General features: G+C 71.6%; 45 protein-coding genes (1 of these 45 running past the window's edge). 16 read left to right on the top strand and 29 right to left on the bottom strand.

Annotation, left to right across the window (positions count from 1 at the left end):
• The 3 genes from ACHBTE_RS26560 to ACHBTE_RS26550 all read right to left on the bottom strand — a co-directional run.
• On the bottom strand, window positions 1–424 hold the 5' end (the start) of the coding sequence (locus ACHBTE_RS26560) for an Fpg/Nei family DNA glycosylase (RefSeq protein WP_394726621.1). 440 nt of this gene lie to the left of the window's left edge; 424 of the gene's 864 nt are visible here — the first part of the coding sequence; the start codon lies at window positions 422–424; its stop codon lies off the left edge, out of view.
• A gap of 75 nt (window positions 425–499) precedes the next feature.
• A complete protein-coding gene (locus ACHBTE_RS26555) occupies window positions 500–2,587 on the bottom strand; it encodes a SpoIIE family protein phosphatase (RefSeq protein ID WP_394726620.1) in 2,088 nt (695 codons plus the stop codon).
• A 90-nt stretch (window positions 2,588–2,677) separates the two neighbouring features.
• A complete protein-coding gene (locus ACHBTE_RS26550) occupies window positions 2,678–3,943 on the bottom strand; it encodes a DUF6777 domain-containing protein (RefSeq protein ID WP_394726619.1) in 1,266 nt (421 codons plus the stop codon).
• 165 nt (window positions 3,944–4,108) lie between these two features.
• On the opposite strand from ACHBTE_RS26550, the gene ACHBTE_RS26545 reads away from it, so the two are divergent.
• A complete protein-coding gene (locus ACHBTE_RS26545; RefSeq protein WP_394726618.1) occupies window positions 4,109–5,530 on the top strand; it encodes a lipase maturation factor family protein in 1,422 nt (473 codons plus the stop codon).
• Window positions 5,531–5,563: 33 nt separating this feature from the next.
• Here the strand turns inward: ACHBTE_RS26545 and ACHBTE_RS26540 are convergent, their stop codons facing one another.
• The 7 genes from ACHBTE_RS26540 to ACHBTE_RS26510 form a co-directional block, all read right to left on the bottom strand.
• The gene (locus tag ACHBTE_RS26540; protein ID WP_394726617.1) at window positions 5,564–6,379 is read right to left on the bottom strand and encodes a peptidoglycan-binding protein; all 816 of its coding nucleotides are present in this window, start codon (window positions 6,377–6,379) and stop codon (window positions 5,564–5,566) included.
• Between the two features lie 97 nt (window positions 6,380–6,476).
• Entirely contained in the window at window positions 6,477–9,494 is a 3,018-nt protein-coding gene (locus tag ACHBTE_RS26535) for an alpha-mannosidase (RefSeq protein WP_394726616.1), read from the bottom strand.
• 36 nt (window positions 9,495–9,530) lie between these two features.
• Window positions 9,531–11,537 (bottom strand): endo-beta-N-acetylglucosaminidase, encoded by a 2,007-nt coding sequence (locus ACHBTE_RS26530; RefSeq protein WP_394726615.1) that lies wholly within the window; start codon window positions 11,535–11,537, stop codon window positions 9,531–9,533.
• Window positions 11,534–12,790 (bottom strand): glycosyl hydrolase, encoded by a 1,257-nt coding sequence (locus ACHBTE_RS26525; RefSeq protein ID WP_394726614.1) that lies wholly within the window; start codon window positions 12,788–12,790, stop codon window positions 11,534–11,536. Before ACHBTE_RS26525 ends, ACHBTE_RS26530 begins: the two co-directional genes overlap by 4 nt.
• Window positions 12,791–12,845: 55 nt before the next feature.
• The gene (locus tag ACHBTE_RS26520; RefSeq protein WP_394726613.1) at window positions 12,846–13,757 is read right to left on the bottom strand and encodes a carbohydrate ABC transporter permease; all 912 of its coding nucleotides are present in this window, start codon (window positions 13,755–13,757) and stop codon (window positions 12,846–12,848) included.
• Window positions 13,754–14,647, bottom strand: a complete 894-nt coding sequence (locus ACHBTE_RS26515; RefSeq protein WP_394726612.1) for a carbohydrate ABC transporter permease — start codon at window positions 14,645–14,647, stop codon at window positions 13,754–13,756. Before ACHBTE_RS26515 ends, ACHBTE_RS26520 begins: the two co-directional genes overlap by 4 nt.
• A 6-nt stretch (window positions 14,648–14,653) precedes the next feature.
• Window positions 14,654–15,946, bottom strand: a complete 1,293-nt coding sequence (locus ACHBTE_RS26510) for an ABC transporter substrate-binding protein (RefSeq protein ID WP_394726611.1) — start codon at window positions 15,944–15,946, stop codon at window positions 14,654–14,656.
• Between the two features lie 209 nt (window positions 15,947–16,155).
• On the opposite strand from ACHBTE_RS26510, the gene ACHBTE_RS26505 reads away from it, so the two are divergent.
• Together ACHBTE_RS26505 and ACHBTE_RS26500 are read left to right on the top strand one after the other, a co-directional pair.
• The gene (locus ACHBTE_RS26505) at window positions 16,156–17,202 is read left to right on the top strand and encodes a LacI family DNA-binding transcriptional regulator (protein WP_394726610.1); all 1,047 of its coding nucleotides are present in this window, start codon (window positions 16,156–16,158) and stop codon (window positions 17,200–17,202) included.
• Between the two features lie 190 nt (window positions 17,203–17,392).
• A complete protein-coding gene (locus tag ACHBTE_RS26500; RefSeq protein WP_394726609.1) occupies window positions 17,393–18,751 on the top strand; it encodes an amidase in 1,359 nt (452 codons plus the stop codon).
• Between the two features lie 33 nt (window positions 18,752–18,784).
• Here the strand turns inward: ACHBTE_RS26500 and ACHBTE_RS26495 are convergent, their stop codons facing one another.
• The 4 genes from ACHBTE_RS26495 to ACHBTE_RS26480 all read right to left on the bottom strand — a co-directional run bounded on the left by ACHBTE_RS26495 (window position 18,785) and on the right by ACHBTE_RS26480 (window position 21,304).
• Entirely contained in the window at window positions 18,785–19,114 is a 330-nt protein-coding gene (locus tag ACHBTE_RS26495; RefSeq protein WP_394726608.1) for a hypothetical protein, read from the bottom strand.
• Complete coding sequence (locus ACHBTE_RS26490) at window positions 19,111–20,322, bottom strand: GDSL-type esterase/lipase family protein (protein WP_394726607.1); 1,212 nt, start codon at window positions 20,320–20,322, stop codon at window positions 19,111–19,113. Before ACHBTE_RS26490 ends, ACHBTE_RS26495 begins: the two co-directional genes overlap by 4 nt.
• A 16-nt stretch (window positions 20,323–20,338) precedes the next feature.
• Window positions 20,339–20,917, bottom strand: coding sequence for a TetR/AcrR family transcriptional regulator (locus ACHBTE_RS26485; RefSeq protein ID WP_394726606.1), 579 nt, complete (start codon window positions 20,915–20,917; stop codon window positions 20,339–20,341).
• Window positions 20,918–21,130: 213 nt separating this feature from the next.
• Complete coding sequence (locus ACHBTE_RS26480) at window positions 21,131–21,304, bottom strand: hypothetical protein (protein WP_019759059.1); 174 nt, start codon at window positions 21,302–21,304, stop codon at window positions 21,131–21,133.
• 483 nt (window positions 21,305–21,787) lie between these two features.
• Between ACHBTE_RS26480 and ACHBTE_RS26475 the strand changes: the two genes are divergently transcribed.
• Both ACHBTE_RS26475 and ACHBTE_RS26470 read left to right on the top strand, forming a co-directional pair.
• On the top strand, window positions 21,788–22,234 hold the full coding sequence (locus tag ACHBTE_RS26475; protein ID WP_394726605.1) for a hypothetical protein: 447 nt from the start codon (window positions 21,788–21,790) through the stop codon (window positions 22,232–22,234).
• A 25-nt stretch (window positions 22,235–22,259) separates the two neighbouring features.
• Window positions 22,260–22,520 (top strand): hypothetical protein, encoded by a 261-nt coding sequence (locus tag ACHBTE_RS26470; RefSeq protein ID WP_394726604.1) that lies wholly within the window; start codon window positions 22,260–22,262, stop codon window positions 22,518–22,520.
• Here ACHBTE_RS26470 and ACHBTE_RS26465 read toward each other — a convergent pair.
• The 6 genes from ACHBTE_RS26465 to ACHBTE_RS26440 form a co-directional block, all read right to left on the bottom strand.
• A complete protein-coding gene (locus ACHBTE_RS26465; protein WP_394726603.1) occupies window positions 22,499–24,016 on the bottom strand; it encodes an SDR family NAD(P)-dependent oxidoreductase in 1,518 nt (505 codons plus the stop codon). The two genes, ACHBTE_RS26470 and ACHBTE_RS26465, sit on opposite strands and share 22 nt — an antisense overlap.
• Window positions 24,017–24,119: 103 nt before the next feature.
• The gene (locus ACHBTE_RS26460) at window positions 24,120–25,457 is read right to left on the bottom strand and encodes a wax ester/triacylglycerol synthase family O-acyltransferase (protein WP_394726601.1); all 1,338 of its coding nucleotides are present in this window, start codon (window positions 25,455–25,457) and stop codon (window positions 24,120–24,122) included.
• Window positions 25,458–25,601: 144 nt separating this feature from the next.
• Window positions 25,602–28,226, bottom strand: coding sequence for a PA14 domain-containing protein (locus tag ACHBTE_RS26455; RefSeq protein WP_394726600.1), 2,625 nt, complete (start codon window positions 28,224–28,226; stop codon window positions 25,602–25,604).
• Window positions 28,227–28,408: 182 nt separating this feature from the next.
• Entirely contained in the window at window positions 28,409–29,629 is a 1,221-nt protein-coding gene (gene glgC, locus ACHBTE_RS26450) for a glucose-1-phosphate adenylyltransferase (RefSeq protein WP_394726599.1), read from the bottom strand.
• Window positions 29,630–29,679: 50 nt separating this feature from the next.
• A complete protein-coding gene (gene glgA / locus ACHBTE_RS26445) occupies window positions 29,680–30,831 on the bottom strand; it encodes a glycogen synthase (protein WP_394726678.1) in 1,152 nt (383 codons plus the stop codon).
• A 41-nt stretch (window positions 30,832–30,872) separates the two neighbouring features.
• Complete coding sequence (locus tag ACHBTE_RS26440; protein WP_394726677.1) at window positions 30,873–31,628, bottom strand: (2Fe-2S)-binding protein; 756 nt, start codon at window positions 31,626–31,628, stop codon at window positions 30,873–30,875.
• 211 nt (window positions 31,629–31,839) lie between these two features.
• Here ACHBTE_RS26440 and ACHBTE_RS26435 point away from each other — a divergent pair, with 211 nt between their 5' ends.
• Window positions 31,840–33,000, top strand: coding sequence for a DMT family transporter (locus tag ACHBTE_RS26435; protein WP_394726598.1), 1,161 nt, complete (start codon window positions 31,840–31,842; stop codon window positions 32,998–33,000).
• On the opposite strand, the gene ACHBTE_RS26430 is transcribed toward ACHBTE_RS26435, so the two are convergent.
• Window positions 32,990–34,189 carry a transglycosylase family protein gene (locus tag ACHBTE_RS26430; RefSeq protein ID WP_394726597.1) on the bottom strand — a complete coding sequence of 400 codons (1,200 nt, stop codon included), beginning with the start codon at window positions 34,187–34,189 and terminating at the stop codon, window positions 32,990–32,992. The genes ACHBTE_RS26435 and ACHBTE_RS26430 overlap by 11 nt on opposite strands.
• Before the next feature lie 295 nt (window positions 34,190–34,484).
• On the opposite strand from ACHBTE_RS26430, the gene gndA reads away from it, so the two are divergent.
• Window positions 34,485–35,924, top strand: a complete 1,440-nt coding sequence (gndA, locus tag ACHBTE_RS26425; RefSeq protein WP_394726596.1) for an NADP-dependent phosphogluconate dehydrogenase — start codon at window positions 34,485–34,487, stop codon at window positions 35,922–35,924.
• 611 nt (window positions 35,925–36,535) lie between these two features.
• On the opposite strand, the gene ACHBTE_RS26420 is transcribed toward gndA, so the two are convergent.
• The 4 genes from ACHBTE_RS26420 to ACHBTE_RS26405 all read right to left on the bottom strand — a co-directional run bounded on the left by ACHBTE_RS26420 (window position 36,536) and on the right by ACHBTE_RS26405 (window position 43,474).
• Window positions 36,536–36,880: a GNAT family N-acetyltransferase gene (locus tag ACHBTE_RS26420; protein ID WP_394726595.1), complete on the bottom strand. Its 345-nt coding sequence runs from the start codon at window positions 36,878–36,880 to the stop codon at window positions 36,536–36,538.
• A gap of 47 nt (window positions 36,881–36,927) precedes the next feature.
• The gene (panD, locus tag ACHBTE_RS26415; protein WP_394726594.1) at window positions 36,928–37,350 is read right to left on the bottom strand and encodes an aspartate 1-decarboxylase; all 423 of its coding nucleotides are present in this window, start codon (window positions 37,348–37,350) and stop codon (window positions 36,928–36,930) included.
• A 111-nt stretch (window positions 37,351–37,461) separates the two neighbouring features.
• On the bottom strand, window positions 37,462–41,385 hold the full coding sequence (locus ACHBTE_RS26410; protein WP_394726593.1) for a glycoside hydrolase family 2 TIM barrel-domain containing protein: 3,924 nt from the start codon (window positions 41,383–41,385) through the stop codon (window positions 37,462–37,464).
• Between the two features lie 199 nt (window positions 41,386–41,584).
• A complete protein-coding gene (locus ACHBTE_RS26405; protein WP_394726676.1) occupies window positions 41,585–43,474 on the bottom strand; it encodes an ABC transporter ATP-binding protein in 1,890 nt (629 codons plus the stop codon).
• A gap of 195 nt (window positions 43,475–43,669) precedes the next feature.
• On the opposite strand from ACHBTE_RS26405, the gene ACHBTE_RS26400 reads away from it, so the two are divergent.
• The 3 genes from ACHBTE_RS26400 to ACHBTE_RS26390 all read left to right on the top strand — a co-directional run bounded on the left by ACHBTE_RS26400 (window position 43,670) and on the right by ACHBTE_RS26390 (window position 46,880).
• Window positions 43,670–44,635, top strand: coding sequence for a YbhN family protein (locus tag ACHBTE_RS26400; protein ID WP_394726592.1), 966 nt, complete (start codon window positions 43,670–43,672; stop codon window positions 44,633–44,635).
• Between the two features lie 44 nt (window positions 44,636–44,679).
• On the top strand, window positions 44,680–45,444 hold the full coding sequence (locus ACHBTE_RS26395) for a crotonase/enoyl-CoA hydratase family protein (RefSeq protein WP_394726591.1): 765 nt from the start codon (window positions 44,680–44,682) through the stop codon (window positions 45,442–45,444).
• Between the two features lie 341 nt (window positions 45,445–45,785).
• Complete coding sequence (locus ACHBTE_RS26390; RefSeq protein ID WP_394726590.1) at window positions 45,786–46,880, top strand: mechanosensitive ion channel family protein; 1,095 nt, start codon at window positions 45,786–45,788, stop codon at window positions 46,878–46,880.
• Between the two features lie 59 nt (window positions 46,881–46,939).
• Here the strand turns inward: ACHBTE_RS26390 and ACHBTE_RS26385 are convergent, their stop codons facing one another.
• Entirely contained in the window at window positions 46,940–48,511 is a 1,572-nt protein-coding gene (locus ACHBTE_RS26385; protein ID WP_394726589.1) for a M1 family metallopeptidase, read from the bottom strand.
• Between the two features lie 252 nt (window positions 48,512–48,763).
• Between ACHBTE_RS26385 and ACHBTE_RS26380 the strand changes: the two genes are divergently transcribed.
• The 5 genes from ACHBTE_RS26380 (at window position 48,764) to ACHBTE_RS26360 (ending at window position 53,828) form a co-directional block, all read left to right on the top strand.
• Complete coding sequence (locus ACHBTE_RS26380; protein ID WP_394726588.1) at window positions 48,764–50,983, top strand: NADP-dependent isocitrate dehydrogenase; 2,220 nt, start codon at window positions 48,764–48,766, stop codon at window positions 50,981–50,983.
• A 274-nt stretch (window positions 50,984–51,257) separates the two neighbouring features.
• Entirely contained in the window at window positions 51,258–52,115 is an 858-nt protein-coding gene (locus tag ACHBTE_RS26375; protein ID WP_394726587.1) for a helix-turn-helix domain-containing protein, read from the top strand.
• Window positions 52,112–52,330 carry a DUF397 domain-containing protein gene (locus ACHBTE_RS26370; RefSeq protein ID WP_394726586.1) on the top strand — a complete coding sequence of 73 codons (219 nt, stop codon included), beginning with the start codon at window positions 52,112–52,114 and terminating at the stop codon, window positions 52,328–52,330. The genes ACHBTE_RS26375 and ACHBTE_RS26370 overlap by 4 nt, the downstream gene beginning before the upstream one ends.
• 50 nt (window positions 52,331–52,380) lie before the next feature.
• The gene (locus tag ACHBTE_RS26365) at window positions 52,381–53,034 is read left to right on the top strand and encodes a hypothetical protein (RefSeq protein ID WP_394726585.1); all 654 of its coding nucleotides are present in this window, start codon (window positions 52,381–52,383) and stop codon (window positions 53,032–53,034) included.
• Window positions 53,035–53,039: 5 nt separating this feature from the next.
• Complete coding sequence (locus ACHBTE_RS26360) at window positions 53,040–53,828, top strand: N-formylglutamate amidohydrolase (protein ID WP_394726584.1); 789 nt, start codon at window positions 53,040–53,042, stop codon at window positions 53,826–53,828.
• Window positions 53,829–53,837: 9 nt separating this feature from the next.
• Here the strand turns inward: ACHBTE_RS26360 and ACHBTE_RS26355 are convergent, their stop codons facing one another.
• Genes ACHBTE_RS26355 through ACHBTE_RS26345 form a run of 3 tightly spaced genes read right to left on the bottom strand, consistent with a single transcriptional unit; the run spans window position 53,838 to window position 56,412 of the window.
• Entirely contained in the window at window positions 53,838–54,338 is a 501-nt protein-coding gene (locus ACHBTE_RS26355; protein ID WP_394726675.1) for a hypothetical protein, read from the bottom strand.
• 8 nt (window positions 54,339–54,346) lie between these two features.
• A complete protein-coding gene (locus ACHBTE_RS26350) occupies window positions 54,347–54,922 on the bottom strand; it encodes an RNA polymerase sigma factor (RefSeq protein ID WP_394726583.1) in 576 nt (191 codons plus the stop codon).
• A 59-nt stretch (window positions 54,923–54,981) separates the two neighbouring features.
• Entirely contained in the window at window positions 54,982–56,412 is a 1,431-nt protein-coding gene (locus ACHBTE_RS26345; protein ID WP_394726582.1) for a S8/S53 family peptidase, read from the bottom strand.
• A 148-nt stretch (window positions 56,413–56,560) separates the two neighbouring features.
• On the opposite strand from ACHBTE_RS26345, the gene ACHBTE_RS26340 reads away from it, so the two are divergent.
• On the top strand, window positions 56,561–57,671 hold a 1,111-nt coding region (locus ACHBTE_RS26340), incomplete at its 3' end, for a tetratricopeptide repeat protein (RefSeq protein ID WP_394726674.1).

Here is a 57,671-nt window from a genome sequence, read left to right as displayed (position 1 = left end):
GCGGGTCCGGGCCGAGCCGGGCCACGCCCGGGACCTGCTGCGGGTCCTGGACCAGGTACACCGCGAGCCGCTTCTGCGTGCCCGCCTCGGTGAGGTCGAAGCCGGCGCCGGTCTCCAGGGCGACCCGCAGCGCGAGCGGGCCCTTGCCGGGGCGGGGCATGCCGCTGGGGAGCTCGTCCTTCCAGTGGAGCCAGCCCGCGCGCGCCAGGTGGGTGACGAGGTGCGGGCCGCCGGCGGTCTCGAGGTCGAGGAACTTGCCGAAGCGGTGCACGGCGCTGACCTCATGGCCCTCCAGGGCGGTGACCGGCGGGTCGTAGGTCTTGAGGACGCTGATCGCGAGGGGCAGCACACGGACGATCTCGTGGCCGACCAGGTGCTCGGCCAGGAAGTCCTTGAGCGCTTCGACCTCGGGAAGTTCCGGCATAGCTCCAGAGTGCCACCCGGGACTGACAACGCCAGGCGGGGCGGACACCCGCGCGGGGGCCGGCGTACCGCTCCGTCAGGGCCGTTCCGGCACCACGAACTCGCACCACACCGCCTTGCCGCCGCCCCGGGCCTCCACGCCCCACACATCGGTGAGCAGGTCGACCAGGAGCAGTCCGCGGCCGGAGACCCCCGACTCCCCGGCCTCGCGGCGGCGGGGCAGGGCGCTGGAGGAGTCCTCGACCTCGACGCGCAGCCGGCGCTCGGACCCGGCGAGCACGCGCAGGGTCACGATGGCGGATCCCTCGGTGTGCATCAGGGCGTTGGTGATCAGCTCGTCGGCGACCAGCTCGATCTCGTCGGCCCGGTCGCCGGCGCTCCAGGCGCGTACCGCGGCGCGGATCATGTGCCTGGCACCGGTGAGGGCCTCGGGGTCGCCGGGCGCGACGTGCTGCTGGAGTCGGCCACCGGCCTGTGGGGCGTCCAGGACGCGGCGGCGCAGCAGAAGCAGGGCCACGTCGTCGTCGCCGCCGCGTTCCTCGGCGACGTCGATGAGGCTGTCGGCGAGGTCCCAGACGTCGTGCGGGCCGGTGGCGATGAGCGCGGTGAGGGCCTGCATGCCGTCGTCCAGGTCGGCGCCGGGCTGTTCGACCAGGCCGTCGGTGCACAGCAGCAGGGTGTGGTCGGAATCCAGCTCGATGGTGCTGACCGGGTACTCCAGCTGCCCGAACTCGGCGGACAGGCCGAGCGGCAGCCCGCCCTCGACCGGGACGCGACGGCAGGCGCCGCCGGGTTCGCGGATCAGCGGGTCGATGTGCCCGGCCCGGACGACCTGTACGACGCCGGTGGACAGGTCGGCCTCCGCGTACAGGCAGGTGGCGAAGCGGTCGGTGTCCAGCTCGTGCAGGAAGACGGAGGCGCGGGCCATCACCGTGGCCGGGGTGTGCCCCTCGGCGGCGTAGGCGCGCAGGACGATGCGCAACTGGCCCATGACGGCGGCGGCGTGGGTGTCATGGCCCTGGACGTCGCCGATGACGGCGCCGACCCGGCCGCCGGGCAGCGGGATGAGGTCGTACCAGTCGCCGCCGATGTCCCGGCCCAGGGAGCCGGCGGCGCCGGCCGCGCGGTAGCGCACCGCGACGTCGGCGCCGGGGACGCTGGGGATGGTGCGGGGCAGCATGGCCTGCTGGAGGCCGGTGGCGAGGTCCTTCTCCTGCTCGTAGAGCATGGCCCGCTGGAGGCTCTGCGCGATGCTGCTGCCGAGGGCGACGAGCACGTTGCGGTCCTCGGTGGAGAAGCCGTCGCGGTCGCTGTAGAGCAGGCCGATGGCGCCGATCGGCCGGGCCTGGGCGATCAGCGGCATATAGGCGGCGGAGGTGATGTGCAGGTCGGTGATGTGCGGCCAGAGGATGGGGTAGCTCTCGGCGAACTCCTCAGGCGACTCGATGAAGCGCGGACCGAGGGTGCGGACGACCTCGCTCATCGGGTACTGCTCGTCGATCCGGGTGATCATGGTTCCGGGTACGAAGCTGCCCGCCGGGCCCTCGGCGACCAGCCGGATGCGGCCGGCCTCGACCAGGCCCATGACCATGCTGGTGGCGCCGAGGTGGGCGATGCCGTGGGTGTCCTTGAGGACGTCGATGACGTCCTGCACGGTGCGGGCATGGGCGAGGGCTGCCGTGGTGAGCTGGACGACGCTGGTCTGCTGGCGACGTGCCTCGTCCTCGGCCGACTGTTCGCCCCGCTCCTCGCTCTCGGCGAGTTCGTCGGTGGCGTCCCGGACGATGCCGATGATGCGGCGGGGGCGGCCGGTCTCGTCACGTCGGATGTAGCCCTGGGTGTGGGTCCAGCGCAGGGTGCCGTCGCGGCAGCGGATACGGAAGTAGGCGCCGTAGTTTTCGCTGCCGTCCTTCAGGGCCTTGGAGACCATGCCGTCGAGCCGGAAGGCCTCCGGCGGCGGCACCCGGATCGCGAGGGACGCCGGGTTGCCGTCGAATTCCTCGGGGCGCAGGTCGAAGACCTCGTGGGCCTGGGCGTCCATATGGAACAGACTGTTGTCCAGGTCCCAGTCGAAGCTGCCCATGCGGTTGAGCGCCAGGATCGGATCCGGGTGGGCGGGCCAGTCGTCCGGGAGAGACAGGGCGCTCGCTCCCCGATCAACCATGGGCCCACCTTGCCAGGGATTGCCCGATTCTTCGACTGGTGCGGCGGAAGTGCTCTCGGCGTCCGCCCGGTACCTCTCCATGGGGGTGGGTCAGCCGTCGAAGACGTCGGTGGGGCTGCCGAAGATGCTGTCGGAGGTCTCCGGCGCATCGGGGACCAGCCCGCCGCCGTCCGGCAGGTCGGGGCTCTCCGGCACCGCCTCGGGGCCGGTCTCGGCCGCGGAGTCCGTGGACTTCGGGGAGGTCCCCGGTGCGGTGCCGGAGTCCGGGGAGTTCGGCTTTCCGGGGGAGCGGGGGGTGCGTTCGGGGGTCTTCGGCGTGGCCGGGGCCGTACCGGTGGCCGTGGGGCAGTCCGCAGGGGCGGTGCTCGGCGGGCCGGAGGGGTGGGACGCGCTCTCGGCCAGGGCCTCGTCGGTGACGCCCGGGGGGACGGTGGCCGTCGGGGGCGCGCAGTCGGTGGGGGACGCGTTCGGGGAGGTGGGTCCGCCGGACGGAGACATGCCGTCGCCGGTCGGGATCCCGCCGTCCTCGCCGGGGGCGGTGCCGGGGGCGCTGGCGTGCGGGTCCGGATGCGCGGGGTCCGGGTGCGCCGGGTTCGGGCGTGGCAGGGCGTGGTCGTGGTCGTGGCCCCGATGGCCGGTCGGCCGCTCGATCCAGGTGTGGTCGGCGACGTCGATGATGGTGATGCCGGTGACCGCCTGGGCCGTCGGGGCCACCACGATCACCTGGGCCGGCCGGTAACCGGGCCAGGGCCGGCCGTGGGTGCCGGGCTCGCCCCGCAGGCCGGCGGCCGGCGTGAGCGGGTTGCCGCAGGCGCAGCGCACACGCGGCACCCCGTGGTTGTCGACGAGGACGGCGGTACCCGCCTGGAGGACGGACTGGTAGCCGGTCGCCCGGCCCGCCCGGTAGCGGTGGTTGGTGACGTGGGTGTCGGCGCGCAGCACGACCGAGGTCAGGTCCCGCAGCCAGCCGGGGACGGCGCTTCGGGGCATGCCCGCGGCCCGGGCGAAGGCGCGGGCCCGGTCCCGGTCGGAGGCGAGGTGGCCGATCTGCCGCTCGACGTCGCAGCTGCCGGTGCCGCGGCTGCCGCCGTAGAGGCCGGGCGTGCCGCCGGACAGGTGCCGCGGCCGGGTCTCTCCCGAGCGTGCGGGTTGCGGCGTTCGGGTGACGGGGGCCGCGATGGCCGGAGCGGTCGCCGTGGAGTCGGTGAAGGGGTCCGGCCCCTTGGCGGCGGCCGGTTCGAGGAAGACCTCCGCGCTCGGCTCACTCCCCTGGTCCGCGTTGCCTCCGCAGCCGGCGACGATGAGCGCCGCCGAGAGCGCGCAGGCCACGACGGTGACTCCGGTGGATGTCCGCACCACGCCCTCCCGACCGTTTCCGGGCAGTTCGCGACCATTGTCTGCTTCACTCACTCGGGTTACGCAAGCGGAGGCGTGGTATACGCAGAGTGACAGGGGTCCGCGGGCGTACACGGGCGGGGCGACGGATCCTGGCGGGACAATGGAAACGAGGAGCACACGGCCGTGGAGTGGTTCATCGCGCCCGACTACTGGACGAGCCGGCTGGTTTTCCAGCGGGCTCTGGCCGGGGTGTATCTCGTCGCGTTCCTGACGGCGGCCCTTCAGTTCCGGGCGCTGATCGGCGAGCGCGGCTTGCTGCCGGTGCCGCGGTTCGTGGCGCGGGTGCCGTTCAGGGCCGCGCCGAGCCTGTTCCAACTCCGCTACTCGGACGGGTTCTTCGGCGGCTGCGCCTGGACGGGCTGCGCGGTGTCGGCGGCGCTGCTGGCCGGGGTGGACTCCTTGGTGCCGCTGTGGGCGGCCATGCTGCTGTGGCTGATCCCGTGGGCGCTGTATCTGTCCGTCGTCAACGTCGGCCAGACCTGGTACTCGTTCGGCTGGGAGTCCCTGTTGCTGGAGGTCGGCTTCCTCGCCGTCTTCCTCGGCAACGACGAGGTCGCGCCGCCGGTCGTCGTGCTCTTCCTGCTGCGCTGGATCCTGTTCCGGGTGGAGTTCGGCGCCGGTCTGATCAAGATGCGCGGCGACGCCTGCTGGCGGAAGCTGACGTGCCTGGACCACCACCACGAGACGCAGCCGATGCCGGGGCCGCTGAGCTGGTTCTTCCACCATCTGCCGAGGCCCCTGCACCGCGTCGAGGTGGCCGCCAACCATGTCACCCAACTAGGGGTGCCCTTCCTCCTGTTCACCCCGCAGCCGATCGCGACGGCCGCCGCCGCCCTGATGATCGCGACCCAGCTGTGGCTGGTGCTCTCCGGCAACTTCTCCTGGCTGAACTGGATCACCATCGTGCTGGCACTGTCGGCACTGCAGTTCCCGAGCGATCCGCCCGCCGTGCCGGGCACGCCCTTGTGGTACGAGATCGTGGTCCTGGCGGTCGCCGCCTTGCTGCTGTTCCTCAGCTACCACCCGGTCGCCAACATGATCTCCCGCCGCCAGGTGATGAACCGCTCCTTCGACCCGCTTCACCTCGTGAACACATACGGCGCGTTCGGCAGCGTCAGCAGGATCCGGTACGAGGTCGTCGTCGAGGGCACGGCCGACGACGTACCGCGCGAGGAGTCGGACTGGCGGGAGTACGAGTTCAAGGGCAAGCCCGGCGATCCCCGGCGCTGGCCGCGCCAGTTCGCGCCCTACCATCTGCGGCTGGACTGGCTGATGTGGTTCGCCGCGCTGTCGCCCGCGTACGCCGGGTCGTGGTTCGGCACTTTCGTGGAGCGGCTCCTGGAGAACGACCGCGCCACGCTGAAGCTCCTGCGCCGCTCACCGTTCCCCGCCGACGAGCCGCCCCGTTTCGTACGGGCCCGTCTGTTCCGCTACCGGTACACGACCTGGCGGGAACTGCGTGAGACGGGTGCGTGCTGGGAGCGGACGTATGTGCGGGAGTATCTGCCGCCGACACGGTTGGCGGGGACGGCTCAGAGGTCGTAGACGCGGGTGGCGGTGGCCTTGCCGTGGCCTCTCCTACGGCCGCACGTCGAAGCCGTGCGCTTCGCCCAGCCGGTCCAGGGTCACCTGGCCGGGGATGCCGTTGGCGTCCGCGCCGGTGAAGCCGCACCGCTGCTGCCAGGCGGAGTACGCCTTGACGGTCGCCCCGCCGAAATGGCCGTCGACGCGCCCGGCGTCGAGGAGCCCCTCCGCGACCAGCGCCTTCTCCACGGTCCGCACGCCGGCGTACGAGACCGGCGTGCCCGCCTTGTCCGGGTCGTGCAGGGCCGCGGCGATCACCTTCGACAGGTCGACCACCGGCCGCGGGCCCGGCACGGGCGTCGAACCGCCGGGACGTGGGGCCCCGTTGCGCACCCAGGCGTACAGGTGAGTGCCGGGGCACTGGGTCGCGAAGCCGTCGCGGTGCCCCTTGATCTCCTTGCCGGCACCATGGCTGCGCAGCAGTTCGATGCCGTCGCGGATCGCGTCCAGCATCGCGTCCGTCGGCTTGGTGAGGCCCTCCGAGCCGACCAGGCCGCAGATCGCGTAATGGGCGCGGTTGAGCTGCTGGTTGCCGTTGGCCCCGGTGCGCCTGCCCAGGCCGCGTCCTTCCAGGAGATGACCGTGCGGACAGGCGCCGTAGTTGTAGGCGATGTCCGAGTAGTTCTCCGTCTTGTTCGCCAGATGGTCCTTGCGGATCGCCTTCCACTTGGCGACGCAGAGGTCGTGGTCGTCGAGGAGTCGCACGCTGACCGGCGCGCCTTCGTAGTGGACCTTCACGCCCTCGGCCGAGGTCTGTGGGGGTGCGGCGGATGCGGGCCAGCCGAGCTGGGCTCGCGTGACGAGCTTCAAGGGTGCCTCCAGGGCGCGGACGGGACGCCGACCTCTTCGAGTGTGAGGGCGGTCGGCGCCCCGTTCCACGACAGCGGGCCGCTGTCCCCCGTGTGGGCTAAGAGGCCCGGCGCAACCGCAGCGTCATCAGTTCGAACGGCCGCAGCCGCAGCGCCACATGGCGCCCCTCGTACACCGGTGTCGCGGGCAGCGGACGCTCCAGCAGGTCCGTCGCGTGGACGTCCGTGACCTCGAAGTCCGCGGTCAGGGTGGCCCTGACCCGGCCTCCGTGTGCCTCGTGGAGGCGTACCACCAGGTCCCCGCTGCCGTCGTCGGCCAGTTTGACGGCCGTGATCACGACGGCGTCCTGGTCGACCGTCACCAGCGGGGTCACCGCGCGGCCTCCGGTGAGCCGCCGCTCGGGCAGGTTGATCCGCCAGCCCTCGCGCACCGCGTCACCGATGCTCGCGCCCGGCACGAGGGCGTGCCGGAACCGGTGCACGCCCTGGTCGGTCTCGGGGTCGGGGAAGCGCGGGGCGCGCAGCAGGGAGACGCGTACGGTGGTCGTCGTCCCCCGGTCGCCGTCGGCACGTACCGTGCGGGTGACGTCGTGGCCGTAGGTGGAGTCGTTGACCACGGCGACGCCCCAGCCCGGTTCGTCCAGGTGCACGAAGCGATGGTTGCAGGCCTCGAACTTGGCCGACTCCCAGCTGGTGTTGGTGTGGGTGGGCCGGTGGAAGTGCCCGAACTGGGTCTCCGAGGCGTACCGTTCCGCGTGCACGTCGAGGGGGAAGGCGAGCTTGAGGAACTTCTCCGTCTCGTGCCAGTCGACCTCCGTGTCGATCAGCAGCCGCCGCTCCCCCGGCGCGAGCGAGAGCACCTGTGTGACGCGGGAGGCGCCGAAGGACCGGACGATCCGCGCGGACGCCCCGTCGTCGCCGGGGGCGATCTCGTCCACGTCGGTCAGGTCGGTCACCGTGTTGCGGTAGAACGCGTCCACGTCCCAGGCGTCCCACATGTTCGGGAAGTCGGGGTGGAGCTGGAGGAGGTTCGCGGCCGTGCCCGGCGCGATCGTCTCGCGGTCGGCCTCGATGTCGTACACGGACACCACCAGGCCCTGTCCGTCGATCTCCGCGCGCAGCAGCCCGTTGTCCAGCACGTGGCCGCCGCCGGGCCGTGGGGTGAGGCGCGTCCGGCCCCGCTCCTCGGGTGTGCCGGCGCCGCCCGCCGGGATGCCGTCGCGGGTGTGCGGGGCGGCGTTGAACACCAGGGACCGCTGCCCCTCACCGGCCAGGGCGCGCTGGGCGGCGTCGATGATCCCGGTCAGCTCCTCGGCGACCCGCTCGTAGGTCCGGCGCGCCTCCCGGTGCACCCAGGCGATCGACGATCCGGGCAGGATGTCGTGGAACTGGTGCAGCAGCACCGTCTTCCAGATCCGGTCCAAATCCTCGTAGGGGTAGGGGAATCCGGTGCGTACGGCGGCCGTCGCGGCCCACAGTTCGGCCTCGCGCAGGAGGTGTTCGCTGCGGCGGTTGCCCTGCTTGGTCTTGGCCTGGCTGGTGAGGGTGGCCCGGTGGAGTTCCAGGTAGAGCTCGCCCACCCAGACCGGAGCGTCGGGGTATTCGGCCTCGGCCTTCTCGAAGAACGCCTGCGGGGCCTCCCAGACGACGGTCGCCGAGCCCTCCAGGTCCCGCAGCCGGGCCGCCTTGGCGATCATCTCGCGGGTGGTGCCGCCGCCTCCGTCGCCCCAGCCGGTGGGCGCGAGGGAGTGCCGGGCCCTTCCCTTGTCCTTGAAGTTTCGGGCGGCGTGGGCGATCTCGCTGCCCTTCATGGAGCAGTTGTAGGTGTCCACGGGCGGGAAGTGGGTGAAGATCCGGGTGCCGTCGATGCCCTCCCACTGGAAGGTGTGGTGGGGGAACTTGTTCGTCTGCGACCAGGAGATCTTCTGCGTGAGCAGCCACTTGGCGCCGGCGGCCTTGATGATCTGCGGGAGTCCGGCGGCGAAGCCGAAGGTGTCGGGCAGCCACGCCTCGTCGTTCTCGATGCCGAACTCGTCGAGGAAGAACCGCTTGCCGTGCACGAACTGCCGGGCCATCGCCTCCGAGCCGGGCATGTTGGTGTCCGACTCCACCCACATGCCGCCCGCCGGTACGAACCGCCCGTCCGCCACGGCCTTCTTCACCCGCGCCCACACCTCGGGCCGGTGCTCCTTCACCCAGGCCCACTGCTGGGCCTGCGACATGGCGAACACGAAGTCGGGCTCGTCCTCGATGAGCGCGGTCATGTTGGAGGTCGTCCGGGCCACTTTGCGCACGGTCTCGCGCAGCGGCCACAGCCACGCCGAGTCGATGTGCGCGTGCCCGACGGCACTGATGCGGTGGGCCGAGGGCACGGCGGGCGTGGCGAGTACGCCGGCGAGCCGTTCCCGCGCCCGTGCCGCGGTACCGCCCACGTCCTGGAGGTCGACGGCGTCGAGCGCCTTGTCCACCGCCCGCAGGATGTCCCAGCGTCGGGCCGACTCCACCGGCAGCTCGGCCATCAGCTCGCCGAGCACCTCCAGGTCGAGCACGAGCTCCCACACCGTCTCGTCCAGGACGGCGAGGTCCATGCGGGTGAGGGTGTACTGGGGTTCGCTGCCGGCTGTCTCCTTGTCGCCCAACTGCGTGGGCAGGAAGGGGTGGTAGTCGAGGATGACCGGGTTGGAGGCGGCCTCGATGTGCAGCCGCACCTGCTCGCCGCCCGCCACCGGGGCACCGATGCGCACCCATTGGTTGCGGGGGTTGAGGCCCTTCACCGGGGTGCCGTCGGGCCGGTAGACCAGGCCCTCGCACTGGAAGCCCGGCATGTTCTCGTCGAACCCGAGGTCGAGCAGGGCCTCGACGGTCCGCCCCGCCCACTCCTCGGGCACGGTCCCGGTGACCCGGAACCAGCTGGTGCCCCACGGAGCGCCCCAGCGGGCGCCCACCTCGATCGGCTCGGGTTCGGCCGCGAGTCCCTCGGCGACCGGCACCGGCTCCCCCGGCGCATGCCACACCGCCACCTCCAGCGGCACGGACTGCGGGTACACGGCGGGACGGATGCGCTCGTCGAGGACGCGCTTGAGGCGGGCTTCGACCAGATTGCGGTCGTCATGCATGCGGGAGGCTCCGTAGGTAGGTCGTCCGGGCGGTGGTCACCAGCGGTGGGTCACGGTCACGGGGGCCGACGTGGTGTACAGCTCCCCTACGGCGCGCAGTTCGAACCGTGCCGTCGCCTCGCCCTGCTCGGGCCGCAGTCCGCCGGCGAAGAACGCGTGCTGGCAGGTGCCGCCGAGGAACCGCCGGGTGCCGTCGGGGTGGATGCGGTGCAGGGTGTGGTGGCGTACGGCGTCGGAGGGCGGGTTCCAGGCGAAGCGCAGATCACCGCCGTACGCCGCGGTGATGCGCAGGCCGGTCGGGGCGGCGGGTGTGTGCGGCGCGGTGCGCACGGCGATGCCACCGAGCCGCCACCGCACGGGGCCGCCGCCGCGCGCGGTGAGCCGGACACCGACGGCGCGCGCGGTCCCGGTCAGGCCGCTGAGCCGCACGGCCGTGGTCCGCCAGCGCTCACCCGTGGTCAGCGGGTAGTAGGTGTACGGCGGTGTCGCGCCCGGCGTGGTGGGCTCGGCTGTGGCGACGGCGAGCTCGACGTCCACGCCGCCCGCGTCGGTCCGGTGGGTCAGCTCGACGACGGTGTCCGCGGTGACCGGCAGCCGGGTCGTGTACACGTCCAGGACGGTGGGCCGGTCCAGGTCACCGGCGACGAGGACGCTGTTGCCGCCGCGCCAGGCGTCCTCGAAGTCGAAGGTCACCGCGGGCCGCCGCCCGTCGGTGTGCACGACCCAGCGGCGGGACGGCAGCCGGTCCTGGAGGCCCAGGTGGTTCCAGGGTTCCTGCGAGGTCACCTCCCCGTCCTCGTACCAGCGCAGCCCGTGCCCGGTGTTGAACACGCTGGCGAACGGCAGGGAGGTCACGGTGGACCGGTCGGCGACGGACACGGCCGGGGCCCGCCAGCTGTCGGTGCCGTCCGGCCGGGCCGGGTCCAGGGAGCGCCCGGTCCAGAAGCGGTCGTCGGCGGCGTGGAAGTCACCCGGTGTCCTGCCGTCGGCCGGGAGGTGATTGCGGGTCCACTCGGGCCGGTAGAAGCCGACCGACACGATGTGCGCCTTGTCGCGCGGCACGATGGCGTCCCAGTTCACGGACGAGTTCCAGCCGTTCGACTCGACGTCGACACCGGCCCACAGCTCGTAGCGGCTGCGGCCGAGTTGCCGGGCCCGCTGCCCCGACGACGCCAGCTTGGCCGCCGTCCACCGGAAGTCGACGAACATGTCGTCCGCGGCCCGGAAGAACGGCTCGTTCTGGGAGTTGAGCGCGCCCTGCCAGCTCACGCTGCCGTTCACCGTCATCGAGTCGTACCAGGTGACCCGCTGCCCCTCGGCCCGGGCCCGGGTCTTCAGCTCACGCAGGAAGCCGAGCATGTCAGCGGCCAGCGCGGCGTTCCCGCCCCCGGTCTCGGCATTGACGAACCATCCGTCGAAGCCGTATGCCCGCGCGACCGCGACCAGCCGCTCGGCCAGTGGATACCGTCCGGCCGCGTCCTTCTGCACCAGATCGCGGGTCCACTGCAACTGCCCGCCGTAGGCGACGGGCGGCAGGAAGACGTTGCCGAGGACGGGGACGCCATGGCGGTGGGCGGCGTCCACGATCGGCGCGTTCGGCGCGAGGATCAGCCCCTCGCCCGACGAGCCGCCCCAGAACACCAGCTCGTCGATGTACGCCCAGTGCGTGAGGGCGTAGTAGTCGGCGGTGGCCGAGCCCTGCGAGGGGTTGCTCGCGGTCGGTCCGAAGGACACCAGGGACTGGATGCGGGCCTGGCCGGCGCGGGCGGTGGTGTTGACCGGCGCAGGCGTGAAGCGCGGGACGAGGGGGACAGTCGACGCGTTGAAGGCGAGGTCGGTGTCGTCGGCCGGACGCCAGGACTTCAGGCTGCGCCAGGTGATGCCGGTGCCGGGGCTGCCGGCGGGCAGGGAGTCCGGGTACCAGTAGGACGCGTACGGCTGGAGCGCCGCGGCTCCGGCTCCCGGTGCGGCCGTGGCGGGCGCCGAGGGGAGCATCGCGGCCGTGGCGGCGGCGATGAGGACGGTGCGTCTGGTGGGGTTCACGAGCGGGTGCCTCCTTGTGGGGTGGGGAGTACCTGGTCGGGAGCGACGACCTCGGTGATGCCGCGTGCGGCGAGGTGGCCGCGGTCGTGTGCGCGGGTGTCGAGGACGGTGGTGGGGCGGGCGCCGTCGGCGGTGAGCCGGAAGAACGCGTCGAAGACGGGGCCGCCCGGCGCGCAGACGGAGCGCACGGCCGGGTCGGCCGGGACGACTAGGGCGGTGGTCCGGGGCGCGGGCACCGGGACGGGCTCGTTCGCGGCCCGCGCCAGCACCCGGGCCGTGTCCTTCGGCTTGCGCTCGTTGGTCAGCAGACCGAGTCCGTATTCGAGTTCGGGGAAGTCGGCCAGCTCCCGGGACACGTCGTGGGAGCACCACCAGGTGATGCCCCACAGGTCGGGGCAGTCCAGGGCGTTCGCTATGGTCGCCTCGGTGAAGGACGCGGCGTGCTCGGGCGGGACCAGGGGCGCGGGCGCGCCGACCTCCTGGAGCCAGACGGGGCGGTGCGGGTCGTCGGCCCATGCCTTGCTCAGCTCGACGAGGTACGCGGCATGGTGCTCGGCCGGGACCCCGCTGCGGCCATGACGCTGGGCGGTGCCGTTGAAGACCCAGGAGTGCACGGCCGTGACGGCGCCGTGCCGGGCCGCCTGCGCCGGGGTGAAGGGCTGGTCGTCCTGGTACCAGGTGGCGTCGTACTCGGCGTGCAGGTGCAGCCGTCCGGGAGCGCCCTCCTCGCAGGCGGCGAGCATGCGGGTGAGCCAGCGGTCGATCTCGTCCTCGGTGGCCCGGTCCGGGTCGGGATGCGGGCCCGCCGAGAACTGGTTGACCTCGTTGCCGAGCGTCATGCCGAGGAAGTTCGGCCGGTCCGCGAGCGCGGCGGCGAGGGTACGCAGATAGGCGGCCTGGCCCTCGATGACGTCCGGGTCGGTGAACATGTTCCGGCGGTGCCAGGTCCGCGTCCAGGCCGGCAGGAAGTCGAAGCTGCTCAAGTGGCCCTGAAGGCCGTCCACGTTGACGTCGAGTGCCCGTTCCGCGGCGGCGTCGACGAGCCGGACCAGCTGCTCGACGGCCCGTCCCCGGATCAGGCCGCGGTTGGGCTGGAAGTAGGGCCACAGCGGGAAGACCCGCACATGGTCCAGGCCCAGCGCGGCAATGGAGTCGAGATCGGCGCGTACGGAGTCGAGGTCGAAGTCGAGCCAGTGGTGGAACCACCCGACGCTCGGGGTGTAGTTGACGCCGAAGCGCACGGCAGGAGGCATGCGTGTCCTTGTGACGGAGGTGCGACGGGGGGTGGGGGCGGCCTTAGCCGGGGGGTCAGCCCTTGACGGCGCCCTCGCCGACGCCACGGAAGAAGTACCGCTGGAGGCAGGCGAAGAGGGCGATCAGCGGTGCGACGGCGATGATCGTGCCGGCGGCGACGAGGCGTTCGTCGCCCGCGAAGGTGCCGTGCAGATAGTTGAGACCGATGGTCAGCGTGAATTTGGACGGGTCGCTCAGCACGATGAGCGGCCACAGGAAGTCGTCCCAGGCACCCATGAAGGCGAAGATCGCGACGACCGCCAGGGTGCCCTTCACGGACGGTACGGCGATGCGCAGGAACCGCTGCCAGACGTTGGCGCCGTCGACGTACGCCGCCTCCTCGATCTCGTACGGCAGGTTGAGGAAGGCGTTGCGCATCAACAGGACGTTCAGCGCGCTGATGCAGCCGGGGAGTACGACGCCGATGAGGGTGTTGTTGAGGCCGAGCTCCCGCATGGTCGTGAACTGGGCGATGATGATGCCTTCCACGGGCACGAGCATCGCCAGGATGAAGGCGAGGGTGGCCGCGCGACGGCCGCGGTAGCGCAGCCGGGCGAGGGCATAGCCCGCCAGTGCCGCGCCGACACAGTTGGTGACGACGTTGGCGGTGGCGACCTTCAGCGAGTTGAGGGCGTAGTCCCAGACGGGGATGGTCTCGGCGACCCGTTCGTAGTTGTGCAGGGTGGGATCGCCCGGCAGGAACTTCGGCGGGGAGCTGAAGATGTCCTCGGTGGGCCCCTTCAGGGAGGTCGACAGCTGCCACAGGAACGGGCCGACGGTGAGGGCGAGAACGGCGAGCAGCAGAAGATAGCGCAGGGCGAGCTCCCACACCCGTACGCGCCGGCCGTTCTCGTCGGTCACGCGAGGGGTGCGCGCGTCGGCCGGTGGCCTCGGCGCGGTGGTCCGTACCTTCTCCAGCACGCTCATGACTCGTCCTTCCGGTCGGCGCGCAGCACGAGCAGCATCAGCGCGACGGTGACGACGAAGACGACGACGGAGATGGCGGAGGCATAGCCGACTCGGCCGGTCAGGCCGGTGCCGGTGCGCTGGACGAGCATGACGAGGGTGGTGTCCTCGCCCGCCGGACCGCCGCTGGGGCCGGCCATCAGGTACACCTCGGAGAACACCTTGAACGCGGCGACCGAGGACAGTGCGCCGACCAGCACCATGGTGGAGCGGACGGCGGGCACGGTGACCGTGAGGAAGCGGCGGACCGGGCCCGCCCCGTCCACGGCGGCTGCCTCGTGCAGTTCGCGGGGCACGTTGGCGAGCGCGGCCAGGTAAATGATCATGTAGTAGCCGAGGCCCTTCCAGACCGTCACGGCCATGGCGCTCAGCAGGAGCAGCCACTGGTCGCTGAGGAAACCGACGCGGCCCACTCCGACCGCCTCCAGCAGGGAGTTCACCAGACCGCGTTCGTCGAGCAGCCACACCCAGATCAGCCCGACGACGACGATCGAGGCGACGACCGGGGTGTAGAACGCGGACCGGAAGAAGGTGATGCCGGGGATGTTCTTCTGCACGAGCAGCGCGAGCAGCAGGGGCAGGATCACCAGTGCGGGTACGACGCCGAGGACGTACAGCGTGCTGTTGCGCAGGCCGATCCAGAACATGTCGTCGTTCAGCAGCTCGCGGAAGTTGGCCAGGCCCACGAACTCGCCCGGGATCAGGGTGCGGCGGTCGGTGAAGGCGTTGACCAGGGTGGAGACGAACGGGTACAGGATGAAGGCGCCGATGATCAGCAGGCCCGGCGCGGCGAACAGCCAGGGGCTGGTGGGCAGTTGGCGCCGCACCCGGGAGACGGTCGAAGGGGCCATCGCGCGCTATCCCTGCTGCTGAAGGAGCCGATTGCAGGCCTCGACAGCGTTGTCAAGAGCTTCCTTCGGGCTTTCCTTGCCCTGCAACGCCTTGGCGACCTCGTTGCGCAGCTCGGTCTTCATCTGCTCGCTGAACAGCACGGGGGTGTAGTTGACGGCGTTCTTCAGCGACTTGGCGGCGGCGACCCGGACGCGTGTCTCGTCGGTGCCGTCCTCCTTCGTGAAGTACGGGTCGTCGAGCGAGCCGGCGGTGCTCGGGAAGATGGCGACCTTCTTCGCGAACGACATCTGGTGCTCGGCGTCGGTGACGAAGTGGGCGAAGGCGACCGCGGCGGGGGCCCGCTCGGTCCGCGCGTTGACCATCACGCCCATGACGTACATGTTGACGTGGCCGGTGCTGGTGATCTGGTCGGTGATGCCGATGTTCTTGTACAGGTTCGGCGCCTGCTTCTTGAAGTTGCCGAGGTCCAGCGCGCTGCCGGGGTTCATGGCGACGGCCCCGGTGAGGAACTTCTTGCCGGACGACTCGGGGGTCGCGGTGAGCGCCTGCGGGTCGAGGGCCTTGGCGTCGTAGAGCTCCTTGTACTTGGTCAGGAGTCCGACTCCCTTGGTGTCGTTGAAGGTGAAGGCGGTGCCCTCCTTGTTCATGAGCTCGACGCCGTAGCGGCCGAAGTCCTCGATCGTGGGGACGTTGGCGAGGGTGGCGACCTTGCCGTCCGTCTCCTTCGCCATCTTCAGGGCGGCGTCGAAGACCTCGTCGTACGTCTTCGGCGGCTGCTCGGGGTCGAGGCCCGCCTGTGTGAACAGGGTCTTGTTGTAGAACAGCGGACCGGTGTTGAGGTACCAGGGGAAGGCGTACGTGCCCTGTGTACCCGGCACTTGGTGGCCGGCCCAGGCCCCTTCCAGGTACTCCTTGCGGTACTTGCCCGCCACCTTGTCGAGGTCGAGGGCCAGGCCCGCCTTGGCGAGCGGGGCGACCAGGTCGGGCGAGACGTTGACGACGTCCGGGAGCGTGCCGCCGGCGGCGTCGGCGCTGATCTTGTCGGCGTAGCCCTCGGCGGGCTGGTCGATCCATTTGACATTCGTGCCGGGGTACTTCTTCTCGAAGTCGGCGATCAGGTCCTCGAAGTAGTCCTTGAAGTTGGCGCGCAGGTTCCAGGTCTGGAAGGTGATGTCGCCCTCGACCTTGCCGGAGGCGTCGGCCGCGGCGCTGTCGCCCCCCGACGAACCGCAGGCGCTGAGGGGCAGCGCGACACAGACGGCGAATGCGGCAGCGAGGGCTCTACGGGATATGGGCACCGTGAACCGGCCTCCTTAACGGGCGGGTTGGTCGACGAGGCAGACCCTGCACGCCGTCCCGCGGGGCCGTCAATGGCTCTCGCACAGCTAATTTCTTTAGTGACTAATGCGCATTAGGGTCAGCGAACTGAACCGCATTAGGATCACGCCACTGAACCGCATTAGTGCATACTGCTCGAGAATGTGTCGCCGGAATGGGGGGGAGCACGATGTCAGGCAGGCGGTCACCGGCCCGGCGTCCGACGATGAAGGACATAGCGCGGCACGCAGGGGTCTCCCAGAGCGCGGTCTCCTTCGCGCTGAACGGCCGGCCCGGCGTGTCCGAGGACACCCGCGACCGGGTGCGGCGGGTCGCCGAGGAGCTGGGCTGGCGGCCCAGTACCGCGGCGCGCGCCCTGTCCGGGGAGGGCGCGGCGACGGTCGGCTTCGTGCTGGCGCGTCCCGCCGACACGCTGGGCGTGGACTCCTTCTTCCTCCAGCTCGTCTCGGGCATCCAGGAGGTGCTGGCGGAGCGTCATCTCGGCCTGTTGTTCCAGGTGGTGGAGGACGTGGCCGACGAGTGCGCGGTGTACCGGCGCTGGTGGGCCGAGCACCGCGTGGACGGCGTCCTCGTCGTCGACCCGCGCACCGACGATCCCCGCCCGGACCTGCTGGACGAACTCGGCCTGCCCGCCGTGGTGATCGGCGGCGCCCCCGGCGACCGTCACCCCGGCCTGTCGACCGTCTGGGCGGACGACGCGGGCGCGATGGCGTCGGTGGTGGACGGCCTGTACGCCCTCGGCCACCGGCGGATCGTGCACATCGCCGGTCTGCCGGGGCTCGCCCACACCGAGCGCCGCGTCCGCACGCTGCGCGCCGAGGCCGGACGCCGGGGCCTGACGGAGGTGAGGTCGGTGACGACCGACTACTCCGACTCCGAGGGCGCGGCCGTCACCCGCCGGGTCCTTCAGGGCCCCACTCCCCCGACCGCGCTGATCTACGACAACGACGTGATGGCCGTGGCGGGAGCCGCCGCCGCGACCGAGCTGGGTTTCTCGGTTCCGGCGGACGTCTCGGTGGTCTCCTGGGAGGACTCGGCGCTGTGCCGCATGGTCAAGCCCTGGCTGTCCGCCCTGTCCAGGGACAGCGTCGAGTTCGGACGCACGGCGGCCCGGGAACTCACCGCCCTCCTGGACGGAGGCACGGCCCGCGCGGTCCGGGTGCCGGTACCGCGGCTGGTGGAACGGGGAAGCACGGGAGTGGCGCGGGGGGCCTGACCGGCCGTGGGGGGCGCTGACAATGCCCGTCGTCGGCCCGGAAGACGGGCGGGAACTGTTCGAGGCCGTACCAGCTGTCCCGGTCCAAGAGCACCATGGCGGATGTCCGAGCCGAGCGTCCTCTCGACTCCGGGCCCGCCGCCGGGCAGAGTGCTGCTACATACTCGCGAGTAAGACCCGAGGAGCGCCCGTGACCAACTGGGTCGGCCGGACCGCCGCCGAGATCGCCGCCGCCGTACGCGAGAAGCAGACCACGCCCCGGGAGGTGGTGGCCGAGCACCTGGCCCGCATCGAGCGGCTGAACGACCGGGTCGGGGCCTTCCGGCTGGTCCGCGCCGAGGCCGCGCTCGCCGAGGCCGAAGAGGTCGCCTCCCGCGCCGACCTGGCCGAACTGCCCCTGGCGGGCGTACCGGTGGCCGTCAAGGACAACCTCGCGGTACGCGGCGAGACCAAGCGCATCGGCTCCGCGGCGACGCCGGACGCCCCGGCCGACGACGACCACGTCACCGTGGCCCGGCTGCGGGCCGCCGGCGCGGTGGTCGTGGGGCTGACGAACGTGCCGGAGCTGTGTGTCTTCGGCACCACGGAGGGCGTGCACGGCACCGCCCGCAACCCCTGGGACCTCTCTCGCACGGCGGGCGGTTCGTCGGGCGGCAGTGCGGCGGCGGTCGCCGCGGGCATGGTGCCGATCGCCCTCGGCAACGACGGCATGGGCTCGCTGCGCATCCCGGCCGCCAACTGCGGGCTGGTCACCATCAAGCCCGGCACCGGTGTGGTCCCCGCCGGGGTGAGCGACGGCGACTGGTTCGGCATGTCGGAGAACGGCCCGCTGGCCACCACGGTCGAGGACGCCCGCCTGATGCTGTCGGTCCTCGCCGACACCGAGGTCACGCTCCCCGACACGCCGCGCACGCACAGGATCGCGGTGTCCCTGCGCAGCCCGCTCGCCGGGGTCACCATCAGCAAGCCGTACGCAGCCGCGGTGCGCGAGGCCGCCGGGCTGCTCATCAAGGCCGGTCACCAGGTACGGCGCGCCTATCCGCCGTATCCGATGTCGCTGGGCGTGACCGCACTGACCCACTGGACGGCGGGCACGGCCGTGGACGCGCGGGAGCTGGATTTCCGCCGGCTCACGCGCCGGACCCGCGTCCACGCCGCCGTCGGCAAGCGCTTCGTCGCCCGTGCGCAGGGCGGTGCGAGCCGGGAGGCACTGCGCCGGCGGCTGGAGCCTTTCTTCGCCGAGTACGACGTGCTGCTCACCCCCGCCCTGGCCCGCCGCTCCCCCAAGTCCGCGCCCTGGCACGAGCGGGGCTGGCTGCGCAACGTCATGGCGAACACCAACTACTCGCCACTGACCCCGCCTTGGAACCTCACGGGCTGGCCCGCCATGGCGGTCCCGTTCGGCACCCTCCCTTCCGGGGCCCCCTGCGCCGTACAGCTGGTGGGGCGGCCGGGTGCGGAGGCGGCGCTGCTGGCGCTGGCGGAGCGCATCGAGCAACTGAAGCCCTGGCAGCGGACGGCGCCGGTGGCCGAGGCGGTGCCGTCCTAGGGGGTGCGGACACGGCGGGACACGTCTCAGGGCTCAGCTCGCGGCGGGCAGGTGGCGCGCCGCTGTGAGCCGGGCGAGTGTGCGCAGTCTGCCGTAGTAGGACGCGCAGTACTCGTCGTCGATCAGCGGCAGCACCTTGTCGAGGCCCGCGATGCACCACCAGAGGACGGCCAAGCCCTGGTCGTCGAGCCCGCCGTCCAGCTCGCGGTGGACGACTCCGGCGACGTCGGCGTCGAGCATGACCAGATCCACCCCCTCGACATCCACACCGCGGAAACCCGGAGGGAACCGGGCGCGTCTGTGCTCCTCCCACAGCCGGCGGAGCTGGCCGTCATGGTGTTGCTCGCGCATGCCCTCGGTCATGGCCTCCGACTCGTCCCCCCGGTCACGTTCGCCGTCTGCGCGAAGGGCCCGTCGGCGGTGAAGGCCAGACGGGCGAAGCGTTCGCCGATGCGGCGGTGGGTCTCGGCGTCCGGGTGCAGGTCGTCGGGCAGCGGCAGTTCGGCCGCGTCGGCCTCGCCGTAGAGGTCGCGGCCGTCGAGGTGATGCAGGTTCGGGTCGTCGGCGGCCCGCTGCTCGACGATGCGGGACAGCTCTTCCCGGACGACGTTCAACGTCAGCTTCCCGCCGGCGCTCTCCGCCGGGTCACCCATCGCCACGAACCGCAGTCGCCCCTCGCCGAGACCGTCGAGGTCCGGGGCGCAGGGGCCCGGCGTGTCCTCGTGGATCGGGCACAGGATCGGCGACACGACCAGCAGCGGTGTCGTCGGGTGCCCTTCGCGGACGGTGTCGAGGAAACCGTGGACCGCGGGGCCGAAGGCGCGCAGCCGCATCAGATCCAGGTTGACCAGGTTGATGCCGATCTTGACGCTGATGAGGTCGGCAGGGGTGTCGCGCAGTGCGCGGGCGGTGAACGGGTCGAGCAGGGCGCTCCCGGCCAGACCCAGGTTGATCAGCTCCACGCCGCCGAGGGAGGCGGCGAGCGCGGGCCAGATGCCGGTGGGGCTCGCGGCGTCGGAGCCGTGGCTGATCGAACTGCCGTGGTGCAGCCACACCCGGCGGCCGGGCTCCCGAACGGGCTGCACGGGGGCGTCGGTGCGCAGGGCGATCAGTTCGGTGGTCTCGTTGTGCGGCAGCCAGATCTCGATGTCCTTGTCGGCGGCGGACAGCCCGGTGAAGCGGAGCGTGCCGGGCCGGCCGGGCCGGTGCTCGGTGGTGCCGTCGGTCATGTCGTAGGTGATGACGTTGCCTTCGGTCACGCTGCCCTGTCCCGCGCGGCGGCCGTCGACGATCAGGTCGTACACGCCGTGCGGTCGGGGCGGCACGCCCACATAGGCACGCTTGGTGGGCAGCGCGTCCAGTTCGATGGCGGTGGCCCGGGTGCGGAACGCCAGTCGTACGCCGGAGGGCTGGGACTCGGCCATGGCCAGCTGTCCGTCGGTGTTCTGGGCGCGGGCCCGGGCGGGCAGCCGGTGCGGCAGGAGGCCGTGTTCGGTGTGCTCCACGTCGAGCGCGCCGCGCAGCAGCTCGGCGGTGAGGGGCGTGCTGATCCAGTCGTGCTCGGTGTCCATGTCCTCAGCCTGTCGATCAAGAGGTGGGCTCGGTGGGCCAGTTGCGCAGCAGGGAGTCGAGGGCGTCCAGGATGCGGTGCCAGGTCTCCTCGGAGTCGGGCGCGCTGTGGCTGAAGCCGCCCGCCGACTCCAGGCTGGAGTACCCGTGGAAGACGCTGCCCAGCAGCCGTACGGCATGTGTCGCGTCCGGCTCGGTCAGGTCGTAGCCGCGCAGGATGGCCCGTGTCAGCTGCGCGTGCCGGACGCCGGCGCTCGCCGCGGCGGCCCCGGGGTCGAGCCGCATCCGTGCGGCGGCGGCGCGGCCGGGGTGGTCGTGTTCGTAGTCGCGGTAGACGTTGGCGAAGGCGGCCAGTGCGTCCTTGCCGGCGCGGCCGGCCACCGCGTCTGCGGCCAGGTCGGCCAGTTCCTCCAGGGCGAACAGCGCGATCCGGGTCCTGAGGTCCTGCGAGTTCTTCACATGCGAGTACAGGCTCGCGACCTTGACGTCGAACCGCCGGGCCAGCTCGGACGCGGTCACCTGCTCGAAGCCGACCTCGTCGGCGAGCTCGGCACCGGCCCGGACCAGGCGGTCCGTGGTGAGTCCTACGCGTGCCACTGCCATCCTCCCACTTGCCATAAGGGAGTATGCATCTACCTAAAGAGTTTAGGCAAACGGGAATGACAAGAAGGCGGGAGGCAAGCGGCAGGAGCCAGGAAGGCAGCCGGAAATACGAAATCCGCGGCCGGTGGTCGGCCGCGGCTCCTCTGATCGGCATGGGCGTGAGGCTCGCACGCCCATGCGTCGGCGATCGCGAAGGATTCTGCCCCGTCAGTCGACGCTGGGCAGGATGTGGGGCTCGGCGAGGTCGTCCTCGTAGCCGGCCAGGCGGATGGGGGCGGATCGGGCCCACACATCGAGACTGCCGATCTCCGTGGACCGGCGGCCCGCGCGCTCCGTGCGTTCCTTGGGGCGCTGTTCGCGATTCGTCTTCTCAGGTGTCACCGCGCACTCCTTCTGTGTCGGATCACCCTCGGGGCGGGCCGGCCCAGTCTGCGGTCCGGCACCTGACGCCCGCTCGGGTCTTACTCAAAGTCGACTCGGACGCGGTGGCGCCGGTAACTGGCGTGAGAGCAGGCCGTTGTGCACCGGCTTGTCCCGGGACGGACCGTGGGTGTGGGTTGGGACCCTGTACTGCTGTCCGTCCGCTACAGATTAACCAAATGAGCGGGCCCCCGCTCGATGGGGCTGCAACCAACCTGTAACTATCCGGAATCAAGCGGCACTCCACCGCCCGCTACGCACCATTTTGCTGAGAAATAGTCCGCTGCATAAGTCACTCGTACGGGTCAACATCATCTTTCCGGGGCACATCCGGGGCACAGCGGACCGTACACGCAGTGCAGTTCAGGTCCCGTTGGCCGATTCGCAAGGCGGCCATGATCTGCTGTCGCACGGCAACGGCCTGTCCGGCGGGAGGACTGACGCATGGAGCTGCGCAGCGTCGAGGAGCTGATGGATCTGCTGTACGCCTGCCGGGGCGCCCGGTATCTCCCGGGCCCGGGAAGCGCCCGAGTCGATCTGCACCAACACGCCCTGCGCACCGCCGCGCTGCTACGCCGCGCCCGCCCCGCCGACAAGGAACTCCAGGTCGCGGGGCTCGTCCATGCCATCGGCCCGCTGCTGCACCGGCGCGAAGGGGGCCACGGCGACTGCGCGGCCGACGCCGTGCGCCCCCTGCTCGGCGAACGGGTCTCGCGGCTCGTTCGGGACCACAGCCAGGCACCCGAGGCGGCCGACGACGACCTCCTGCGCCTGCGTCAGGCCGACGAGGAAGGCCGAGGCGCCGCTTTCGACGCCGGGGTGCTGGAGGACTGGCGCACGGTGCTGGAGCTGGTGGCGGCACGGAACTCGGCGTTCGGGACTGTCGACTGACGGCCAGTCACCACGGGGTACGGCGATGACACCGCCCTGCGCCCGGCCGCGCCTCACCGCACGGGACACCGACGAGATACGCCGGACGGCCAAGGAGCCGCGGGGCGTCGGGGCGGCCGGGAGCGTGGCGGACCCGGACCATCAGCCGACGCTCGTGGGCCTCAGGCTGCGCAAGTTCGGCCGGACCAGGCCGCGGACCGCCGCGGACCGCCGCCCCCCGACCCGCACGCAACCGCCGTCCGTCCTGGCCGTCGGCCGGACCGGCTACCACTTGCCCGGCGCGTAGTCCTTCATGAAGACGCCGTACAGATCGTCCCCCGCCTCGCCACGCACGATCGGGTCGTAGACCCGGGCGGCGCCGTCGACCAGGTCCAGCGGTGCGTGGAAGCCGGCCTCGGCGAGTCGCAGCTTGTCGTAGTGGGGGCGCTCGTCGGTGATCCAGCCGGTGTCGACGGAGGTCATGAGGATGCCGTCGGTCTGGAACATCTCCTGGGCACTGGTCCGGGTGACCATGTTCATCGCGGCCTTGGCGGCGTTCGTGTTGGGGTGCCCCGCACCCTTGTAGCCGCGGCCGAAGACGCCCTCCATCGCCGACACGTTCACGACGTAGGCCCGGCCGCTCGCCGCCTTCTTCGCCGCGTCGGCCATGACCGGGCGCAGCGCGCTGATCAGGATGAACGGCGAGGTGTAATTGCAGAGCTGGGTCTCCAGCAGCTCGACCGGGGAGATCTGGTCGATGGTCTGCACCCAGGTGTTCGACTCGACGACGTCGGGGACGAGGCCGCCCGCGTCGATGGCCGTGCCGTCGAGATGCCGCTCGACGCTCGCGTTGCCCGCGACCAGGGCGAGGTCGGCGACCTTCTGGGCGTCGAGGCCGCTGGTGCCCAGCGGCAGCGCGGCGAGGCCGTCGACCGCGCCGGAGTTGAACGCGCCGATGACGTGATGGGCGGGGAGCTCGCCGGCGGGCAGCGGGGCGCTCTCGCCCTCGACCAGGGCGGCGTAGGCGGAGGGCAGCCGGCGCACGGTCTGCGTCGCGTTGTTGATGAGGATGTCCAGGGGGCCCGCCTCGGCGACCTGCTCGGCGAGGGCCACGGCCTGCGCGGGGTCGCGCAGGTCGATGCCGACGACCTCCAGGCGGTGCATCCAGTCCGCCGAGTCGTCCATGGCCTTGAAACGGCGGATGGCGTCCTTCGGGAAGCGCGTGGTGATCGTCGTGTGCGCGCCGTCGCGCAGCAGCCGCAGCGCGATGTACATACCGATCTTGGCGCGGCCTCCGGTGAGCAGGGCGCGCTTGCCGGTCAGGTCGGCGCGGACGTCGCGCTTGTCCCGGTTCAGGGTGGCGCAGTCCGGACAGAGCTGGTGGTAGAAGTAGTCGACTTCCACGTACCGGGTCTTGCAGGTGTAGCAGGAGCGGGGGCGCTGGAGTATCCCCGCGATCTTCCCGGCCTCGGTGACCGACGACGGCAGCAGGCCCTCGGTCTCGTCGTCGATGCGCTGCGCGGAGCCGGTCGCCGTGGCCTCCGTGACCGCCTTGTCGTGGGCGGTCTTGGCGGCCCGGCGCTCCTGACGGCGGCGCTGCTTGACGGTGCGGTAGATGCCGGCGGTGGCCCGGCGCACGGCGATCGCGTCCGGGTGGTCGACCTCCAGCTTGTCGAGCTCCTCGAGCACGCCGAGGCAGACGGCGAGCCGCTCGGGGTCGATGCCGGGGCCGTATGCGACCTCGTCGGCGGGCTCGCGCACGACCTCGTCCGTGATCGCCGAGCCTTCCTCTGTCACCGTCATCGCGCTGCCGTTTCCCTGCTCACCGTGCGGCGCTCCGACCGCGCCCGCTTTCGAACGGGGAATTCTACGGAGCGCCGGGCCGGTCCTCCAAAACCGGCCGTGGTCAAGGAGCGCAGGCGGTGATGAGCGTCTCCACCTCCTCGGACAGGGCCGCGGCGAGCACATCGAGGTCCGGTACGGCCGCGGCGTCCGCGACGAGGCCGTAGTGGACGCGCCCGCGGTAGGTCGAGATCGCGATCGCCAGGGACTGGCCGCGGGCCAGCGGGGCGAAGGGGTAGACCTCGGTGACCGCGTGGCCGCCGAGCTTCAGGGCGACGCCGGGCAGCGGGACGCTGGTGACGAGGATGTCGAACCAGAGCCGGGCGGCCTGGCCGACCAGCGGTCCGCCGAGCCGGTGCGCGAGCGCGGGGACATGGTCGGCGAGCAGGGCGACGGCGCCCGCGCCCCGGTTGGGTCCGGCGTCCTTGTTGCGGTCCATGGCGGTGCGGACGGTGGCGAGGCGGCGCAGGGGATCGGGGTCGTCGACCGGGAGCCGTATCAAGTAGCCGGAGAGCCGGTTGCCCTGTGGGTGCGCGGTGCGCGGGCGGCGTTTGGAGACCGGGATCAGGGCGCGGGGGGCGACGCCCTCGCTGCCGTCGCCGCGTTCGTCGAGCCAGCGGCGCAGGGCGCCGGCGACGACCGCGATGAGTACGTCGTTGACGGTGCCGCCGACGGCCTTGCGGACCACGTGCACGTCGTCGATGTCGATGACGACCCCCGCGGTGCGCCGGGTGCCGCTGGGCTCGGCGGCCAGCGCGGCCGAGGAGCGCACACCCAGCGTGGAGACGGCGACGGACGCGCCGATGTCGAGGGCGCGGCCCACGTCGGACAGCCTGCCGCGCAGCAGGTCCGGCAGCTTGCGTACATCCGGGAGGCGACTGCCGCGGGGCTGCTCGGGGCGGGGCCGGCGCGCCGGCAGGTCCATCGGGTCCAGGATCGCGGCGGCGAGCGTCAGCGCCCGCAGGCCGTCGGCCAGGGCGTGGTGGAACTTGAACAGCACGGCGAAGGACACACCGTCCTCCCCGGGCAGCACATGCGCCTCCCACGGCGGCCGGCCGCGCTCCAGGGGCCGCTCCATGAGCCGGCCGGCCATCGCCTGGAAGTCGGCGGTCGGGGCGTGCAACCGGACGTGGTCGAGCGGGTCGAAGTCCTCGGCGGGCTCGCGGGTGGCGCCGCCGAAGGAGAACGGCCGCAGCAGGCCGTGCGGCTGCCATGCGTCGCGGATCCGCATCCGCAGTCCAGGTACGGCGGCGGCGCGGGCCGCGAGCAGGTCGGCCGCGTGCGCGCCGGCGGTGGGCGAGTGCGCCGTGAAGACGCCGAGCGCGCCCAGGTGCATGGGGTGTTCGGCGGACTCGATGTTCCAGAACGCCAGGTCGAGGGGTGCGAGCAGGTCAGAAGTCAATGGCTTGCCTCGCGTCGACGAAGGGTGGATCAGCAGTCAATCGCTCATGAGCGATTACGGTCAAGTACGATCAAGCTACGCACAGTTAACAGCAGATTAAGTCCCGCCCCTCAAAAAGGGGCGGGACTCATGGTGCATATGAGGTCACTTCAGCACAGGTTGCGGCGCCGGGCATCCCGTCGGTGTCACCCGGGAGGCGTCACGGATCAGCGCCTCATGAGCGGCCCGGAGCCGCGCCGCGTCCGGTTTCAGTACGGCGCGGTCGTAGGTCAGCAGCCCGTTCAGCTCACCCTCGACGTCCGAGATCTGGGTGTACACGGCGCCGTTGCTCCCCCGGCAGACCAGGGCCCGCACCTCGTCCAGCTTGGTGAGGTAGTCCTCCGTGTAGGTGGCGGGGTCGACGTCGACGTACGACTGCTGCACCGACCAGGCGTGCCCCGGCACCGCCAGACCGAGGCCGCCGTACTCGCCGCTGACCAGCGCCCGTGCGCCGTCGGGCCGCGGCGGCAGGGCCGGGCTGGGGTAGCCGTGCTCGTCCATGATGTCGCCGGCGTTCCCGTCGGCGCCGAGGTTGAGACCCGACTGGTTGTTGACCAGGCGGGTCGGGTCCCACGCCTTCGCCTGCTCGGCGACACGGCCGATGTCGTACTGGCCCCAGCCCTCGTTGAAGGTGACCCACATGACCACCGACGGGCTGCTGATGTGCTCGTCGATCATCTGTTTCATCTCGCGCTCGTACTGGGCGCGGGCCGCGGCGCCCGGGTTCACCCCCGCCCTCATCGCGGGCATGTCCTGCCAGACCAGCAGTCCCAGCCGGTCGGCCCAGTGGAACCAGCGGTCCGGCTCGACCTTGATGTGCTTGCGCACGGAATTGAATCCCAGCTTCTTGTGCGCCTTCAGGTCGTACGCGAGGGCTTCGTCGGTCGGGGCGGTGTGCAGGCCGTCGGGCCAGAAGCCCTGGTCGAGGGTGGCCATCAGGAAGACCGGCTCGCCGTTGAGGATCGTGCGCGGCACGCCGTTCACCTTCTCGACGGCGATGGAGCGCATGCCGAAGTAGCTGCCGACCCGGTCGGCGCCGACGGTGACCTTCAGGTCGTACAGGAAGGGGTCGTCGGGCGACCACAGGTGCGGGTCGGGGATGGTCAGGGTCAGCGGCCGGCCGGTGCGGCCGTTCGCCGTGGCGACCTTGCGCCGTCCGTCGTACGCCGTCGCCGTGACGGGTAGGCCGTCGCGCACGCCCTGCGGCTCGACGGTCAGGGTGCGGGTGCCGAGGTCCGGGACGAGCTTCAGCCCGGCGACGTGGTCGGGGGCGACCGGCTCCATCCACACCGTCTGCCAGATGCCGGAGGACGGGGTGTACCAGATGCCGCTCGGGTCCAGGCGCTGCTTGCCGAGCGGCGGGTTCTCGCCGTTCGCCGCGTCGGTGGGGTCGTACACGCCGACGATCAGCTCCTGGATGCGGCCGGGTTTGAGCGCGTCCGTGATGTCGGCGGCGAACTTGTCGTAGCCGCCCGTGTGCTCGGCGACCCTGGTGCCGTTGACGTAGACCTCGGACCGCCAGTCGACGCCGCCGAAGTTGAGCTTCAGGCGCTTGCCGGAGCCGATGCGCCAGTCGGCCGGGACCGTGAAGGTACGGCGGTACCACATGCGGTCCTCGTGCCGCTCCAGGCCGGAGAGCTGGGACTCGACCGGGTACGGGACGAGGATCCGCTCGGCGAGGTTCTTGCCGACCGGTGGCCGCTCCCCCGCCTCGGCCGCCGCGAACTGCCAGCGGCCGTTGAGGTTGCGCCAGGCGGACCGGGTCAGCTGGGGGCGCGGGTACTCGGGGAGGGCGTTGTCGGGGCCCACCTCGTCGGCCCAGCGGGTGCGCAGCCGGTGAGTCGATGTGTTGGCGCCGCTGCTCCAGAACGGCTTGACAACGTTGCCTTCGACGTCGGCCAGACCGCCTCGGCCGTCGTAGCGGATGTCGGCCGTGCCAGGTGCCGTACCGGTCTTGTTGCCGACCACGGGTTCCTTCAGCGCGACGAGGAGGGCGCGGGGATCGGCGGGGTCCACTTTCGCGGCGCCTAGCGGCCAGGCCGCCCCGCCGATCACCGCTTCCAGGTGGTCGGTGACGCCGGCCGGGGGCGCGGCGAGGCTGCGGGCGAAGTCGAGCTTGAGCGTACGGCCGCTGCCGAGGACCGTGGCCGCGATCGCCCCGTCGTAGTCGAAGCCCTCGGGGAGGCGGAACGCGGACTGCGGGACGGGCTCCTTGCCGCCGCCGGGTTCGGTCCAGCGCAGGTGCAGATTGGAGCCGCCGTAGTGCTCGAAGTACTCGACCTTGATGTCATGGGCGGTGCCGGCGGTCAACTCGACGGGTTCGGCGGTCTGTTCGCGGTCCCAGTCGTCGACCCAGTGGTCGATGGCGAGCTTTCCGTCGATCCAGAGCCGGAAGCCGTTGTCGCCGGTGATCGAGAAGGTGTGGGGGCCGGTCTTCTCCGGCACGATCCTGCCGGTCCAGCGGACGCTGACGTCGTCCGACCGGCCGGTGGCGAAGGCGAGGCGCGGCTCCAGGTCGTCGAAGTCGAGCGCGGGGTCGAAGGCGGTCGCCTTCAGCGCGTGGAAGTCGAAGGCGCCGGGGGCGGACTGGGTGAAGTACTCGCCCTTCAGGCCGTGGATCTCGACGGGGTCGCCGGACGCCGCCGGTGCGGGCGTCGCGGTCAGGCCCGCCAGTCCCAGGGCGCCGGCGAGAAGTAGGGCGAGTCGGTTTCTGAGGCATCTTGTGCGCATGGAGCCTCCATAACAACGTTGTCATGAACAGTACTTGGCATAACAGCACAGATTCCATTGCCCGTCCAGGTACATGACAAGTGCGGGGGCCGGGTGCCGCGCTGCATGCGGGCGTGGTCGACCGGCCGGGGCCCGGACACGGTCCGAGGGCCGGCCGACCGGGTGACCTGCGGCTCCTGCGGCTAGGAGACCCGCTGTCCCTTCCCCAGCGCGATCACACCGCCCTTGGAGACGGTGTACAGGTCCGCGTCCCGCTCCGGGTTGACGCCGATCGTCGCGCCCGGGGGCACCTCGACGTTCTTGTCCAGCACCGCCCCGCGCACCACCGCGCCCCGCCCGACGCGCACGTTGTCGTGCAGTACCGCGCCCTGCACCACGGCCCCCGGGTCGACCAGCACGCCCGGTGAGAGCACGGACCGGGTGACCTGCCCACGGATCAGGCACCCGGCGCTGACGATGGACTCGCCGGCGATGCCGCCCGCGTTGAAGCGGGCCGGGGAGAGCTGGCCCGAGTGGGTGTACACGGGCCACTGGCGGTTGTACAGGTTGAAGGCCGGGCGCTCGGCGATGAGGTCCATGTGGGCGTCGTAGTACGCGTCCAGGGTGCCGACGTCCCGCCAGTAGCCGCGGTCGCGGCTGGTCTCGCCGGGGACGTGGTTGGCGCTGAAGTCGTACAGCTGGGCCTCGCCCCGCTCGGTGAGCTGGGGCAGGATCGAACCGCCCATGTCGTGCACGGAGTTCTCGTCCTCGGCGTCCCGCTGGAGCGCCTCGATGAGGGCCTTGGTGGTGAAGATGTAGTTGCCCATGGAGGCGAACACGCACTCCGGGTCGTCCGGCAGGCCGGGCGGATCGGCGGGTTTCTCCAGGAAGCGCTCCACGCTCAGTCCGTCCGAGCCGGGCCTGATCACACCGAAGGACGACGACTCGCGCCGGGGGACGCGGATGCCCGCCACCGTGACGCCCGCGCCGCTCTCGATGTGCTGGGCGAGCATCTGGCGCGGATCCATGCGGTACACGTGGTCGGCGCCGAACACCGCCACGTACTCGGGGCGTTCGTCGTGGACCAGGTTCAGGGACTGGAGGATCGCGTCCGCGCTGCCCAGGTACCAGCGCGGGCCGAGGCGCTGCTGGGCGGGGACCGGGGTGACGTAGTTGCCGAGCAGGCTGGACATGCGCCAGGTGGTGGTGATGTGGCGGTCCAGGGAGTGCGACTTGTACTGGGTGAGGACGCAGATGCGCAGGATGTCGGCGTTGACGAGGTTGGAGAGGACGAAGTCGACGAGGCGGTAGGTGCCGCCGAAGGTGACCGCCGGTTTCGCGCGGTCCGCGGTCAGGGGCATCAGGCGCTTGCCCTCCCCGCCCGCGAGTACGATTCCGAGCACCGAAGGTCCCCCACGACGCATGGCCGCTCCCCTCACCGTGGTTGATGCCAGCCTGCCCTGTGCAGCGCGCGCTAAGCCTGTTCGAGGATCCCCCGGTAGAGCCGGACCGTCCGCCGTGCCACCGCGTCCCAGCCGAACTCCCCCACGGCGCGCTCCCGTCCGGCCTCACCCATCCGGCGGGCGGTCTCCGGGTCGCCGAGGACTGCGTCCAGTGCCCGCGCGAGGCCCGCCTCGAAGTCGTCGTCCAGCGGGACGAGCAGGCCGGTCTTGCCGTCCTCGACGACCTCGGGGATGCCGCCGACCTGTGCGGCCACTACGGGAGTTCCGCAGGCCATCGCCTCCAGATTGACGATGCCGAGGGGTTCGTACACCGAAGGGCAGACGAACACGGCGGCGTGAGTGAGGAGTTGGATCACCTCCGGGCGGGGCAGCATCTGCGGGATCCAGTGCACGCCTTCGCGTACCCGGCTCAGCTCCTGGTAGAGGGCGCGGAACTCCCGGTCGATCTCGGCGGTGTCGGGGGCGCCGGCGCACAGCACGACCTGGGCGGCCGAGTCCATGTCCCGTACCGCGCGCAGCAGATGGGGCACGCCCTTCTGGCGGGTGATGCGGCCGACGAACAACACGTACGGGCGGTCCGCGTCGAGGCCGAAGCGGGCGAGGACGTCGGTGCGGTGGTCGGGGCGGTACAGAGCGGTGTCGATGCCGTTGTGCACGATGTGGACCCGGTCGGGGTCCAACGCCGGGTAGCAGCCGAGGATGTCGTCGCGCATGGCCCCGGATACGGCGATCACCGCGTCGGCCGATTCGATCGCCGTGCGCTCGGCCCAGCCGGACAGCGCGTATCCCCCGCCGAGCTGCTCGGCCTTCCAGGGCCGCAGCGGCTCCAGGGAGTGGGCGGTGATCACATGCGGGATGCCGTACTGGAGCTTGCCGAGGTGGCCGGCGAGGTTGGCGTACCAGGTGTGGGAGTGGACGATGTCCCGGCCTTCGAGGCCCGCGGCCATGGCGAGATCCACCGAGAAGGTGCGCAGCGCGTCGTTGGCGGTGTCGAGTACGGACCAGGGGCGGTGGCGCCGTACGCCCACCGCGCGGCCCTCGCCCCAGCAGTGCACCTCCAGGTCGACGAGGTCGCGCAACTCCCGGGCGAGGAACTCGACATGGACACCCGCGCCGCCGTACACGTCCGGCGGGTACTCCCGGGTCAGCAGGCCCACTCGCACCCGGAACCCCCTGTTCTCAGCGGCTGGTTGCTCTTTCATGGTCACTCAAGAGGGGCGCGTGGGGAAGGGCGCGGGGGCCGTGTGAAGCAACAGTCACCGCATACGCCGCCGCCCGGCACGCGGTAGTAGAGGCAGCAGCTGCGGCGCCGGAAGGCCATGCCGGTGAGGGTGCCGGTGCCGGCGAGCAGGGGGTGGGCGAGGAGCCGCTCGGTCAGGGCGCGGGTCCGGGCGGCGGCGTCGGCATGGCCGTTCGCGCGGGCCCACTGGTCCAGTTGCCGGGCGGCGCCGACCAGGGCGGACGCGGCGTTGCCCCACAGCAGCCCGGTGGCGACGCGGTGGCGGGTGTGCAGGGCCGCGGTCAGCGGTTCCAGGTGGCCGTGCAGGACGAGGCGCGCGACCGTCGCCGGATCCGCGGGCAGCGGGCGGACCTCGGTCAGCCGCAGGTCGTCGGGGGCGCCGGCGTCGGGGTCCCAGTGCAGCAGCCGCGGATCCAGGTCGGGGACACGGCCGTAGCGGGCGGCGCAGCCGAGCGTCACCGACCACAGCCGGGCCGCGAGCCCCTGCTGGGCGACGGAGGCGGCGATCCTCGTCTCGGGGGCGCGCAGGGCGTCTTGGACTTTCCGGACGCGGAAGGCGAGCGCGTTCGCGTACGCGTCCGACGGCGCTTGCGCGTACGCCTGTGCCAGGGTCGGCAGGGGCCGAAGCGCCTTGCCCGCCGTGTGCAGGACGAAGAAGCCGCCGAGCGGCCGGAGCGCTGCGAGATCGGGGTCGAGGTCCACGAAGAGCAGTAGTACCAAGGCCACTCGGGGTTCTCACCTGGGGGTCTCCCCCTAGGGGTCACCAGCCTTGGGGATGAGACCGGGCTCGTCATACTCCATCGGCAGTACGACACAGTGCGTGCTCTGGTACGACGACGGGAAGAGGTTTTCGAGGCATCGTGTTGGTCATGAGAGCCGACCGTTCGCCGCGCCGGGGTCACCGCCCCTGCCTCACGCAGAGGAGCAGCACATGAGCGCCCTCGCGTTGTCCGTGCTCCTGTCGCTCGTCTCCGCCGTCGCTTACGCGGGCGGGGCGATCGTGCAGGAGCGTGTCGCGGTGTCCTCCCCGGGGCAGCAGTTCGCGCCGATGCGCCGGCCGGGCTGGTGGGCGGCGGTCGCGCTGAACGGTCTCGGCGGGCTGCTGCACGTGGTGGCGTTGGCCTTCGGCCCGCTCAGTCTGGTGCAGCCGCTGGGCGCCCTGACGATCGTGTTCGCGCTGCCGATGGCGGCGCTGTTCGTGGGCCGCAGGGCCGGGTCGACGGCCTGGCGGGGCGCGATCATGGCGAGTGTGGGTCTGGCCGGCCTGCTGTCCCTGGTCGGTGCCTCCGAGTCGCAGTCGCTGGACGCGGCGCAGCGGGTGGCCGTGGCCCTGGTGACCGGCGGCATGGTCGTGGCGCTGATGGTCGCGGGCCGCGCTGCGCACCGTCATCCGGCGGTGCGCAGCATGCTGCTCGCCACGGCGTCCGGCATAGCCTTCGGCATGTCCTCGGTGTTCACGAAGATCGTCGCGGTCGACTGGAACGGCGGGGTGTCGGCGGCCGATCTGCCGGCCCTCGGCACGATAGGCGTCTTCGCCACGGCCGGACTGCTGCTGTCCCAGGCCGCGTACCGGGGCGCGGGACTCGCGGCGCCGCTGGCCACGCTGACCGTCGTCAACCCGGTCGTGGCCGCCGCGGTCGGCATCACCATGTTCGGCGAGACGTTCCGGTACGGCACCACGGGCACCATGCTCGCCCTGAGCTGTGGCGTGGTCGCGGCGGGTGGCCTGATCCTGCTCACGACCGAGCGGATCGCCGGCACGGAGGCGGGGGCCGCGCAGGACCCGGCCGACGTGCGGGCCCCTGCCGCACGGACCGGGGACGCCGAGCGTGACCTGACTCCGGCGCGCGCCGAGGAGCTGCTGCTGTCCGGCCTCGCCGAGCCGTCCACGGCGTCGCCGCGCGAGGAGATCGTCGTACCCGACGGGATCGAGGACATGCTCATACCGGCCCAGGTCGCGCAGAGCGGGTACGAGGACGGCGAGCCGCGGCATTCCGACGGCGAGTGCCTGAACCTGTACGGCCCCTTCTACGGTGGCCCGTACGTCCCGGCACCCGTCCTCGACCGGCATCGCATCCGCGTCAAATCCTGACCCCGCCGGCCCGGAGATACGCCACCGGGTCGATGTCCGCGCCGAAGCCGGGCCCCGTCCGCACCTCGAAGTGCAGATGCGGGCCCGTGCTGTTGCCCGTGGAGCCCGAGCGGCCGATGCGCTGGCCGGCCCCCACCGACTGACCCTCCTTGACGGAGATGGCCGAGAGGTGGGCGTACTGGGAGTAGCGGCCGTCGGTGTGCCGGATCACCACCTCGTAGCCGAAGGATCCGCCCCACCCCGCGCTGACCACCCGGCCCGCGCCGACGGACTTCACGGACGTACCGGTCGGGACGGGAAAGTCGACGCCGGTGTGGTAGCCCTTCGACCAGGAGGCACCGGCCTTGCGGTAGGGGGTGCCGGCGGCCGAGCTCACCGGGGCGACGAGCGAGCGGCCGGTCGTCGCGGCCTGCTCCTGCTTCTCGGTCTCCGGCTGCGAAGAGGGTTTGCGGGGCGGGGACTTGGGGGCGGGCTTCTTCCTGGGCGTCGCCTCGTCCGTCGGGGCCGCCTTGCCGCGCAGCGCGAGCCGCTGTCCCGGCAGGATCAGATCGGGGTCGGTGCCGATGGTCCGGCGGTTCGCGGTGTACAGGCCGCGCCAACCGCCCTCGACCTTCTGGGTCCGGGCGATCCCGGAGAGGGTGTCGCCATGGACGACGGTGTACATCTCGGCCCTGCCCGCCCGCGACTGGGGCGTGGACTGCGGCTGGACGTCCTTGACGGAGGTCCCCTTCGCCTTCTTCGCCTTGTTCGCGTTGTTCGCATTGTTCGGGTTGTCCGTGCTTCCGGCGGGGTGGATGTCCGGTGTGCCCCCGCCCCGGGTCAGCCCGGCCCGTACCGAGCAGACCGGCCAGGCCCCGGGTCCCTGTCCGTCCAGCACCTTCTCCGCCACGGCGATCTGCTGGTCCTTGGTGGCCAGGTCCGCGCGCGCCGCGTACCGCCCGCCGCCGTACGCCTCCCAGGTGGACTGGGCGAACTGGAGTCCGCCGTAGTAGCCGTTGCCCGTGTTGACGTCCCACCTGCTGGTGGACTCGCACGCGGCGACCTTGTTCCAGGTGTCCAGGTCGGCCGCCTGCGCGGCGCCGGTGCCGATGAAGGGGAGCGCCATTCCGGCGCCGCCCGCGGTGACGGTGAGTGAGGCGCGGTTGATCCTGTTCGGCTGGTACCGGCGGTGCCGGCCGCGTACGGCCATGACGGAGCCCCCCATTGACATGCGTCAGGAGGGGCAAAAGTATGCGCTGCGAACAGGCCATGACAAGACGGCAATTCAGCCGCCTCCTCCCGCCAAGTGGCGAGGAATCGGCGCACGGTGTCCGGCACCCCTTCGCGGCTGAGTCCGACGGGGCCCTCCGTGCGTATCTCACTGGGCGACATCGCGCCACCCCGGATGTGCGGCCGGAATACCGGCACGTCAGGATGGACGATGGGGCAACACTGGCGGGCATGACCGGCACCGCTGATATATCGAGGTCACTAGGAGCCATCGCATGAGCACTTCGGCGCAGATCGGCGTCACGGGTCTGGCGGTCATGGGCCGCAACCTCGCCCGCAACTTCGCCCGCAACGGCTACGCGGTCGCGGTGCACAACCGGACCCCCGCGCGGATGCGCGCGCTGGTGGAGGAGTTCGGGAGCGAGGGCGAGTTCATCGCGGCCGAGACCGCCAAGGAGTTCGTGGCGGCGCTGGAGCGCCCGCGGCGGCTGGTCATCATGGTGAAGGCCGGCGACCCGACCGACGCGGTGATCCAGGAGTTCGCGCCGCTGCTGGAGCCCGGCGACATGATCATCGACGGTGGCAACGCACACTTCGCGGACACCCGGCGCCGCGAGCGTGAGCTGCGCGAGCAGGGCATCCACTTCGTCGGCATGGGCGTCTCCGGCGGCGAGGAGGGCGCGCTGCTCGGGCCGAGCATCATGCCCGGCGGCCCGAAGGAGTCGTACGACTCGCTGGGCCCGATGCTGGAGAAGATCTCCGCGAAGGCGGCGGACGGCGCCCCCTGCGTGACGCATGTCGGTCCGGACGGCGCCGGGCATTTCGTGAAGATGGTGCACAACGGCATCGAGTACGCCGACATGCAGCTCATCGGCGAGGCGTACCAGCTGCTGCGCGATGTCGCCGGGTACGAGCCCGCGCAGATCGCGGAGATCTTCCGGACCTGGAACACCGGCCGGCTCGACTCGTACCTGATCGAGATCACCGCCGAGGTGCTGTCCCACGTGGACGAGGCGACCGGCAAGCCGTTCGTGGACGTCGTCGTCGACCAGGCCGAGCAGAAGGGCACGGGCCGCTGGACGGTCCAGATCGCCCTGGACCTGGGTGTGCCGGTCTCCGGCATCGCGGAGGCCGTCTTCGCCCGCTCCCTGTCCGGGCACGCGGCGCTGCGCGAGGCCTCGCGCGGGCTGGCCGGCCCGAAGGCCGCGCCGCTGAGCGAGTCGGAGGCCGCGGCCTTCGCCGACCGGGTCGAGCAGGCGCTGTACGCGTCGAAGATCGTGTCGTACACGCAGGGCTTCCACGAGATCGACGCGGCCCGCGCCGAGTACGACTGGGACATCGACCTGGGCGCCGTTTCGGCGATCTGGCGGGGCGGCTGCATCATCCGCGCCGCGTTCCTGGACCGGATCCGCGCCGCGTACGACGCCCGGGCGGACCTGCCGAGCCTGCTCGCGGACGAGACGTTCGCGCAGGAGATCGCGGACGCGCAGGACGACTGGCGTGAGGTGCTGATCGCCGCGACCCGGCAGGGCGTGCCGACGCCGGGCTTCGCGGCGGCCCTCGCGTACTACGACGCGTTGCGCGCGGAGCGGCTGCCCGCGGCGCTGACGCAGGGCCAGCGGGACTTCTTCGGCGCGCACACGTACCGCCGGACCGACCGCGACGGCTCGTTCCACACACTGTGGGGCGGGGACCGCTCGGAGGTGTCCGCCTGAGTCGGACACGGCCCAGGACCTGCCCGGTTCGTCTTGAGCCCGCCCCGTGACGCGTCGTCGGACGCGGCACGGGGCGCGGTGTTGCAGCGCACCTGCCCGAACCTGCCGGACACGTTCGAGCGCATGTGCAAGGGCGTTGTCCGGCTCAGGAGAGCGGAGGCCCGGGTTCGGGGTTCGGCACCGGCTCCGGTCCCGGCGGAATCGGTGACGGGGACGGCTCCGGCGGCCCGGGGGGCGGTGTCGGGCCCGGGGAGGGAGGGCCGGGCACCGGTGCGGGAGGTGTCGGACCCGGGGTGGGCGGGGGTGGCCCCGGCGTGGGTGGGGGCGGTCCCGGGGCCGGGGGCGGCTCAGGGGCCGGCGGGGGCTCCGGGGGCGGGACCGGGTGCGGCTCGGGTTGGTGCGGCTCGGGTTGTTGCGGCTCCGGGCCCGGCGTCGGTCCCATGGGGACGGGGCCCGGATACAGGTTCGTCATGGCGTCCTCCAGCCAATCGACGCACGTCGGCTCTGGACTACTCCCCCGCGTACCCGAGGGCCGCGCACCCAGTCACTCACCCGCGTCAATGAGCGCGCCCAGGTGGTCCTGCCCCCGGCCCCACCGGATCGCGCCCGCGTCAGAACCGCCCGGGATGTGCCCTCAGCCAGTCCTTCGCCGCGTCCAGCAGTTCAGGGGCCGGCCGGGGAGCTTCGTCCGGGTGGCGGTCGGCCCACTTGACGATGTACGGGCACAGCGGAGCCACCGCGGCTCCCTCGCGCGCTGCCATGGCGTACAGCTCGCGGGCCAGGGAGCCCGCGATGCCCTTCCCCTCGTGGGCGGGCTCCACGACGGTGTGGACGGGGACCAGGGCGCGGGCCGGGGTCTCGAGGACGAAGTACTCGACGCGGCCGGTGACTTCGTCGCCGTGGCGGGCTTCGAGGCGGCCCGCCGCCCGGTCGTCGCGGATCTCCGTGTCGCTCATGGCACGCTCCTGGTCCTGCGTCCGTCGTCCCTCGGGAGAGGTGGGGGTCAGGCCACCGGCACCGCCTGCGGGCTGCGCTCCTGGTCGGAGCCCGGCACCGGCTCCGAAGGATCGGCGCCGAGGGCCACGATCCGGTTGGCACCGTCGACGTGCACGACCCGCGGCTCGTAGGCCCGCGCCTCGGCGTCGGTCATCTGAGCGTAGCTGATGATGATCACCAGGTCGCCGGGGTGGACGAGATGGGCCGCGGCACCGTTGATCCCGACGACCCCCGAGCCACGCTCCCCCTCGATGACGTACGTCTCCAGGCGGGCGCCGTTGGTGATGTCGACGATGTGGACGAGCTCACCGGGCAGCAGGTCGGCGGCGTCGAGAAGATCCGCGTCGATGGTCACCGATCCGACGTAGTGGAGGTCGGCCTGGGTGACGGTGGCGCGGTGGATCTTGGACTTGAACAGGGTACGCAGCATGCGGCGCTCCGAGTGGTCGGCTCCCTGCCTGCCTACGCAGGTCAAGGGCTCTGGATGCACGGGCGGGTCCAGGGTACGGAAGCGGCCCCCGGACCCGCACCGAGATCCACGTCACTCCACGGCGGTGGGCCGGCGTGCGGCCGCCGTCGCCGTGTCGACGTCCCTGAGGGGACGCAGCCGGTAGGTGTAGGAGTAGTCGCGGTTCGCGAACAGCTTGTACTCGTCGTGCGTGTGGGCGCCCCAGCTGTCGTCGCCGCCCACACCCATCTGCCGGTGGCCGACCCGCAACACGACCTCCTCTCGCGGGGTCAGCTGGTAGTCGTGACGTACGCCGACCGACAGGTCCTCCGGGGTGAAGTGCGAGGCGTTGACCTCGACGAGGGGTTCGCCGCAGACGAGCAGGCCGGTGCCGTCACGGGCGGTGAGGGCCAGCCAGCGGACGTCGGTCTTGTTGCCGCTCTCCTGGGGACGCAGATAGTGGGTCCGCTGCCCGGTGACGGTGCCGGAGTACAGGCCCACGTCGGTGGCGTCGTTGCGGTCCCAGTGGTTCTCCTCGGGGCCCCGGCCGTAGTAGTGCAGGTGCTCCAGCCGTCCCGGCAGGAGCAGCAGGGTGCCGACCTCCGGGATGTACGGCAGGGACGCGGCGCCCGGGTGCAGGGTGTTGTCGACCTTGATCTCACCGTTGCCGAAGACCGTGTACGTGGTGGTGTACGTCGACTCGGTCGTCGTGGGCAGCGTGCCGGCGACCTTGATCTCGACGGCCCGGTCCCGCAGCGCACGGACGGCCACGTCCGTCACCTTGCGACGGGTGCCGGCGTCACGCCAGGTCTGGTTGCGGGTGTGCTGGCCGTTGCCCCGGTCGTTGTCGGTGGGGGCACGCCAGAAGTTGGGGGCGGGGCCGGAGGCGATCAGAGTTGCGCCGGCTGCCTCGAACGAGGTGATGACGCCGGTCTTCTTGTCGACGGTGACGGAGAAGTCCTTGCCGGTGACGGTGACCGCCGTCGCTCCGTCGGTGTGGCTCAGCACCGGGACGTTCGACAGCGGCACCTGCTGGACGGCCGGGCTGCCGGCGTCGACGGCGAGTTGCTGCTTGGCCACCTCGAAGCCGGCCTTCGCCCACCGGGTGGACTCCCGTGTGGTGAAGGACAGCCGGAGGAAGTACTCGGCGCCCGGCGCCGGGTCGCCCGGGATCTCGAAGGGCACGGTGATCTCCTTGCTGGACAGCGGCGCCAGGTCCAGCTGGGCCCTGCTCAGCCGTCCGCGCCGGACGACCTTGCCGTCGGCCAGGAGCTCCCAACGCCCGTCGAAGGCACCCAGATCGGTGAAGAGGTATTCGTTGGTGAGGGTGAGCGCGCCGCCGGGGGTGAGCCTGTCGCCGGTGGCCGGGGCGGCGTTGATCGCCTGGTAGATCTGCTTGACCTCGGCGGACTTGCCGGTGAGGCCCCGGTCGGCGGTGACGATGCCGTCACCTGCGAAGGCGCCGTCGTTGGGGTTGTCGGCCCAGTCGCCGCCGTAGGCGAGGAACGTCCGGTCGCGGGGCCGGAGCTCGGTGAAGCCGACGGTGGCGGCGTCGAACCAGAACCGCACCCCGTCGTCGCCGGGGCCGCGGCCGTCCGAGCCGAGTTCGGCGGCGGTCAGCGCCCGGGCGTACACGCGGGCGCGCCGGATGGTGCCGCTGAACTCCCGGATGGGGTTGTCGACGTCGGTGGCCAGGGAGAGGGATGCGGTGTTGCCGGCGGGGCGCCGGGTGGTGGTGCGGGTGGCCCGTACCGCGCCGTCGACATGGAGGGCCAGGGTGCCGGACGCGGCGTCGAAGACGCCCGCGACGTGGTGTTCGCGGCCGGTCCAGTCGTCCGGCAGCGGCCAGCTCGCGGTGATCCACTGGCCGCCGTCGTGGATGAAGAACTCCAGCCTGTCGTCGGTCTGCTTGAGGGCGTACTGGGTGTCGCCCTTGGCCAGGATCGGCTGGTGGTAGCCGGTGACATGCGGAGTGACCCAGGCTTCCAGGGTGAGGGACCCTGTGAGGTCGAGGCGGGGGTCGCGGGCGAAGACGGTGCCGCCGCTGAGGCCCTTGTCGCGGCTGAAGGTGCCGGCGGGGGCCAGGATCTCGCCGTGCAGCGCGGCGGGCCCCGACTCGGTGAAGCGTTTGCGGGTCGGGGTGGGCCACTCGAGGGCCTGGTCGGCGAAGTCCCAGATCCAGCCGCCCTGGAGCACGTCGTGGCGGCGGACGAGGTCCCAGTACTTCTTGAAGTTGCCGTTGGAGTTCCCCATGCCGTGGGAGTACTCGATCATCACGTACGGCCGGGTGTCGCCGGTGTCCTTGGCGCGTGCCTCGACGCGGGAGGGGCTGTCGTACATCTCGGAGCGGATGTCGCTCGTTCCGGGGCGGTCGTCGCCCTCGTACTGGATGACACGGGTGGGGTCGTAGGAGCGGATCCAGTCGTACATGGTACTGAAGGTGCTGCCGCCGCCCGCCTCGTTGCCGAGCGACCAGATGACGACGGACGCGTGGTTCTTGTCGCGGTGGACCATGTTCTGGGCGCGGGCCACGCAAGCCTCGGTCCACTCGGCGTGATTGCCGGGGTACTCATCGCGGATGCCGTGCGTTTCGAGGTTCGTCTCGTCGACGAGGTACAGGCCGTACGCGTCGGCGAGTTCCAGCCACTGCGGGTTGTTGGGATAGTGCGAGGTGCGGACGCTGTTGATGTTGAGCCGCTTGATGATCTCGATGTCCTCGATCATCTCCGCGCGGGTCAGGGCCGAGCCGCGGGTGGGGTGCATCTCGTGGCGGTTGGTGCCCCGGAGGGAGACCGGTTTGCCGTTGATGCGCATCAGGCCGTCCTTGAGCGCGAATTCGCGCAGGCCGACCCGGTGGGAGAGGGTCTCGATCACCCGTCCGCCCGGGTCGCGCAGCCGGAGCACGGCCGTGTAGAGGTCGGGGTGCTCGGCCGACCACAGACGCGGCCGGAGCACGGCCTTGGCGGACCGCACGGTCTCCTCCTCGCCGGAGCCGAGCGCGACGGTCTGCTGGAGCGGTCTGGTCCACACGGGGTGCCCGCTCGGGTCGTACAGCTGTGTCTCGACGGAGTACCGGCCGCCGCCGTCGCCGCCGTAGTCGCGCACGCTTGCCGTGACGGCCAGTTCGGCCGCCCGGTAGTTGTCGCTCAGCGGGGTGTCCAGCCGGAAGTCCCGCAGGTGCACGGCGGGCGTGGAGTACAGGTAGACCGAGCGGAAGATGCCGCTCAGCCGGATCATGTCCTGGTCCTCCAGCCAGTCGCCGTCGGAGTAGCGGTAGACCTCCACGGCGATCTGGTTGGTGCCCGCCCGGAGGTGTTCGGTGATGTCGTACTCGGCGGGGTCGTAGGAGTCCTCGTGGTAGCCGACCAGCTTCCCGTTGATCCATACGTAGTGGGCGGACTTGACCCCCTCGAAGTGGAGGAACGTCCGCCGCCCCGCCCAGTCGCGCGGGAGGGTGAAGGTACGGCGGTACTGGCCGACGGGGTTGAAGCGGGTCGGGGCGACGGGCGGCTGCGCCTCCTCGCCGAGGCCGTTCGGCCCCCACCAGGGGTAGGTGATGTTGACGTAGATGGGCCGGTCGTAGCCGTGCAACTGCCAGGCGGAGGGCACCGGGATCGTGTCCCAGTCGCGGTCGTCGAGGTCGGTGCGGTGGAAGTCGGGGTCCCGGTCCTCGGGGCGGTCGGCGTGGGCGAACCTCCACGTGCCGTCGAGGCTCAGCCGGTACGGCGAGCGGGTGCGGTCGGCGGCCAGCGCCTGCCGGACGTCCACGTAGGGCATCAGCGTGGTGTGGGCCGGTTCGGTGCCGACGCGGAAGAGGCTGATGTTGCCGTTCCACTCCGGCGTGCCGGCCGCCGCCCGGGTCCCGTCGGCGGCGCGGGCCGCGGCGGGGGGTCCGGACAGGGCGAGGGCGCCGAGGACGGCGGCTCCTCCCTCGAGGAGACGGCGGCGGCTGACCGGCGCACCCGGCGAGCCGGACGGGCCGACGGGGGACGCGGGAGACAGGGGGGTGTTCGGCATCGACGGGGGCCTTCCTCGGGACGACGGTGCGGCGCTGCACGCGCTATGAGGGAGCGTCATTTCCTGTGTGATGCTGTTGGGAAACCGAACGCACACTAGGTCGAGAACCGGGGCGAAGCAACGATCCTGTCGAGGTTTGTGAGTTCATGATGGGTACGGCTGTGCACCTTGGCCGAATACGCCCCCTGCGGTGGGGCGTTCACGCCGCCGTCCCGACCTCCGGGAACGCGTCGGCGCGCTGTTCGAACTGGGTCCGGTACAGCTCGGCGTAGCGGCCTCCTGCCGCCAACAGCTCGTCGTGGGTGCCTCGTTCGACGATCCGGCCGGCCTCGACCACCAGGATCAGGTCCGCCTCCCGCACGGTGGACAGCCGGTGCGCGATGACGACCGCGGTCCTGCCCTGAAGCGCCTCGGTGAGCGCCTCCTGGACGGCGGCCTCGGAGGTGTTGTCGAGGTGGGCGGTGGCCTCGTCGAGGATGACGACGCGCTGACGGGCCAGCAGCAGCCGGGCGATGGTCATCCGCTGGCGCTCACCGCCGGAGAGCCGGTAGCCGCGCTCGCCGACCACCGTGTCGAGGCCGTCGGGCAGGGACCGTACGAGCGCGTCGAGACGGGAGCGGCGCAGCGCGTCCCAGAGTTCGGCGTCGGTGGCGGCGGGGCGGGCGAGCAGCAGGTTGGCGCGGACGGTGTCGTGGAAGAGGTGGCCGTCCTGGGTGACCATGCCGAGGGTGGCGCGCAGGGATTCGGCGCTCAGGTCGCGGACGTCGACGCCCGCGATCCGTACGGCTCCCTCGTCGACGTCGTAGAGCCGCGGGAGGAGTTGGGCGACGGTCGACTTGCCCGCGCCGGACGAGCCGACCAGGGCGATGGTCTGGCCGGGTTCGGCGCGGAAGGAGATGCCGTGCAGCACCTCGGCGCCGCCGCGCGTGTCGAGGGTCGCGACCTCCTCCAGGGAGGCGAGGGAGACCTGGTCGGCGGCGGGGTAGCCGAAGCGGACGTCGTCGAACTCCACCGAGACGGGGCCGTCGGGGACCTTCTTCGCGTCCGGCTTCTCCTCGATCAGCGGCTTGAGATCGAGCACTTCGAAGACCCGCTCGAAGCTGACCAGCGCGCTCATGACCTCGACGCGGGCGCCGGCGAGCGCGGTCAGGGGCGCGTACATACGGGTCAGCAGCAGCGCCAGTGAGACGACGGCCCCCGGCTCCAGGGTGCCGCGCAGGGCGAACCAGCCGCCGAGGCCGTAGACCAGGGCGAGGGCGAGGGCGGACACCAGGGTGAGTGCGGTGATGAACACCGACTGGGCGGTGGCCGTCCGTACTCCGATGTCGGCCACCCTGCGGGCCCGGGCCGTGAACTCCTGCGACTCCTCCCCCGGGCGGCCGAAGAGCTTGACGAGCGTGGCGCCGGGCGCCGAGAAGCGCTCGGTCATGCGGGTGCCCATCGCGGCGTTGAGCGTGGCGGCCTCCCGCTGCATGCGGGCCATGCGGTGGCCCATGCGGCGGGCCGGGATCACGAAGACGGGGAGCAGGACGAGGGCCAGAAGGGTGATCTGCCAGGAGAGGGTCAGCATGACGGCGAGGGTGAGCAGCAGGGTGACGAGGTTGCTGACCACGCCGGACAGGGTGTTGCTGAAGGCGCGCTGCGCGCCGATCACGTCGTTGTTGAGACGGGAGACCAGCGCTCCCGTACGAGTGCGTGTGAAGAACGCGACCGGCATGCGCTGCACATGATCGAACACAGCCGTGCGCAGATCGAGGATGAGGCCCTCCCCGAGCGTCGCCGACAGACGCCTGGCGATGACCCCGAGCACCGCCTCCGCCACCGCGATCAGGGCGATCAGCAGGGCCAGACGAACGACGGTGCCCTCGTCGCCGTGCGTCACGATCGCGTCGACGACCCGCCCGGCGAGTACGGGGGTCGCCACGGCGAGGAGTGCGGTCGCCACCCCGAGCACGACGAAGAACGTGATCCTGCGGCGGTGCGGGCGGGCGAACGCGCCGATGCGGCGCAGGGTGGCGGGGGCGAACGGGCGGCGCTCGCGTTCGGCGTTCATGACGCTGTACAGCTGTGTCCAGGCTGTGGTTTCCATGCTCATGGAGAGGAACCTAGAACCTCAAGCAATCTTGAGGTCAAGCCGATGCCCGGTGTCGGAGTCGGCATCGGCGTCGGCATCGCTGTCGGCGTCGGCGTAAGGAAGATCGCTGTCCGTCCGCAGCCGGTCCGTAAGACGCCGGCCGTGCCGCCGCAACCCGCTGTTGGCGCGGCGCGGCGAACCTCTGCCGGTGTGACAGCCCAACTCCTCCTGAGACGCAGCCTGCTCCGGCGCCTCCCGCTCCGCCGGATCCTGTGCCTGCTCCCCGTCGCGCTCGTCGTCGTGGTGGCGGTGCGGCACCGCGACGTGCTCGCCGAGGGCATCGGCCGGCTGGCGTCGGCCGAGTGGCCGTGGCTGCTCGCGGCGACCGGCGCCACCTGTCTGACCTGGGTCGCGGCGGCGGTGACCCGGCAGGGAGCGGTGGTCGACCGGCTGCCGGGACTGCGGCTGCTCGTCACCCAGTTCGCGGCGGGCGCGGCCAACCATCTGCTGCCCACGGGGCTGGGCGCGAGCGCGGTCAACCTGCGCTTCATGACGGTGTGCGGTCTGTCGCCGGCCCGTTCCTCGGCGGCGCTGGCGCTGTATCTGCTGGCGGAGAGCGTGGCCCGGGTCGGTCTCCTGGCCGCGCTGCTCATCACCTTCCCCGACGCGCTGCGTCTCGGACCGCTGCTGCCCGCGGGGGTCTGGGGCCCGCTGCTGACGGCGGCCGGAGCGACGGCGGCCGTGGCGGCGGTTCTCCTGGTCTGCGTACGACGGCTGCGCGCCGTCGTTTCGTCGTTCCTGCGCACCGCGCTGGGCGAGGCGCGCTCGGTGCACGCCCGCCCGTCCCGGGCGCTGGCGCTCTGGGGCGGATCGCTGGCCTTTCCGGTACTTCAGGCGTCGGGGCTCGTCCTGGTGGGGCTGGCGCTGGGCCTTCAGGTGCCGCCGGCCCATATCGCGCTCGCGTATCTGGCGGCCACCGTGGCCGTCGCCCTGGTGCCCACGCCGGGCGGACTGGGCTCGGTCGAGGCGGCGCTGGTCGTGGCACTGGTGGCGGTGGGCGGCCCGGTGACGGTGGCGACGGCGGTGGTGCTGGCCTACCGGATCATCACGGTGTGGCTGCCGCTGCTGCCGGGGGCGTTGACGCTGGGGGCGCTGGTGCGGTGGAAGATCATCTGACGGGTCAGTAACCTGCGGGTCCCAGCCATGGAAAGGGGCCCGCCATGCCGGTCCGCGTCGAGCGCCAGGGACACGTCACCACTGTCGTCCTCTCCCGCCCCGAGGTCCGCAACGCGGTGGACGGCCCCACGGCGGCCGAACTCACGGCCGCCTTCCGTGACTTCGAGGCGGACGACGAGGCGCGGGTGGCGGTGCTGTGGGGCGAGGGCGGCACCTTCTGCGCGGGTGCCGACCTCAAGGCGATCGGCGGGGAGCGGGGCAACCGGGTCGCCGAGGAGGGTGACGGGCCGATGGGCCCGACGCGGCTGCGGCTGTCGAAGCCGGTGATCGCCGCGGTGGCCGGACACGCCGTGGCCGGCGGCCTCGAACTGGCCCTGTGGTGCGATCTGCGGGTGGCCGAGGAGGACGCCGTCTTCGGAGTGTTCTGCCGCCGCTGGGGGGTTCCGCTCGTCGACGGGGGCACGGTACGGCTGCCGCGGCTGATCGGCACGAGCCGCGCCCTGGACATGATCCTGACCGGCCGTCCGGTCCCGGCGGACGAGGCGTACGCCATGGGCCTGGCCAACCGCGTCGTACCGGCGGGACGCGGTCGCGCGCAGGCGGAGGAACTGGCCGCCCGGATCGCGCGGTTCCCCCAGGCGTGCCTGCGCGCCGACCGGGCGTCCGTGCTCGACCAGGAGGGGCTGGAGGAGGGGCCGGCGATGCGGGGTGAGCTGCGTCATGGCATGGGGGTGCTGGCGGAGAGCCTTCAGGGCGCGGCACGGTTCGCCGCGGGGGCGGGGCGGCACGGTTCGTTCGGGGGCGAGTGAGTCGTTCGGGGGCGAGTGAGGGACCGGCGTGCGCGGGGGTGTGCGGCTCGCGGGCCCGGCGTGAGCATCGAGTGCGACTCGGGGAGCGGCCATTGCCCTCCGATGGCCCGGGAGTTCGGGAGAGAATGCCCGAAACCGAGCGGTGGCGCCGTTCGGTCGCCGGTCCTGGCGCGAACACGTGTACCCGATACGGCAGGATGAGCCCGCGCGCAGGACTCGGGGGACGGGGTGGCCGGCGCGACGGCACATGGCGGAAATCGAGCAGGTGACAACGTGACGAGACTTCATATCCGGCCGTCGGCGGAGAAATGCGCCGCAGCTCTTCCTTCCGGGGGTGACCGGTGAAGCGAGCGCTCACTGTGGACGACCTGGTCGTCGCCGGGATCGCGCTGGCGGCGGGGCTGCTGGCGGCCTTCCTGCTGCGGATGCTGCTGCGCTGGCTGGGCAAGCACGCCGACCGCACCCGCTGGAGCGGCGACGACCTCATCGTGGACACGCTGCGCACCGTCGCGCCGTGGGCGGCCTTCCTCGGCGGCGCCGCGTCCGCCGGTGCGGCGCTGCCACTGACCCGGACCGTTCAGCACAACGTCAACAAGACCCTGACCGTGCTGCTCATCTTCGTCGTGACCCTGACGGTCGCCCGGGGCGTCGCCGGACTGATGCGGACGGTCACCCAGTCCCGCCCCGGCGTCGCCGGTTCCGCCACGATCTTCGTCAACATCACCCGGATCCTGGTGCTGGCCATCGGTTTCCTGGTGGTGCTCCAGACCCTCGGCATCTCCATAGCGCCCCTGCTCACCGCCCTGGGCGTCGGCGGTCTGGCGGTCGCGCTGGCGCTTCAGGACACCCTCGCCAACCTTTTCGCGGGCATTCACATCCTCGCCTCCAAGACCGTCCAGCCCGGCGACTACATCCGGCTGAGCAGCGGTGAGGAGGGCTACGTCGAGGACATCAACTGGCGCCAGACGACGGTCCGCAACCTCTCCAACAACCTGGTCGTGATCCCCAACGGGGAACTCGCGAAGACGAACATGACCAACTTCATGCGCCCCGAGCAGCAGTTGACGATCCTGCTCCAGGTCGGCGTCGCCTACGACAGCGACCTGGACCATGTCGAGCGGGTGACCAACGAGGTCATCGCCGAGGTGATGGCCGATGTCGAGGGCGCCGTACCGGACCACGAGCCGATCATCCGCTTCCACACCTTCGGCGACTCGCGGATCGGCTTCACGGTCATCCTGGGCGTCGGCGAGTTCAGCGACCAGTACCGGATCAAGCACGAGTTCATCAAGCGTCTGCACCGGCGCTACCGCCTGGAGGGCATCCGCATCCCGGCGCCCACGCGGACGGTGGCCATCCAGCAGGGGACGGTGGCGATCCCGCAGCAGCGCGGCCCCGAGGAGGCGGACGAGCTCGCACCCGTCCGCCTCGACTGAGGCACCGCTGCCGGTCCGGGCGGCACCTACGGGTGGCGACGCCTACAGGCTGGCGGCACCTACAAGGTGGCCGAGTTGTCGTGGTAGTGGCCGCCCCGCCGGCTGTGCGGCGCGACGAGCGACGGGTTCACCGGGGTGACCGTCCAGTCCGGATGCCCGGGCATCCGCGGCGTCTTCGTGCCGTACAGCCACTCCCGCAGGAATCCGGACAGATCCTGACCCGAGACCTTCGAGGCGACGGCGATGAAGTCCGCCGTCGACGCCGAGGAGTTGCGGTACCGGGCGAGGAAGCGGCGTTCCAGGGCGTCGAAGGCGTCCTCGCCCACCAGGTTGCGCAGTGCGTACAGGACCAGGACGCCGCCCAGATAGCGCTGGGACTCGAACAGGTTTACCGCGTTCGGTGCCGCCACCGGCCCCCAGTCGTGGCGCCACTGGTCGCCGCGGGCGTAGGTGTCCTTCATCCGGGCTTCCAGGGTGGTCATGCCGAGTGAGTCGGCCCAGCCGCGCTCATAGCGGTAGAGCAGGCCGTAGAAGTCGGCGTGTCCCTCGTTCAGCCAGAGGTCGGCCCAGGTGGCGGGGCTCACGCTGTTGCCGAAGTAGGAGTGGACCAGCTCGTGCATCATGTGCGAGCCGATCTTCTTCTCCTCCTGGAGCAGGAAGCCCGGCTTGTAGATGGTGAGGGTCTGGGTCTCCAGGCCGGTGAAGTCGAAGGCGTCCGGGGCGTCGGAGTTGCAGGGCAGCAGTCCGTACGTCTCGAACGGGTAGGGGCCGAGCCTGGCCTCCAGCCACTCCACCAGCCGTGGGGTCAGCGCGAGCGCCGGTTCGAGCGCCTCGGCCCGCGCGGTCGGGACGACGTCGCGCAGCGGCAGTCCGTGCGGGCCCTGCCGGTCCTTCACCACATAGTCGCCGACCGTGATCTGCACCAGCTCCGTGGCCATGGGCTCGCGTGAGCGGTATGTGTACGCCGTACGGTCGCCGGCCAGGCTCTCGGTGCGTACGAGCAGGCCGCTCGCCACGCCGCGCAGGCCGCTCGGGACGGTGAGGCGGAAGGAGAAGTCCGCTTTGTCGGACGGGTGGTCGTTGCAGGGGAAGACGGTGTGGGCCGAGTTCGGCTGGCAGCACACCGCGAACCCGTCCGGCGTGTCGACCCAGCCGGTGTGAGGCAGGTCACGACGCGGGTCCACCGTGTACCGCACCTGGACGGTGGCCGAGCGTGTGGCGTGGAGGGTGCGCGCGGGCGTGATGCGCAGCTTCTCGTCCACCTGCTCGAAGGTCGCCGGGCGGCCGGCGACGCGGACCGCTCGGACGTCCAGGCCGAGGGCGTCGAGGGAGAACCGGGTCAGGGTCCGGGTGGCGCGGATCTTCAGGAAGGCGGTGGCGTCGACGAGCCGGGTGGTGGCGTCGTAGGAGAGGTCGAGGTGGTAGGCCGCTACGCGGTAGCCGTCGTTACCGAGGGCCGGGAAGACAGGGTCGCCGAGGGTCTCGGGGCCCGGGGCGCCGTGTTTGCCGGCGGCCGGGGTCCCCGTCGCCTTCGTCGTGGGTGCCGCTTGGGCCGAGGGAGCGGTGGCCAGGGCGGCGGCGGTGCCGATCAGGGCCGCCGCGGGGGCGGTCACTCGGGTGCGATATCTCATGGTCCGCTTTCGCTCGGGCGGCCGGGTGGTCAGGGCCGGCCGCCGGATCGGTGATGTCGGAAACAAGTGATCCCCCTACATGACCACCGCCCCACCCGTCAGGTTGCACGGACGCGCTGCTTCCCCTTGCTGCCGGAACATGACGGGACCCGGCCATGTCCCGGCTTCTGTGTGCGGACCCCTGTCGAGTACGGGTCGATCACGAGATATCTTGATGTCGAGCAATGTTGCAGACGTGGAGCGGAGCACCCGGTGACTGACTCGACCATCATCTATACGCACACTGACGAGGCCCCGGCCCTGGCGACGTATTCCTTCCTGCCGGTGGTCCAGGCATACGCCTCGCAGGCGGGTGTCGCCGTCCAGACGCGGGACATCTCGCTGGCCGGCCGCATCATCGCGGTGTTCCCGGAGTACCTGACCGAGGACCAGCGCATCCCGGACGCCCTCGCCGAGCTCGGTGAGCTCGCGAAGACGCCGGCCGCGAACATCATCAAGCTGCCGAACATCTCGGCGTCGATCCCGCAGCTCAAGGCCGCGGTCGCCGAGCTGCAGAGCCAGGGCTACGCGCTGCCGAACTACCCGGACGACCCGAAGACCGACGAGGAGCGGGAGATCCAGGCCCGCTACGACAAGGTCAAGGGCTCGGCCGTGAACCCGGTCCTGCGTGAGGGCAACTCCGACCGCCGCGCCCCCGCCTCGGTCAAGAACTACGCCAAGACCCACCCGCACCGCATGGGCGCCTGGACCCCCGAGTCCAAGACCAACGTGGCGACCATGGGCCGGGACGACTTCCGCTCCACCGAGAAGTCCGTCGTGATCTCCGAGGCCGGCGCGCTGAAGATCGAGCACGTCGCCGAGGACGGCACCACGACCGTGCTGCGCGAGTCGGTACCGGTCCTCGCCGGCGAGGTCGTCGACGCCTCCGTGATGCGGGTCGCCGCGCTGCGCGAGTTCCTGACCGCGCAGGTCGCCCGGGCCAAGGCCGAGGGCGTGCTGTTCTCGGTGCACCTCAAGGCCACGATGATGAAGGTCTCCGACCCGATCGTCTTCGGCCATGTCGTCCGCGCCTTCTTCCCGAAGACCTTCGCGAGCTTCGGCGCCGACCTCGCCGCCGCCGGCCTGTCCCCGAACGACGGTCTGGGCGGCATCCTCAAGGGCCTGGACGCGCTGCCGAACGGCGCCGAGATCAAGGCGTCCTTCGAGGCCGAGATCGCCGAGGGCCCCGCGCTGGCCATGGTCGACTCCGACAAGGGCATCACCAACCTGCACGTGCCGTCCGACGTGATCGTCGACGCCTCGATGCCGGCCATGATCCGCACCTCCGGCCACATGTGGGGCCCGGACGGCCAGGAGGCCGACACCCTCGCGGTGCTGCCGGACTCCTCCTACGCGGGCGTCTACCAGGCCGTGGTCGACGACTGCCGGGCCAACGGCGCCTACGACCCGTCGACGATGGGCTCGGTCCCGAACGTCGGCCTCATGGCGCAGAAGGCCGAGGAGTACGGCTCGCACGACAAGACCTTCGAGATCAAGGCCGCCGGCACGGTCCGCCTGGTCGACCAGGCCGGCAATGTCCTCATCGAGCAGCCGGTCGCCGAGGGCGACATCTTCCGCGCCTGCCAGACCAAGGACGCGCCGATCAAGGACTGGGTGAAGCTGGCCGTCACCCGCGCCCGCGCCACCGGCGACCCGGCCGTCTTCTGGCTGGACGAGACCCGCGCGCACGACGCCAACCTGATCGCCAAGGTCAACGCCTACCTGCCGGAGCACGACACCGAGGGCTTGGACATCCGGATCCTCGCGCCGGTCGACGCGACCAAGCTGTCGGTGGAGCGCATCCGCCGCGGCGAGAACACGATCTCGGTCACCGGTAACGTCCTGCGCGACTACCTGACCGACCTCTTCCCCATCCTGGAGCTGGGCACGAGCGCCAAGATGCTGTCGGTCGTCCCGCTGATGGCGGGCGGCGGCCTGTTCGAGACGGGCGCCGGCGGCTCCGCGCCGAAGCACGTCCAGCAGCTGGTCAAGGAGAACTATCTGCGCTGGGACTCCCTCGGTGAGTTCTTCGCGCTGGTGCCGTCCCTGGAGCAGTACGCGACCGCTACCGGGAACACCCGCGCGAAGGTCCTCGCGGACACCCTCGACCGCGCCACGGCGACCTTCCTCAACGAGGACAAGTCCCCGACCCGTCGCGTCGGCGGCATCGACAACCGCGGCAGCCACTTCTACCTGTCCCTGTACTGGGCGCAGGAGCTGGCCAAGCAGACCGACGACGCGGAGCTGGCCAAGGCCTTCGCCCCGCTCGCCGAGACGCTCACGGCGAACGAGCAGAAGATCGTCGACGAGCTGAACGCCGTCCAGGGCAAGCCCGCCGAGATCGGCGGCTACTACCAGCCCGACCCGGCCAAGGCCGCCGCGGTCATGCGCCCGTCGGCCACCTGGAACGAGGCGCTCGCCGCGCTGAGCTGACCCACGAGGCCGTAGCGCCCTGCCACCTCCGCCCCGACCGGCGCACCGCCGGGCCGGGGCGGAGTCATGTCCGGGGCGGAGTCCGGTCCCGGAGCGGAGTCATGTCGGGCGGAGTCCGGTCCCGGGCGTTGACCATGCCCCTTTGTCGTCGGGCAATTTCTTATACGCAATTGCGTGGGCCACATGCATGATCTCAACTATCCTCACGTACAAGGCAATTGACGACCGGGCGCACTTGCCCGGAGCAACAGACGCGAGGGGTGAGGCAATGGCCATGGCCGGCGGACCCACGCTGCGGCGGCGTCAACTCGGCGCTGAACTGCGCCGCCTGCGGGAGCACGCGGGAAAGCGGATCGAGGACGTCGCGGCGCACCTGGAGTGCTCGATGTCCAAGATCAGCAGGGTGGAGACCGGCCAGGCCCCGATCAAGGCCCGGGACGTCCGCGATCTGCTCCAGTGGTACGGCGTCACCGACCCGGAGCTGACCGAGGCCGTCATGCAGGTCCACAAGGGGGCGCAGCAGCAAGGCTGGTGGGCGCATTACAACGAGGTGCTGCCCTCGGGCATGGCCACCTACGCGGGCCTGGAGGCGGACGCCGGCGTCCTGCGCAGTTACGAACCCACCTTCGTGCACGGCCTGTTGCAGACCGAGGACTACGCCCGCGCGGTGATCGCCGCCGTGCGGCCCAACGAGCCGTACGAGGTGGACCAGTTGGTCCGCTTCCGCAAGGAGCGGCAGGCGCTGCTCACCCGGACGCCCGAGCCGCTGGAGCTGTGGGTGGTGGTGGAGGAGAGCGCCCTGCGCCGGCCCGTCGGCGGCACCGAGGTCATGGCGGCCCAACTGGAGCACCTGGCGCAGGCGGTGCGGCTGCCGAACGTCACCATCCAGATCATGCCGACGGCCAAGGGCGCCCACGCGGCCCTCGCCGGGACCTTCTCGCTGCTGGAGTTCGGGCCGCGCGAGCCCACCGTGGTCTACGTCAACTCCATCGCCGGAAACGTGTATCTGGAGAAGGAACGCGACGTACGCACCTTCATCCAGACCTTCGACCTCGTGCGGGCCGCCGCTCCCGACCCGCAGGAGACACCCACCACGCTGGAGCGGATCGCAAGGGAGATGCGGGAATCATGAGCGCGCACGACGGGCGGACGCCGGCGCGGGCCGCCCTGGACGGGGCCGACTGGCGCAGAAGCAGCCGCAGTTCGGGCAACGGAGCGTGTGTCGAGGTGGCGGCCGTCGCCGGTCTCGTCGCGGTCCGGGACTCCAAGGTCGCTCAGGGACCGGCCCTGGTGTTCGCACCGCACGAGTGGCGGGCGTTCCTCGGCGGAGGACTGCGCCGCTGCTGAGCGAGGAGGAGCAACCGTCGGCGGGCCGGGGCGGAGAGCCACCGGAACAGTTGCCGCACGTACGAACGGAGTACGACGCGCGACCGGCCCCTTGGCGCGTCGGGCTGCCCGTGAACGAGGTCACCTCTCTCCCGCCCGTCGCGTCCGGCGCGTTCTACACCGCCGAGACCTTCTGGACGGCCGCGGGCGTCGCCGGGACCGTGCTCGTCGGGGTCCTCGCGATGTGGAGCGCGTTCCGCTCGGCCCACCCCAAGCGGCGGCTCAACTACACCTTGAGCCACCGGCCGTTGGTCCGCCGACGCGTGGACGGCAGCCTGGAGATCCGGCACAACGGCACGTTACTGAGCGATCCGCACCTCGTCGAAGTGGTGCTGACCAACGCCGGGCGCCGAGACATCGCCAGCGGCGCGTTCGACCGGGGGGAGCCCTTCCAGGTGGATCTGGGCGTGCCCTATCTGGACGTGCTCAGCACCGAGTCCAGCCCCGCGACGGCCAGGGTGCCGCCGGTCTCCGTACGCGGCTCGCGCCTGACCATCGGGCCGGGCCTGATCGGCCGCGGCACGACGATCACCTGTCTGCTGCTCGTGGACACGGCACCGGTGTACGACTGCCGGCACTCCCTCGTCGACGTGAAGGTGCAGCACGTTCCCGTGGTGACCCCGGCACGCCGCCTCACCCGCCCGCCCCTGACCCGAACGATGTGAGAGAGATGTCTGCTTCCTTCGACCTGCTGCCCGGCGCCGCCGACTCCCCCGTGATCCTGCACGTACCGCACTCCGCCCGCGACATCCCGGCCGAGGTGCGGGCCGGGATCGTGCTCGACGAAGGCGCGCTGGGGCGGGAGCTGGACCACATCACCGACGCGCACACCGCCGAGCTGGCCGAGGCGGCGGTCCGGCCGGCCCGGGTCGCGCCCTGGCGGTTCGTCAACCGGCTCTCGCGGCTGGTCGTGGATCCGGAGCGGTTCCCGGACGAGCGGGAGGAGATGCTGGCCGTCGGGATGGGCGCCGTCTACACCCGCACCACGCACCTGGCGCGACTGCGGCCCGCGGACACCGACCCCGGCCCGCTCGTCGAACGGTACTTCCGGCCGTACGCGCAAGCCATGACGGACGCCGTGGCCGGCCGGCTCGCCGCCACCGGCCGGGCCGTGATCATCGACGTCCACTCCTATCCGAGCGCCCGGCTTCCCTACGAACTGCACGGCGAGGGCCCACGCCCGCCGGTCTGCCTGGGCACGGACGCCTTCCACACGCCGCCCGCGCTGCTCGCGGCGGCGCGCGAGGCGTTCGCCTCCTGCGGGGAGACGGGGCTCGACAGTCCGTTCAGCGGCACCTACGTACCGCTGGAGTTCTACGGCACCGAGCCGCGGGTGAGCGCCCTGATGATCGAGATCCGCCGGGACACATACATGACGGAGCCGGGCGGTCCGGCCGGTCCCGGACTCACCCGGCTCGCGCGGGCACTGGCGACGCTGGTGGACGCCGCCACACGCTGAGGGTGGCGCTCAGGCCCGCAGCCACTCCGTGACCACGACCTCGCCGCCGGTCCGCAGCCGCAGGGCGAAAGGGCCGTGCGGCGGGGCGTCGCCGGCGAACCGGCCCATGGCGTCGGCCTCGACCGGCACGGCCGTCTGCGGGCCGCCGAGCACCTCGATCCGCGCCTGCTGCGGTGGCAGCACCTGCCCCATCAGGCCCTGGGCGGTCACCTCCACGTCGACCGTCACCTCGCCCGCGCGGAACGTCAGCATCCGCGGCGCGTCGGTCGCCCCCCTGACCGGAATGGCGTCCACCAGCGAGTCGAACGTCAACTCGGCGATACGGGCGTCGAGGTCGTGCAGCGCGAACGCCTCCACGGCGATCTGCTGGAGCTCGGCCGGCACCGGGTCCCAGATGGCGGCGGCCTGGCGCAGCTCCTCCTCGAGCAGCTCGATGTCGAACCCGCCGTCACCGCCGTCACCGTCGAGGTCGTCGCCGAGGGGCCCCTCGTCCCTCACTTCGTCGTGCATGTCGTCGTTCACAGCGCTCCCCGTGCGTCGAGTCGGGCCCGAAGGCGGCGCAGACAGCGCTGGCGCAGCGGCCCGATGCTGCCCACGGCGATGCCCAGTGCGGCGGACACCTCGTGGTAGCTGGGCGGCGGCGAGGCCATCAGCACGCGCAGCAACTGGCGGCAGCGTTCCCCGAGTTTCTCGAACTCCTGCCACATCCAGCGGATCCGTTCGGACTCGGCGGCGGCCTCCTCCGAGTCCAGGATCGACTGCTCGGGCGTACGGTCCTCACTGACCCGGTCGAGCAGTTGCGGATCGTTCGTCACGGTCAGCCGCCGCATGGCCTTGATCACCTTCAGACACTCGTGCCGCGCGGTGCTCGCCAGCCATGACCCGGCCTTCTCGGGTTCCCGGATGCGCCCGAGGTGCTGGGCGAAACGGAACCAGACGGTCTGGTACACCTCATGGGCGTCGGCGTCGCCCAGCCGATGAGCCCGCACCACCGACCACACCAGTGGGCTCAGCCCTTCCACCAGCGCCTTCCAGGCCGCCGCGTCGCCGTCGACGGCGGACTGGACCAACGCACCGACATCTGCACGGTCCACAGCCCCACCCCTCGTGTACGGCAAGTCATCGTACGCCGCGGAGGGGGCGGTTCCGACCCTCATGACCGACGAGCCGGCTGCACGACCGGGACGGGGCGCCAGGTCGGGGGGCGGAGCGCCGGTACGTGCGCCCCGCGCACCTCGGCGAAACCGGAGTTCGCCGCGAGCATCTTGTACCGCGCGACGCGCGGGTCGTTCTCCTGCTGCGCCGTCATGTGCGCGGCGATCATGCCGGCGACGAGCGGAGTCGCGAAGGACGTGCCGCTCCAGTGCGCGAACCCTTCGAACATCACCTGGTCGGGCTTGGTGGCGCCGCCCTCCTCGCTCAACACGCCGTTGTGACGCGGCGACTGACAGGTACAGGTGTAGCCGAAGCCGTACCGGCAGGCGTCGTAGGTGGAGTGCTGGTAGACGTAGGGCACGGGGGTGTCGAAGCCTGTGAGGACGCTGGTGAGCCGCTCACCGGGGGCGTACGCCTTCACCCAGGCGCCGTGGTTGCTGAAGCAGGCGCCGAACTCGCCGTCGCTGCGCAGCGCGCCGACCGAGAGCACGACGTCCTGGTAGTCGGCGAGGTCGGCGTAGGCGGCGGGCCAGAAGGGCGTGGCGCTGCCGTTGTTGCCGGCGGCGGCGACCAGCAGGGTGCGCTGCTCGCGCAGCTCGCGCATGAAGGCTTCGATGCCGAGCAGACCGTCGGTGCGGCCGTTGGAGGTGCCCGCGGACAGGCTGAGGATGTCGGGCCAGCCGCCCGCGTCGACGGCCTCGAAGAGCTTCTCGCCGAACTCGGACTCCAGGATGGCGCCCGCGTCGTTCAGGGAGTTGCGCACGGTGATGGCGGTGTTGGGGGCGACGGCGGCGACGAGCCCGGCGATGAACGTGCCGTGGCCGACGTACTGCTGGAGGACTCCGTCGTCGTCGCACTCCCTGATCTGGGCGTCGCCGTCGGTGTGGGCCAGCAGCGGCGAGGAGCGGAAGTCGCGCATCAGGCCGGTGTCGACGACGAGGACGCCGACGGCGCTGTCCGGGTCGTAACCGCCCTCGGCCGCGGCGGGGTTGAGACCGTCGGTCTGCGCCACCGGCTCGGGCTCGTCACCGGGGCAGGAGTTGACCGCGATCGACACGAGGTGATTGCGGCTGACCAGCCGGCGTCCGGCCCGGCCCTCCGTCTCCCGCAGGGCGCGCAGGGCGTGCGCGACGGTGCGGTCGCCGCTGGGGTCGCCCTCGCCGGGGTCGCCGACCTGGATGCGGGTGATGCCCGAGCGGTTGGTCCGCGGGCCCGCGCGGCGCACGTTGTCCTGGACGAGATCGGGTTCGGCGGTGAAGTGCGCCCGCACGGTGTCCTCGACGACCTGGGCGTCGTCGCCGTCGCGGACCAGCACATAGCCCTTCTCGTAGATGAACTCGGCGGAGTCGTCCGGTCCCATCGCGAGGGGGACGTCGGGCATGGAGCGCTGGATGTGCGCGAACTGCTCGTTGAATCGCTGTGGTGCCATGGCGTGTCCTCCTGCTGAGGCGACGGTCGTCAGTCAGAGCCGTGCGGTGGCTGATTGATACAGCGCCAAACCTGTGTGGCACGGTTCCGGGGCAACTACCATCCGTGGAGTGACAGCGGGAAGCGACTCGGTTCTCGAACTGCTGCCGATGGTGTTCGCCGCCCCCAACGACGCGCTGGCGAGGGCGGAAGGGGTGCTCGGCGCGGACCCGTCGCCCTTGCACGCCTCCGTGGCCCACCAGGTGATCGGCATCTGGCAGCGGGACTGGGGCGACATGCGCATCGCCCTCCACCATCTGCGGCGTGCCCGGGATCTCGCGGCGCGCGCGGAGTCGGCCGAGCGGGAGGCGGACGTCCTGGCGGCGCTCGGGGTCGCATTGGTGCACGCGGGTCGCACACAGCAGGGTCTGTCCGCGCTGGAGCGCGGGATCGAGCGCGGCAGCGGACACACCCGCGCGCGGGTGCTGTTCCGCCGGGCGTACGCGCGGTGGGTGCTGGGGCGTCACCGGGAGGCGCTGGAGGACGTCCGCAAGGCGATCCCGGTGCTGCGGCAGGTGGAGGACGTCATCTGGACGGCGCGGGCGCTGACGCTGCGGGCGACCGTGCATCTGGCGCTCGGCGCGGTGGACCGGGCGGACGCCGACTTCACGGCGGCCGAGGCCCTGTGGGACACCACCGGCCAGGAGCACGACAAAGCCGACGCGGTGGAGAGCCGGGGCCTCGCGGCGTTCCGCTCGGGCGACATCCCGGCGGCGCTGCGGCTGCTGGACGAGGCCGAGGAGCGGTACGCCAAGCTCGGCACGCCGACGTTCATGCTCAGCATCCGCCGCTGCGAGGTGCTGTTGGCCGCCGGGCTGCCCCGGGAGGCGCTGGCCGAGGCCGACGCGGCCATCGCCGTGCTCGACGGGATCGGCGGCCAGTCCACCCGCAAGGCCGAGCTGCTGCTGGCCGCCGCGCGCGCCGCGCTGCTCGCGGGCGACGCGCACACCGCGATCGCGCGCGCCGACATGGCCGTACGGCTCTTCGCCGGTCAGCGGCGCGGCTGGTGGGAGGCGCATGCGCGGCTGGTGCTGATCGAGGCGCGGGTGGCGGCCGGACGCAGTTCGGGGCGGCTGGTGGCCGACACGGCGGCGGTCGCGGAGCGGCTGGCCTCGTTCGGCGCGCCGGCCGCGCCGGAGGCTTCGCTGCTCGCGGGCCGGATCGCGCTGTCGCTCGGCTGGCGGGCGGACGCCGAGCGTCATCTGGCGCTCGCCGCCCGCG

Origin of the sequence: Streptomyces sp. M41, assembly GCF_043673425.1 — a bacterium.
GTDB lineage: Bacteria > Actinomycetota > Actinomycetes > Streptomycetales > Streptomycetaceae > Streptomyces.
This window is presented reverse-complemented; position numbering and strand designations above follow the sequence as displayed.

Coding starts and splice junctions, on each gene's coding strand:
- ACHBTE_RS26555 (WP_394726620.1), bottom strand. CDS start 2,587: ATGGTTGATCGGGGAGCGAGCGCCCTGTCTCTCCCGGACGACTGGCCC.
- ACHBTE_RS26535 (WP_394726616.1), bottom strand. CDS start 9,494: ATGCATGACGACCGCAATCTGGTCGAAGCCCGCCTCAAGCGCGTCCTC.
- ACHBTE_RS26525 (WP_394726614.1), bottom strand. CDS start 12,790: ATGCCTCCTGCCGTGCGCTTCGGCGTCAACTACACCCCGAGCGTCGGG.
- ACHBTE_RS26520 (WP_394726613.1), bottom strand. CDS start 13,757: ATGAGCGTGCTGGAGAAGGTACGGACCACCGCGCCGAGGCCACCGGCC.
- ACHBTE_RS26515 (WP_394726612.1), bottom strand. CDS start 14,647: ATGGCCCCTTCGACCGTCTCCCGGGTGCGGCGCCAACTGCCCACCAGC.
- ACHBTE_RS26505 (WP_394726610.1), top strand. CDS start 16,156: ATGTCAGGCAGGCGGTCACCGGCCCGGCGTCCGACGATGAAGGACATA.
- ACHBTE_RS26495 (WP_394726608.1), bottom strand. CDS start 19,114: ATGACCGAGGGCATGCGCGAGCAACACCATGACGGCCAGCTCCGCCGG.
- ACHBTE_RS26490 (WP_394726607.1), bottom strand. CDS start 20,322: ATGGACACCGAGCACGACTGGATCAGCACGCCCCTCACCGCCGAGCTG.
- ACHBTE_RS26475 (WP_394726605.1), top strand. CDS start 21,788: ATGGAGCTGCGCAGCGTCGAGGAGCTGATGGATCTGCTGTACGCCTGC.
- ACHBTE_RS26470 (WP_394726604.1), top strand. CDS start 22,260: ATGACACCGCCCTGCGCCCGGCCGCGCCTCACCGCACGGGACACCGAC.
- ACHBTE_RS26465 (WP_394726603.1), bottom strand. CDS start 24,016: ATGACGGTGACAGAGGAAGGCTCGGCGATCACGGACGAGGTCGTGCGC.
- ACHBTE_RS26455 (WP_394726600.1), bottom strand. CDS start 28,226: ATGCGCACAAGATGCCTCAGAAACCGACTCGCCCTACTTCTCGCCGGC.
- glgC (WP_394726599.1), bottom strand. CDS start 29,629: ATGCGTCGTGGGGGACCTTCGGTGCTCGGAATCGTACTCGCGGGCGGG.
- ACHBTE_RS26435 (WP_394726598.1), top strand. CDS start 31,840: ATGAGCGCCCTCGCGTTGTCCGTGCTCCTGTCGCTCGTCTCCGCCGTC.
- ACHBTE_RS26430 (WP_394726597.1), bottom strand. CDS start 34,189: ATGGCCGTACGCGGCCGGCACCGCCGGTACCAGCCGAACAGGATCAAC.
- gndA (WP_394726596.1), top strand. CDS start 34,485: ATGAGCACTTCGGCGCAGATCGGCGTCACGGGTCTGGCGGTCATGGGC.
- ACHBTE_RS26420 (WP_394726595.1), bottom strand. CDS start 36,880: ATGAGCGACACGGAGATCCGCGACGACCGGGCGGCGGGCCGCCTCGAA.
- panD (WP_394726594.1), bottom strand. CDS start 37,350: ATGCTGCGTACCCTGTTCAAGTCCAAGATCCACCGCGCCACCGTCACC.
- ACHBTE_RS26410 (WP_394726593.1), bottom strand. CDS start 41,385: ATGCCGAACACCCCCCTGTCTCCCGCGTCCCCCGTCGGCCCGTCCGGC.
- ACHBTE_RS26405 (WP_394726676.1), bottom strand. CDS start 43,474: ATGGAAACCACAGCCTGGACACAGCTGTACAGCGTCATGAACGCCGAA.
- ACHBTE_RS26395 (WP_394726591.1), top strand. CDS start 44,680: ATGCCGGTCCGCGTCGAGCGCCAGGGACACGTCACCACTGTCGTCCTC.
- ACHBTE_RS26385 (WP_394726589.1), bottom strand. CDS start 48,511: ATGAGATATCGCACCCGAGTGACCGCCCCCGCGGCGGCCCTGATCGGC.
- ACHBTE_RS26375 (WP_394726587.1), top strand. CDS start 51,258: ATGGCCGGCGGACCCACGCTGCGGCGGCGTCAACTCGGCGCTGAACTG.
- ACHBTE_RS26370 (WP_394726586.1), top strand. CDS start 52,112: ATGAGCGCGCACGACGGGCGGACGCCGGCGCGGGCCGCCCTGGACGGG.
- ACHBTE_RS26360 (WP_394726584.1), top strand. CDS start 53,040: ATGTCTGCTTCCTTCGACCTGCTGCCCGGCGCCGCCGACTCCCCCGTG.
- ACHBTE_RS26355 (WP_394726675.1), bottom strand. CDS start 54,338: ATGCACGACGAAGTGAGGGACGAGGGGCCCCTCGGCGACGACCTCGAC.
- ACHBTE_RS26345 (WP_394726582.1), bottom strand. CDS start 56,412: ATGGCACCACAGCGATTCAACGAGCAGTTCGCGCACATCCAGCGCTCC.